Genomic DNA, 41,114 nt, shown 5'->3' on the forward strand with positions numbered 1-41,114 from the left:
GGTCCGGCTGGCGGGCTTCAAGGGTCGATATTGCGACTCCTGCTGCACCGTTTTGTCCCTGCCGCGCTTCGCTTTGTTTGCTGCGTTTCGCGACGGGAGCCGAACTATAGCAAAGGCTTCGTCGGTCTGCAAATCTTTTTTCGTGTTCTTGGAACGCAACGTCTTGCAGAATTTCCTTAGTGAAAAGTCGAGTTATAAGACTCCTACAAGATGTGCAAAAACCGGGTGCGGACTCGTTGGCAAATCTAGCGAAACAGCTCGCCTGCCTGGACATTGCAACGTCTCCCTCCGCATGAGTATCAAGCGTTCAGCACAGCTAACTGCGGAACTTGAATCTTCAGAACTTTTGCCGACTTGACAAGCCTATTCGTTAATGCGCCTATGGCCAGATGGCTGGCCCGATGATATCGGCTTAACCAGGAGACATTTATGGGTTTGCGTTTGAAGAGTCTGTCCAATCAAGTCGTCGTGATTACCGGAGCCACGAGCGGCATCGGCTTATCGACGGCTCGCATGGCTGCCGCTCACGGCGCGAGGCTTGTCCTTGCGGCACGCAATGAGGACGCTTTGCAGCAGTTGGTGGAGGAACTGCGTTCTCAGGGAAGTGAGGCGATGTATGTTACTGCCGATGTCGGCCTCATCGCCGATGTCAAAGTCATTGCGGCAAGAGCCATTGAACGTTTCGGCACCTTTGATACATGGATAAACAATGCCGGCGTTGGCGTCTTCGGCAAGGTTACCGACGTCATCAGCGAGGACAGGCAACGTCTTTTTGATACCGATTTTTGGGGCACGGTACATGGGTCGCAGGTCGCGCTCTCTCATCTGAAGACGCATGGCGGCGCATTGATCAATGTTGGCAGCGCATTTGCCGACCGCGCTGCCCCTCTGCATGGCTACTATTCCGCAGCCAAGCATGCGGTAAAGGGGTACACCGATTCACTGCGCGTTGAGGCCGCCGCTGAAAACTTTCCTGTTTCCATCACTCTCATCTCGCCTTCCTCCATTGACACGATGTTTCCGGTGCACGCAAAGAACTATCTGGACAGGATGCCAAAACTTCCTCCTCCCATGTACGCGCCCGAGACGGTAGCGAAGGCGATTCTTTATGCGGCCCAACATTCCAAGCGGGATATTTATGTGGGATCGGCCGGCAAGCTGCTTGCCACCGCCGCATATCAGGCTCCACGGCTTGTGGACAAGGCAATGGAAATGGTGATGTTCGCCTTGCAGAAAACCGACCGACCGCCTGAGGAGCAGCCGCCTCATAATCTTTACCAGCCGCAGCGCGACCTTGATGAGCGCAGCGGGAGGACCGCCTATGTGCAGGAATCAAGCTGGTACACCAATGCGATCACCCATCCGGCGGTCAGTCTCGCCCTGGTCGCTGGCGCCGCCGCGGCCGCCGCTGCGCTATGGCCCCGGCGCCGGCACTGACGTTCGATCGTCGTGCACTTCGGATTCGCATGCAGCCACAGCTACCGTCCGAAGATATTCTCCGCGGCGCTCCGTGCACGAACATTGACTTTGGAAGAACGCTAGCCATACGCCTGGGGAACCAACTTTCTGCGGGCATGACTATTTCTGGAGCACTTACCAAAAAATCAATTCCTCAAAGGAGAAGTTCATGCCCAAATCCACCATTGCAGGCCATCCCCTGCATCCCATGATGATCGTGGCTCCGGCCGCGCTGATTCCGTTCGGACTTATTCTCGATGCCATGCACCGCACGACAGGCAAGGAATCGTATTCCAATGCCGCCTACTACAGTCTCGTGGGAGGCTTGGTCAGCGGCCTGGCGGCGGGCGCCGCAGGTGCAGTCGACTATATGGCGATCAAGCCGGAAACCGATGTGAAACGAACTGCCAATACGCATGCAATGCTTAACATAGGTGCGCTTGCGGTCACCGCGGTGAATGTAATGAGCCGCAAAAACACGCCCGATCACCAGGGAGGGTCGGTTGCGTTGTCCGCGATTGCGGCGGCCGCAGTCATGATTTCCGGCTGGTTCGGAGGACGCCTGGTCTATGAGCAAGGTATGCGGGTGGAGGGAGTGAGCCCGATCGATCCCACTCCGGAATTGAAGGCGCCGGGAGATGAAGCCATGCATCACTTCTTCCTTGGACAGGAAGAAAGAGTGCCCGCGAGCGGGCCGTACATGAATTGATGAGTCCCATCCGCTGGCTGCGCCAGTGCCTCGGCACGGCCAGCGGCAATTCTTTCAGGCGGCCTGCTTCGGTCTCTTGTCGACGACGCGGCGGGCCTTGCCTGTCAGTGTACGTTCGATGCTCTCGCTGGCCAGTATGCTGACGCGCGTGGTGACGCCAATGTAAGTCTTGATCTGGTGCTGCAATTCGCCGCAAAGCGCCTCGGTATCCTGCACGGAAATCTGCCCCGACAGTTCCGGGCGGAGTTCGGCCACCACTTCCAGCTTGTCGAGATGACCGTCACGGGTAAGCACCAGCTGGTACTGCGGCGCAAGCTTCGGCTGCTTGAGAATGAGCTCCTCGATCTGCGACGGGAAGACATTGACGCCACGGATGATGAGCATGTCATCGGAGCGGCCGGTGATCTTGTCCATGCGCCGCATGGAGCGCGAGGTGGGCGGCAGCAGCCGTGTCAGATCACGGGTACGGTAACGGATAATGGGCAGCGCTTCCTTCGTCAATGAGGTGAACACCAGTTCGCCCTCTTCGCCGTCGGCAACGACTTCACCGGTATCCGGATTGATGATTTCTGGATAGAAGTGATCTTCCCATATCACCGGGCCATCCTTGCTTTCCACGCATTCGCTCGCCACGCCCGGCCCCATCACTTCCGACAAGCCGTAGATGTCCACCGCATCGATGCCGGCCCGGGCCTCGATCTCGGTACGCATGGCGTTGGTCCAGGGTTCGGCACCAAAGATGCCGACCTTGAGCGAGCATTCCGCAGGATCAAGTCCCTGCCGCTGGAATTCCTCGATGATATTCAGCATGTAGGACGGCGTGACCATGATGATGTCCGGCTTGAAGTCCTGGATCAGCTGCACCTGCTTTTCCGTCTGGCCTCCCGACATCGGGATGACGGTGCAACCCAGGCGCTCCGCGCCGTAATGCGCGCCGAGTCCGCCGGTGAATAAACCATATCCATAGGAAATATGGCAGATATCCCCGGCGCGTCCGCCGGCTGCACGTATGGAACGTGCAACGAGATCGGCCCAGGTATCGATGTCGGCCTGGGTGTAGCCCACCACGGTGGGCTTGCCGGTCGTGCCGCTGGACGCATGCACCCGCACGACTTTCTCGCGCGGCACCGCGAACATGCCGAACGGATAGTTATCGCGCAGATCCTTCTTGTTCGTGAAGGGAAATTTCGCCAGGTCGGCCAGCGTCTTCAGGTCGTCCGGATGTACGCCGGCAGCATCGAACGAGGCGCGGTAATGCGGCACGTTTTGATAGGCATGCTTGAGCGAGGACTTCAGGCGTTCCAGCTGCAGCGCCTGAAGTTCATCCTTGCTGGCCCGTTCTATGTGTTCAAGATCGCCAGGGCTCGGCGTACGTTGTGGCATGACGGTCTCCTTATATGGGTCCTTGCTGGGGTCGTGCGGATTTATCGTGTACCGGCTTGCGGATTGGCGGCATTCAATCCCTGCAAGACTTCTCCTTGGATCTGATGCGACTTGCCGCGAAACAGCGCAATGCGCTTGCCATCCTGATTGGTCACCGTGACATCGTAGACGCCGGTCTTTCCGCTGCGCACCTGCTCCACGGCTTCGGCGGTGAGAACGTCGCCTGCCCGGCCCGGCGCAAGGTATTCGATGGAGCAGCCGGCGGCGACGGTATTGAGATTGTGGCTGTTGCAGGAGAAGGCGAAGGCGCTGTCGGCGAGTGCGAAGATGAAGCCGCCGTGACAGGTCTGGTGGCCGTTGAGCATGTCCGGCCGCACCGGCATGGTCAGCTTTGCATATCCCGGCGCCATGCCGACGATACGCATGCCGAGCGACTTCGATGCCTCGTCGCGTGCATACATGGCTTCGGCGGCGGCTTCGGCCAGTGACTGGGCGTCGGCGGTGCGCTGCATGTCATCCATCAAGGTGGTCTCCTCGGTTTTCCGTCTTCTTTCAGGCGCGGACGCCGCGCATTCATTCGCCCTTGAAATTGGGCGCGCGCTTTTCCATGAATGCCGTGACGCCTTCGCGGTAATCCTGGCTGTATCCCAGCTCGCGCATGAAATCGCGTTCGAGATCGAGTTGCTGGGCAAGGGAATTCTGCGGGCTGGCATAGATTGCCTGTTTGGTGCGGGCAAGGCCTTTCGTCGGCGCCGAGGCGAAGTGCCGCGCGAGCTTGTTGACCTCTTCGGCAAATGCTTCATCGTCAACGCATTTCCAGATCAGCCCCCAGCTTTCCGCCTGTTCGGCGCTCAGCTTGTCGCCCAGCATGGCCAGTCCCATCGCACGCGCCGTGCCTATGGCGCGCGGCAGAAAATACGTGCCGCCGGTATCCGGGATCAGGCCGAGGCGGCAGAAGGCTTCAACAAAGGATGCCGAGCGCGCGGCGATCACGATATCGGCTGCCAGTGCGAGATTGGCGCCGGCGCCGGCCGCCACGCCGTTGACGGCGCAGATGACGGGAATCGGAAGACTGCGCAGCGCCAGGACCAGGGGGCCATAATATTTCTGGACCGACTCGCCAAGATCGGCCGGCGCGCCGCCCGGAGCCACCGCCCGGTCGGCAAGATCCTGACCGGCGCAGAAGCCCCGGCCTGCGCCGGTCAGCACCAGCACCCGCACCGAAGCATCCGCCTTGAGCTTTTCCAGCGCCTCGCGCACTTCCAGGTGCATCGCGGCGGTGAAGCTGTTGAGCTTGTCAGGGCGGTTCAGCGTAAGCCGGGCGATGCCCGCATCGACTTCAAATCGGATGTTCTGGTAGTCCATCTTGTCTCCTGGTTTGGCTGTGTTATTCGTGTTATTCGCATTGACGTCGGCCTGGCGCGCTGGTCGCGGCAGCATCCGGCCGGTCTCAGGTATCCTGGTCGAAATCCATCACGAGCTTGTCGGTCACCGGAAAGCTCTGGCATGACAGGGCAAAGCCGCGAGCGATTTCGTAGTCCTCCAGCGCATAGTTGGCATCCATGTCGACCTTGCCGTCAACCACCTTGCAGCGGCATGTCGAGCATACGCCGGCCTTGCAGGAATAGCGCATTTCAATGCCCTGCCTGAGCGCGGCATCAAGGACCGATTCCTTGTCCTTTTCCATCGTGAAATTGACGTGCGCACCATCGATGATGAGTGTGACTTCGCAGTCCTGTCTGCCTACGACAGGATGCACGTGCGGCACATGAGCACGCTTGGGCACGCTGGCGGCGAACAGCTCGATCTTGATGCGCTCCCTGGGCAGGCCGTTGGCCTGCAATGCCTCGGACACCTCGTGCATCATCTGTTCCGGGCCGCAGATGAACGCCATGTCGACATCCTCCAGCGCTATCCAGCTCTTGAACAGCTGCTCGCATTTTTCGCGATTGATGCGTCCGTTGAACAGTTCGATATCCTGCTGCTCCCGGCTCATCACGTAGACCAGCTTGAAACGGTCGAGATAAAGGTCCTTCAGTTCCGCCAGTTCTTCCTTGAAGATGACCGAAGAGGATGCCCGATTGCCGTAAAGCAGGGTGAAACTGCTGCCCGGTTCGGTCAGCAGCGTGGTCTTGATGATGGACAGCATGGGCGTGATGCCGCTGCCTGCGGCGAAGCCGAGATAATGCCGCTTGTTCTCCGCCGCCAGCGGCGCATGGAAATGGCCCATCGGCGGCATGACCTCGATTACCGCTCCCGGCTTGAGCGTGTCATTGGCCCAGGTGGAAAAGGCGCCGCCCTGCACCCGCTTGATGGCCACGCGCAAGGCACGGTCATGCACGCCGGAGCAGATGGAATAGGAACGCCGCACATCTTCGTTGTTGATGCGGGCGCGCAGGGTCAGATGCTGCCCCTGGATATAGCGGTAGTCCTGTTCCAGCTCCTTCGGCACATCGAACGTGACGACAATGGTGTCGCGCGTTTCATTCTTTACGCTGGCGACGGTAAGCGGATGAAACTTGCTCATGAAAGACGGCTCCCCCAATCAGGCTCCATACCCGGCAGGCGCCGGGCAAGGCCTAATGACATTTGAAATAATCGAAAGGCTCATGGCAGTCGTTGCAGACATGCAGCGCCTTGCAGGATGTCGAACCAAACTCGCTGCTCAGGCGCGTATTGAATGAGCCGCATCTCGGGCATTCGATCGCCGGTTCGGCGCCGCGCCTGCGGCTGAGCGCGCTGATATCGATCACCTGATGCTGCACCGCGCGGCCGACCGGCGGCGCAATGCCGTACTCCTTCAGCTTGCGCCTGCCGTCCTCCGACATCCAGTCGGTCGTCCATGCCGGCCACAACCGGGTCTCGATACGGTAGCGCTGCACGCCGTTCTTTTGCAGCGTTTCGCCAATGGCATCGGCGATCACCAACATGGCCGGGCATCCGCTGTAGGTCGGCGTGATGGTAACGACGCACTCGCCGTCCTCGGCCATGGCGACATCGCGCACGATGCCCAGATCGACCACCGAGATCACAGGAATCTCGGGATCGCCGACTTGATGCAGCCACTGCCAGACCTGCTGCGTGCCTGCGGACTCGATCGTGTTCATTGCGCTTCCTTCGGCCGACCTACCAGCTTGCGCCGGGATAGGCGCGCTGCAGGAACTGCATTTCCGCCAGCAAATAACCAAGGTGCTCAGTATGCACGCCCTGCTTGCCGCCCTTCTGCATCCATGCATCCACGGGCGGGAGGGTCAGCGTGGCCTCTTCGAATACCTCGGAAACATGCTTGAGCCAGGGCTCGCGCAGCGAGGCGATATCCGGTCCAACGCCCTGCTCGGCCATTGCCTGCTCGACGGCATCGGCCTTGAACATCTCGCCGGTGTACATCCAGAGATCGTCGAGCGCGTCCTGCATCATTCGATGGCTTTGCTCGGTGCCATCGCCCAGGCGCACGATCAGGTCGCCGCTGCGGCGCACATGGTAGGCGACTTCCTTGATCGATTTGCCGGCGATGCCGGCAATGCGCTCGTCGCTGGAAGCGGCCAGCTCTCTGAGCAGCAGGAAATGCCAGGCGTCGAAATAGAACTGCCTTGCCAGCGTATCGGCATAGCTGCCGTTGGGCTGTTCTACCAGCAGCAGGTTGCGGAAGTCGGGCGCATCGCGCAGGTAAGCCAGTTGGTCTTCATCCCTGCCCTTGCCCTCGATCTCGCCGGCATAGGTGTACCAGAAGCGGGCCTGGCCAATCAGGTCGAGCGCGACATTGGTCAGCGCCATGTCCTCTTCCAGCGCCGGGCCCTTGCCGCACCATTCCGACAGGCGCTGGCTGAGCACCATGGCGCTGTCCGCCAGGCGCAGCAGGTATTCGAATTTTTGATCCGCCATCATTCGTCTCCGCCGTGGTGCTTACAGGTTCTTGACTTCTTCCGGCATCGGGAAGAAGGTCGGATGGCGGTACACCTTGTTGTTGGCGGGCTCGAACAGCACACCCTTGTCGCCCGGGCTGCTGGCAACGATGTCGGAAGCTTTCACCACCCAGATGCTGACGCCTTCATTGCGGCGGGTGTAGACGTCGCGTGCATTGTTGACGGCCATTTCCGCATCCGGCGCGTGCAGGCTGCCCACATGCTTGTGGGCCAGGCCATGCTGGCTGCGGATGAAGATTTCCCAGAGGGGCCATTCCTTGCTCATGTCTGTCTCCTGATCTTGTCGCTATGTCGACGTTATCCCGGCGTTATGCGGCGCGCTGCTCGCCGGCCTTGCGGCGCTCCTGCTTTTCCGCGTGCGCCACCAGGGCTTCGCGGAACCAGGCGCCGTCCTCGTAAGCCTTGACGCGGGTGCGCAGGCGTTCGCGGTTGCAGGGGCCGTTGCCCTTGATGACGTTGGTGAATTCTTCCCAGTCGATCTTGCCGAACTCGTAATGCCCGGTTTCCTCATTCCACTTCAGGTCGGGATCGGGAATGGTCAGGCCCAGATATTCGGCCTGCGGCACGGTCTGGTCGACCATCTTCTGCCGCAGTTCGTCGTTGGAGAACAGCTTGATGCGCCATGCCGCCGATTGGGCGCTGTTGACGGACTCCGCGTCGGAAGGACCGAACATCATCAGCGACGGCCACCACCAGCGGTTCAGCGCATCCTGCGCCATCTGCTTCTGTTCCGGCGTGCCTTTGCAAAGGGACATCATGATGTCGTAGCCCTGCCTTGCGTGGAAAGACTCTTCCTTGCAGACGCGGATCATCGCGCGGGCATAAGGACCGTAGGAACAGCGGCACAGCGGAATCTGGTTGATGATGGCCGAGCCGTCGACCAGCCAGCCGATGGCGCCCATGTCGGCCCAGGTCAGCGTGGGATAGTTGAAGATGCTGGAATACTTTGCCTTGCCGGAGTGCAGGTCGGCCACCATCTGGTCGCGCGACACGCCCAGGGTCTCGGCGGCGGAGTAAAGGTAAAGGCCATGCCCCGCCTCATCCTGAATCTTGGCCAGAAGAATGGATTTGCGCTTGAGCGTAGGCGCCCGCGTCACCCAGTTGCCTTCGGGCAGCTGGCCAACGATTTCGGAATGCGCATGCTGGGAAATCTGGCGAACCAGGGTCTTCCGGTAACCCTCGGGCATCCAGTCCTTGGGCTCGATCTTGATGCCTTCATCGACGCGCTGCTGAAAGGCGCTCTCTTCGGGCGACATCTCGTCAAGAGAACGAAGTTTCTTGCTGCCGGTATCGACTAACTGTGCGTACATGAGGCACCTCTCCAATGCTGGTTGTCCCGATTGCATTCATCATATGATACGGTAAGTCGAATGTAAATGATTTTTGTGTATCGTATTGCTGATGTCAACATAATTTGTTTTCCGGCAATCCATGCAGTGCCGGTCTTAACTGGCGTTATCATTTGCAGCCTCGTATTCATTACCCAATTTCCAATCCATACTTGCCATGCCTGCCAACAACCTGTCGATAAAGAAATGGCTGGACCAATATCTGGAAACGAATCCGCCGCGTGCGAAGTCGCTGGTGATGACGCTCTTCGGCGACATCATCACGCCGCATGGCGGCCAGGTATGGCTGGGCAGTCTGATCGAACTGCTGGCGCCTTTCGGGATCAACGACCGCCTGGTGCGCACCAGCGTGTTCCGTCTTGCGGAAGAAGGCTGGCTCGACGCGCGGCGCGAAGGCCGGCGCAGCCAGTATGGCCTCAATCCGGGCTCGGCCCGCCGCTTCGAACGGGCCTATCAGCGCATTTATTCGCCGTCGCACCATGACTGGAATGGCAAATGGACACTGCTGTTCGCAACGTCCGGCGCCATGACGGCGGAACAGCGCAGCGACCTGCGCAAGGAGTTGCTGTGGCAGGGGTTCGGCATGATCGCTCCCTCGGTATTCGCGCGCCCCGGCAATGATGCCGAGATCCTCGATGACGTCCTCAGGCGCGTGGGTGTACAGGGCGCCGTCTTCGCCTGCCAGGCAAGCGAAACCGAGCTGCCGTCCGCAAGGCCGCTGCGCGACCTGGTCAATGAGTGCTGGGAGATGGGCATGGTCATTGCCGAATACGAGCGCTTCATTGAATTCTTCGGCGGCGTGCCGAGGCTGCTGGACGCCAGTCCGGAACTGGAGCCTCTGCAAGCCTACATGCTGCGCACGCTGCTGATCCATGAATTCCGCCGCGTCCAGCTGCACGATCCGCTTCTGCCGCTGGAACTTCTCCCCGAGAAATGGCCTGGCAAGACTGCCTACCAGTTGTGCCACGATATCTATCAGGCGACCTTTGCGGCGGCCGAGATCCATATCCTTGCCACGCTGGGCAGGGAGGACGACAGTGTGCGCGAAGCGGCGCCCTATTTTTATCATCGTTTCGGCGGATTGGTATAGGACCGGTCCAGGCGGCAGGCTGCGGCATATCCGTCCGGCTTGCCCTCCATGTCGCCGTTCATGTCGGTTCCGGTGCCAGCTACCCGCGCCGGCAGTGACATGGCTCCGGCGCGGACAACATGCACGATCAGGCGCGCTTCGCCACCAGCGTCAGGATGTCGTAGCTGGCCACCAGCTCGCCATCCTGGTTGGTCACCGCGACATCCCACGCCACCACGCCCTGGCCGACGCCCTTGGCATCGGTCTTGCGGCGGTCGATCTTGCGCTTGGCCGTCAGGCGCGCCTGTATCGTGTCGCCGATGCCCACCGGCTTGACGAAGCGCAGCGTATCCAGTCCGTAATTCGCCAGCACCGGTCCGGGCGCCGGCGACACGAACAGGCCGGCCGCGGCTGACAGCACGAAATAGCCATGCGCGATGCGCTTGCCGAACTGCGTGTCCCTGGCCGCAACCTCGTCGAAGTGCATGTAGAAATAATCGCCGGAAATGCCGCCGAAATTGACGATATCCGCTTCGCTCACCGTGCGCCGGTGCGTGAGCAGCGAATCGCCAATCTGCAGGTCTTCGAAATAGCGGCGGAACGGATGCACTTCCGATTCGTTGACCGCGGCGCCGCGCAGGTATTCGCCGGTGACGGCGCTCAGCATGGTCGGCGAGCCCTGCACCGCGGCACGCTGCAGATAATGCTTGACCGCGCGGATGCCGCCCAGCTCCTCGCCGCCGCCGGCGCGGCCCGGACCGCCATGCTTGAGCATGGGCAGCGGCGAACCGTGTCCGGTCGACTCGGTGGCCGCCTCGCGGTCCAGCACCAGCAGGCGTCCGTGATGCACCGCCGCCATCGGGATGGCCCTGGCGGCGATCTTCGGATCGCGCGTGACCAGCGTTCCCACCAGGCTGCCCTTGCCCTTGGCCGCCAGTGCCAGCGCTTCATCGATGTCTTCATAAGGCATCAGGGTACTGACCGGCCCGAAGGCTTCGATGTCGTGCACCCGCTCGTCGCGCATCCCATCCCTACACAGCAGCAGCGTGGGCGCGAAGAAGGCGCCGTTGGCCACGCCGTCGCCGACCGGCGCAAAGCCGTCGCGCTCGCCGTACACAATTTCGTTGCCCTGCGCCAGCTGGGCGACGCGCTCGGCCACGTCCGCCTTCTGCGACAGGGAAGCCAGCGCCCCCATGCGCACGCCTTCCCGCGAGGGATCGCCGATGACGGTCTTGGCCAGCCGTTCGCGCAGGCGCTGCGCGACGGCATCCAGATGCTGGCGCGGCACGATGGCGCGGCGGATCGCCGTGCATTTCTGGCCGGCCTTGACTGTCATTTCCCTGGCCACTTCCTTGACGAACAGGTCGAACTCCTCATCATCCGGCGTGACGTCGGGCGCCAGGATCGCGCAGTTGAGGGAATCGGCTTCCGCATTGAAGGGGACGCCCTTGCGGATCAGGTTGTCATGCGCGCGCAGCCTGGCTGCCGTGTCGGCCGAGCCGGTGAAGGTGACGATATCAAAGCCGTCAAGCCGGTCCAGCAAGTCGCCTGTGCTGCCGATGACCAGCTGCAGCGCGCCTTCGGGGATGATGCCGGATTGCTGCACCATGCGCACCATGGCCTCCGTCAGGTAGCTGGTCGCCGTCGCCGGCTTGGCGATGCACGGCATGCCAGCAAGAAAAGTCGGCGCGAATTTCTCCAGCAAGCCCCACACCGGGAAGTTGAAGGCATTGATATGAACGGCGACGCCGCCGCGCGGCACCAGGATGTGGGAGCCAAAGAAGTTGCCCTGCTTGCCGAGCTGGACCGGCGGGCCTTCATGAATCAGGTTGCCGGAAGGCAGTTCGTTGGAGCCCATGCCGGCATAGGCGAACAGGGTGCCGGTGCCGCCCTCGATATCGATCCAGCCGTCGGTGCGGGTAGCGCCGGTGTAATGCGAGATGGCGTACAGTTCTTCCTTGCGCTCGCCCAGGTATTTCGCGAGCGCCTTCAGGCGGGCTGCGCGCTCCTGGAAATCCATGGCCATCAGGGCCTTGATGCCGGTGCCGCGGGCATAGGCCAGGGCTTCGGCGAAATCGAGCGATTCGGCATGCGTATGGGCGACCGCGCGGCCGTCGATTGCGCTGGCCAGCATCTGGCCGGGCTGCGCGCCTATCCAGCGGCCGGCGATCAAGCTTTGCAGTGTGGGGGTTCCTGCTGTCTGTGCCATCGAACATTCTCCTGAATTGAATTGATTGGGAATGGCGCTGCTGGATGCCGCAGCACTCTGTTTTTTATCGTTGCGGATGCATCAGGCAAGCTTTTCGGCGTCGGCCCCAGGCATGCGTACCGCCGGGATGCCGCCGAAGAACAGGTCGGCGACGACCGGGGCCATCGCCGCATGGTTGAGCGCACCGTCAGGCTTGAGCCAGGTAAACATCCAGTTGATCATGCCGAACAGCAGCATGGCCAGCGGTGTGGCCAGCCGAGCCTGATCGATGTCGGGACGGAGGGCGCGGATCGCGTCCGAAAACACCCCCACCACCCTGCGTTCGCGGTCGAGGATGCGTTCGCGGTCTTCGTCGTTCAGAAACCGCACATCCTCGGTCAGGACCCGGTGCGCATGCTGCGCTTCGGCATATTCCTCCACGAACCGCAGGATCAGCCTTTCAAGCCGCGCCCTGGCATCCGCCTTGGTTTCCATGACTTCCATGACGACCGTCTCCAGGTGCTCGACATGGCTTTCGGCAATCGTGACAAGCAATGCATATTTGTCGCGGAAATAGTGGTAGAGCGACGGCTTCGACATGCCGCAGGCTTCCGCCACCTCGTTCATGGAGGTGCCCGGATAGCCGCGCTGCGCAAACAGTTGCGCGGCGCGCGAAAGAATCATGTCCCGCTGGTCGTCATACCCGGGCGCCCTGCCTCTTGCCATACGTTCTCGGTCTCCTGTGCTCCATGGGTGCGCGGCCGTTCCTTGCCGGCCACCGCACTTTGGCAATGTTCAAAGATCACTCGCATACTAGTATTGACCGACCGGTCGGTCAATACTAGTATGGCGATGTTTGTCGCGCCTCGCCCGTATCAAGCCGATCCGGATTGATTCAGGGAATTGCGCGTGGCACGCCATGCCAATGCCCAGCCGCCCTGCCGGCCGGCGATATGAATCGCCGGGTGCGCGCAGCGCAGACGGACAGGAGGTCAGGCGGACAAGAAGACAAAAGGAGACTTGAATGCCCTGCTATTCGATTGAAGGCGTGGTTCCGGTGGTCGACCCCACGGCTTATGTCCATCCCACCGCCGTACTGATCGGCGACGTCATCGTCGGCCCGGAGTGCTATATCGGCCCTTGCGCGTCGCTGCGCGGCGACTTCGGCCGGATCATCCTGCAGCGCGGCGCGAACGTGCAGGATACCTGCGTGGTGCATGGATTCCCGTCGGCGGACACGGTGGTGGAGGAAAACGGCCATATCGGCCATGGCGCGGTGCTGCACAGTTGCGTGGTGCGGCGCGACGCCCTGGTGGGCATGAACGCGGTCGTCATGGATGAGGCTGAAGTGGGAGAGAAATCCATCATCGCCGCCAGCGCTTTCGTGCGCGCAGGAATGAGGGTCCCGCCGCGCTCCCTGGTAGCCGGCGTACCGGCCAAGGTGATCCGCGAGTTGAGCGAGGAAGAGATGGCCTGGAAGCTGGAAGGCACGCTGACCTATCAGGACCTGGCCAGACGCTGCCTGGCAACGATGGAGGAAGTCGCACCGCTGTCGCAGGTGGAATCGGACCGGCCGCGCCTGAAGGCGCCGGAAGTCCAGCCGCTGATTGCAGCAAAACGCAAATGACGGCAGAAGCGGCCGCCGGTGGAAGCGGGTTACCGGGAGCGGCCTCGTGATGCGCATCTCGCCGGCTACAGGTTTGTTTTAGCCGAACCACTCCGTTAATACAGAATAGTTAGATTATTCCCAAGACGCTGCTAGAATTGGCCTGCCGTGCCGCGAAACGCCAGATCCGCAAGGAAAGGATACGGCAAGCGGCACGGTAAATGGCACAAAAGGCGACAGACCTTTCCAAGGCCCGGCATGCGATAAAGGGAAGCGATGAAAAAAGAACGCCGTGGAATCCAATCGGTGGAAGTAGGAGGCAAATTGCTGACTGTCCTGGTAGAAGAAGGCACGCCCATGCTGCTGCGCGATCTCGCGCAGAAGGCAGGCATGACATCGGCCAAGGCGCATCCCTACCTGGTCAGCTTCGGCAATCTCGGCCTGATCCAGCAGGACCCGCAGTCCGGCCGCTATGAACTCGGCCATTTTGCGCTGCAGATGGGACTGATCAGCCTGCAGCAGGTCGATCCGGTCAAGATAGCGATCCCCGAAGCTTCCCTGCTTTGCGACCGCATCGGCCACACGGTGGCGCTTGCGGTGCTGGGTTCCAGCGGTCCCACCATCGTGCATCTGAACGAATCCCGCCATCCCATCCATGTGCGCATGCGCACCGGCACGGTAGTATCTATCGCCAATACCGCCACGGGACGGGTATTCTCCGCCTTCCTTCCTCCGAAGCAGGTGGAAAAACTGACCGCGCGGGAAGTCACCGATGACACCATTGTCGCCGGACAGACAGACAAAAAGATATCCAAGAAAGAACATGAGGCCTTGCTGGCCGAAGTCAGGCGGCATGGCATGGCCCGGGCCGTGGGAGAGCCGATCGCCGGAATCAATGCGATCAGCGCTCCCATCTTCGACCATGCGGGCAATATTGTCCTGGCGATGACGGTCATCGGACCGATGGGCACGCTGGAGCCGGACTGGAATGGAGAGACCGCCATCGAACTCAGGAAAGCGGCGGCAAAGGTATCGGAGCAGCTCGGTTCCAGCGTGTAGAACCGCAGCGGCAGAATGCTTTCGCATGCAAGACATGCAGGAGGAAAAGACCCAAGGAAACAATCAGCAGCAACGGAACAGCAAACGACAATCAAAAGAACAAGCACGCAGCAGTCCAACAACCGATCGAGAATGGAGATAGACAATGAAGACCAAATTACTGAGCGCACTCATCCCGGCACTGTTCGCCACCGCCGTATCCGGTTCGGCGCTTGCACAGATCAAGGTCGGCGTGACGGTTTCCGCCACCGGCCCGGCCGCATCGCTGGGCATTCCCGAGAAAAACACCTTCCCGCTGCTGCCGAAGCAGATCGCGGGCAAGACCGTCGAATACATCGTGCTCGACGACGCGTCCGACACCACCACGGCGACCAAGAACGCCCGCAAGCTGATCACCGAGGACAAGGTTGACGTGATTGTCGGCTCCACCGTCACGCCGAACTCCCTGGCCATGATCGACGTTGCCGTCGAAACCGAAACCCCGATGATTTCGATGGCTGCCTCCGCCGCCATCGTCGCGCCGGTGGATGCGCGCCGCCGCTGGGTCTTCAAGACACCGCAGAACGATTCCCACATGTCGACCGCGATCACCAGCCATATGGCCGACGCCGGCATCAAGAAGGTGGCCTTCATCGGCTTCTCCGATGCCTACGGCGAAGGCTGGTTCCGCGAATTCTCGAAGCTGGCCGAATTGCGCAAGATCGACATCATCGCCAACGAACGCTTCGCCCGCAACGACACCTCGGTCACCGGCCAGATCCTGAAGATCATGAGCGCCAATCCGGATGCGGTGCTGATCGCCGGCTCCGGCACGCCGGCCGCGCTGCCGCAGAAGACCTTGAAGGAACGCGGCTACAAGGGCCAGATCTACCAGACCCACGGCGTTGCCAACAACGATTTCCTGCGGGTGTGCGGCAAGGATTGCGAAGGTACCTTCCTGCCGGCCGGCCCGCTGCTGGTCGCCGAACAGCTGCCGGATAGCAACCCGGTCAAGAAATCCGCCATCGCCTACAAGACCGCCTATGAGAAAGCCTACGGCGCGGGCAGCGTCTCGACCTTCGGCGGTCATGCCTGGGACACCGGCGTGCTGCTCAATGCCGCCGTGCCTGAAGCGCTCAAGAAAGGCCAGCCCGGCACCAAGGAATTCCGTGCCGCGCTGCGCGACGCACTGGAAAACGTGAAGGACGTACCGGCCTCGCACGGCATCTTCAACATGAGCCCGACCGACCACCTCGGCCTGGACCAGCGTTCGCGCGTGATGGTGCGCATCGTCGACGGCAAGTGGAAGCTCAGCGGCAACGCCAACTGATCTCTCCGTCTTGCAACATCACCGGGCGCGGAAATGGGGCCGCGCCCGTTCCACAATAAGAGATTGCCAGGAGCAACATGGATTTTTCAATCGCGGCCATCCTCACGCAGGATGGCATTACCAGCGGCGCGATCTACGCGCTGCTGGCGCTGGCGCTGGTGCTGGTTTTTTCCGTCACGCGCGTGATCTTCATCCCGCAAGGGGAATTCGTCGCCTTCGGCGCGCTGACCCTTGCCGCCATGCAGACCGACAAGTTTCCACAGTCGGCGACCCTGCTCGTCGTGCTCGGCATCGCCGCCTTTCTGCAGCAGGCCTGGAGCCTGCTGCAGCATCCGCAGGGACGGCGCACCGCCAAGTCCGTGCTGCCGATGGATTTCGCCAAATTCGTGCTGTTTCCCCTGGCTGTCTATTTCCTCACCCGCAGCTTTGCCTCGGCCAGCCTGCCGATGGTGTTCCAGGTCTTGCTCACCCTGCTGATCGTCGCGCCGATGGGCCCGCTAGTCTACCGGCTTGCCTTTCAGCCCCTGGCCGAAGCCACCACGCTGGTGCTGCTGATCGTATCGGTTGGCGTGCACTTCGCGCTGATGGGCATCGGGCTTGTCATCTTCGGCGCCGAGGGCTCGCGCACGACGGCATTCTCGGATAGCCGGGCAGAGTTCGGCGCCGTCACCATCTCCGGCCAGAGCATGGTGATCATCGGCGTCTCGCTTGCGCTGATCATCGCGCTTTACCTCTACTTCGACCGCACGCTGGCCGGCAAGGCCCTGCGCGCGACCGCGGTCAACCGCATCGGCGCGCGCCTGGTCGGCATCGGCACCAAGCAGGCGGGCCGCCTCGCCTTCACGCTGGCGGCGCTGATGGGCGCGCTGTGCGGCGTGCTGATTGCGCCGCTGACCACCGTCTACTACGACAGCGGCTTCCTGATCGGCCTCAAGGGCTTCGTCGGCGCCATCATCGGCGGCCTCGCCAGCTATCCGGTGGCCGCCGCCGGCGCATTGCTGGTGGGCCTGCTGGAATCCTTTTCCTCGTTCTGGGCCAGCGCGCTCAAGGAAGTCATCGTGTTTACCCTGATCATTCCTGTCCTGCTGTGGCGTTCGCTCACTTCCAAACATGTCGATGAGGGCGAGGAATAATGATGCGCAAGTCCTTTCTGATCTTCATCGCCCTCATCGCGGTCCTGCCGGTCCTGCCGACCCCGGAATTCTGGATTACGCTGGCCAACTATATCGGCCTCTACTCCATCGTCGCGCTCGGCCTGGTGCTGCTGACCGGCGTCGGCGGCCTGACTTCCTTCGGCCAGGCCGCTTTCGTCGGCCTGGGAGCCTACGCGACCGGCTATCTCTCGACGCAGTACGGGCTGTCGCCCTGGATCGGCCTGCTGGTCGGCATTGCCATCACGGCTGCGGTCGCCTTCCTCATCGGCGGCCTGACCATGCGGCTGTCCGGGCACTATCTGCCGCTCGGCACGATCGCATGGGGGCTGTCGCTTTACTACCTGTTCGGCAACATGGATTTTCTCGGCCGCTATGACGGCCTGACCGGCATCCCTCCCATCGGCCTGTTCGGCATGGTGCTCGATCGGGGCCGGGAGATGTATTACCTGATCTGGCTGGTGGTCGTGATTGCCGTGATCGGCATCCAGAACCTGCTGAACTCCCGCCCGGGCCGCGCCATCCGCGCACTCAAGGGCGGCGGCGTGATGGCCGAGGCAATGGGCGTCAATACCGCCTGGATGAAGGTCGTGATTTTTGTCATCGCGGCATTGCTGGCCTGCGTCTCGGGCTGGCTGTATGCCCACCTGCAGCGCACCGTCAATCCAACGCCGTTCGGCCTGAACGCCGGCATCGAGTACCTGTTCATGGCGGTGGTCGGCGGCGCCGGCCACGTATGGGGCGCCATTCTTGGCGCCACCCTGCTCACCATTCTCAAGGACCAGCTGCAGTTCATCCTGCCGAAATTGCTCGGCGCCAACGGCAATTTCGAGATCATCGTCTTCGGCGTGATGCTGGTGCTGCTGCTGCAATGGGCGCGCGACGGCTTGTGGCCCTTCATCAACAAGCGCTTCCCGCGCCGGCCGCAGGCGGTTGCACCCGATGCGGCCCCTGCCCTGCCGCGCCGGACACAGGCGCCGCATGGCGTGCCGCTGCTCCAGGTGGACAAGGCGCGCAAGCAGTTCGGCGGGCTGGTTGCCGTCAATGACATCAGCTTCGAGGTGAAGGCTGGCGAGATCATCGGCCTGATCGGTCCGAACGGAGCCGGCAAGTCGACCATGTTCAATCTGGTCACCGGCGTGCTGCCGACGACTTCGGGCGACATCCGCTTCCGTATCGGCGATCGCATGGAACGCATCAACGGCCTCGAATCGCGCCAGATCGTGCGCCAGGGCATTGCCCGCACTTTCCAGCATGTGCGCCTCATTCCCACCATGAGCGTGCTGGAGAACGTCGCCATCGGTGCCCATCTGCGCGGCATGCACAACGATGTGACCGGCATCGCGACCAGCATCGCCCGCCTCAACGGCACCGAGGAAAAGGCGCTGCTGCTGGAAGCACGCAGGCAGCTTGAACGCGTCGGCATGGGCCATCTGCTCTACGAGGAGGCCGGCAACCTGGCGCTCGGCCAGCAGCGCATCCTGGAAATCGCTCGTGCGCTCTGCTGCGACCCCATCCTGCTGCTGCTGGATGAGCCGGCGGCCGGCCTGCGCTACAAGGAAAAGCAGGCGCTCGCCGAACTGCTCAAGAAACTGAAAGGCGAAGGCATGAGCGTCCTGCTGGTCGAGCATGACATGGATTTCGTGATGAACCTGACCGACAGGCTGGTTGTCATGGAATTCGGCACCAAGATCGCCGAAGGCTTGCCGGCGGAAGTGCAGCAGAATGAAGCGGTGCTGGAAGCCTATCTGGGAGGGATTGAATGAAACGCGAAGACCACCACAACATGGGCGCGCCCATTCTGGCAGTCAAGGATTTGCATGTCAGCTACGGCAAGGTGGAAGCGCTGCACGGCATCAACCTCAACGTCGGCGCGGGCCGCATCGTCACGGTGATCGGACCGAACGGCGCAGGCAAATCCACCATGCTTAACGGCATCGCGGGCGCGGTGCCGGTCTCGGCTTCCGTCTCCGGCAGCATCGGCATGGCGGGAGAGGATTTGACCGAACTCGAGGTCGAGCAGCGGGTTTATCACGGCATGTGCCTGGTGCCGGAAAAGCGCGAGCTGTTTGCCACCATGTCGGTCGAAGACAATCTCGTGCTCGGCAGCTATCCGCGTTACAAGACCCGGGAGAAGGATTACGGCGACCAGCTGCAGGTGGTGTTCGAGCTGTTCCCGCGCCTCAAGGAGCGGCACCGCCAGGATGCGGGCACCCTGTCCGGCGGCGAACGGCAGATGCTTGCGCTCGGGCGGGCACTGATGGCCAAGCCCAAGCTGCTGATGCTCGACGAACCGAGTCTCGGCCTTGCGCCTCTGATCGTGAAGGAAATCTTTCACATCATCGTGCGGCTCAAGGAAACCGGAGTGGGCATTTTGCTTGTGGAGCAGAACGCGCGCGCCGCGCTGCAGGCGGCCGACTATGCCTACGTGCTGGAAAACGGCGAAGTCGTGCTCGAAGGCCCGGCATCCGAGCTGGCCAATGATGCCAAGGTCATCGACACCTATCTCGGTCTGACCAAGCGCGCAGCCTGAGCGGGCGATTGCCTGCCCGCAGGACATCGGTCAGCGCCGCCCTTGCGTTGCTGGCCGGTGAAATTGCCTGCATGACCCGGCGTCATTGCAAGCCGGGATCATCCGCCGCCGCAGGCTTGCCTGCCAGGCGCGCATGCATCCTGTTGGCGATACCGTGAATCCTCAGCTGCAAGCGCTCAACCATCACCCGTTCCGCAGGTGACAGCAGCGGCTCCAATTCCCTCGCCGCCACTGGCACGGCTGCCATCACCGCCTCTGCCATGTCGTCGGCAAGCTTCATCAGAAACCGGGGCGCCACTTTCAGTTCGGCCGCGAGCCTGCGCAGATGCTCGATGCCAAGCTTGCCCGGCTCGCTTTCTCCCGCAAGCCGAAAGGCAAAATACGGACCGAGTCCGGTGTAGACGCGGGTGCTCATCAGGTCATAAAAGGGAGCCAGCCGCAAACCTTCAGGCATGGCCAGCAAAGAGAGATTCTTCGCGTGAGAATCGTTGTTGCCGACATATAGATTGAAGAACAACCAGCGCAGCAAGTGCCGCTGATCAAGACCGGGGCGCGCCGATTCCCTTGCGAGCAATTCATAGCAGTCGCGGAAAGATGGGCCGCCGTCGGCTTCGTATTTGACGTCGGATGGCGTTTCGCTGAGCTGGCAGAAGTCCGCTTGCCAGATCCTCGCCAGCCTGCCTTCGCGCATCACCCGATCATAACGCTCCACCAGGCAAGCCTTGACTTCCGGCCGATACGATGCCCGCGCCGCCGGCAAGCCACAAAGGGCTGCGCTACGCATGACCAGGGTTTCATTGACCGCAGAGGCGAACATGCCGATATCGCTGCGCAGCATGTCGGGTTTCAGGATATGGGTCGATGGAGAGGTCCCCATTGGCCGCAACGGCAAGCCGTTTTCGTCCAGCGACAGCAGCAGCTTGAATTGGGCCCCTGAAATCGATAGTCGCGGGTCGGGTAGTCCGGCGACTGCGGCGGCGTGTTCGATGGCCGAGCGCTCGTTCCCGATGACGCCGCCGGCGTGAATCAAGGCATTGACCTGTTCCCAGGTCAGCGGCTGGTAGAGCGGCTCCTGCGGCACCTGCCCTGGAGGCAGCAGCAGGAGGGAGCCTGCCGTGTCGCCGCCGACCATCGAAAGCAGGCCGAATACGCTGGAGACATGATGCCGCAAGGAGAGCAAGCGACGCTGGTCGCCTTCGGGGAGCAGGTTTTCGAAAAAGGCGTGTACAGCCGGTGTTGCGATCGGCGCCGGGCCAAGCGGCATGGTTTTGTGGAGTGGACGGGCCTCTGGCCTTGCCAGCCAGGCCGGATCGTAGAGCAGGGAGAGCGGCTCGGTACGCCGCAACTCGCCGACTCGCTCATTCTCCATGAAGACCGACAGGGTTTCCGGCAACCGACTGCTCATTGCTCGCCCTTCCTGCGCACAACGAGTTCCAGTCCGAGCAGCGCCAGCACATCAAGCGCTTTTTGCATCTGCACTGTCTCCTTGCCTTTTTCGAGCTCGACGACAAACCGGTTGCCCAGACCTGCCAGGCCGGCCACATCGAGCTGGGTCAAGCCTTGCTCCTTGCGCATGGCTTGAACCGCGCTGCCGATCTCCCTTACGGTTGCCACGGTTAACGGAAACACGATGGAGGCCCTCCCGTCGTTACCGATCGGTAATTTTCTATCCATGATAGGCTTTCTTTTACTTTAATGTGACCGCTCGGTCATATTAAAGCATTTTTAGGCCGATGAATTCTGAATATTACCGCTCGGTGTGTATCTTCCATGCAAAGACAATGATGAATTCAGGATGGCGATAACGACTTACTCTTCCACGGGTGTGATTTCCGCATCCGACTTGCGCGGACGGCGACCACGCGCCGGAGATTTACGTGCGGGGGACTTGCGTGCCGGCTTGCCAGCGGGTTCATCAGCTACGGCCGGAGGCTGACTGTTCTCGACAGTGGGAACGATAACTTCCGGTTCTGCAGCCGCGGCACGAGCGCTCGGCTCGCCTGAATCAGTGTCCGCTGCGACCGGAATCATCGTATCCGCAGTTTTTGTCCTGGAAGATGACGTCTTGCGGGCACCGCGTCCCTTGCGGCGATTATCGCGCTTCGCCTCAGCCTGCTCAGGCACTTCCACTGCCGGCTCCGTTTCCGCCGTGGCGTACTGAGCGTCATCCGCCGCGGGAAGGTCGGACGGAAGCGCTACCGGAACCTGCTCCATGACCAACTGTTCTGGTACTGCCGGACGAATGCTGCGATAAACATAGGCGCCCGATTTTTCATCGCGGCCGAATTCGAGCAGGCCGCGCGTCTGTGCCTCTTCGAGAAGGTTGCCGAAGGTGCGGAATCCGTAATAGGACTCGCTGAAGTCAGGCTTGCGCCGCTTGATGGCTTCCTTCAGCACCGATGCCCAGATCTTGCCGCTGTCGCCGCGCTCGGCCACAAGCGCATCGAAGGTGCTGACGGCCATGTCGATGGCTTGCGTCTTGCGCGCTTCCATTTCCTCGCGGCGGCGGTTTTCCTCGTCAGGAGAACGCCTTGCGGCCGGCTGAGCCTCGCGCGGATGTCTTTTTGCCTCCGTACGCTTGATTTCACGCACGAGATCGTCATAGAAAATGAATTCGTCGCAATTGGCAATCAGCAGATCCGAGGTCGAATGCTTGACGCCAACGCCAATGACATGCTTCGCGTTCTCGCGCAGCTTGGACACCAGCGGGGAAAAATCGGAATCGCCGCTGATGATGACGAAGGTATTGACATGCGACTTGGTGTAGCAGAGGTCGAGCGCGTCGACTACCAGGCGGATGTCGGCAGAATTCTTGCCCGACTGCCGCACGTGAGGAATCTCGATCATTTCGAAATTCGCTTCATGCATCGGCGCCTTGAAGCCCTTGTAGCGGTCCCAGTCGCAATACGCTTTTTTCACCACGATGCTGCCCTTGAGAAGCAGTCTTTCCAGCACCGGCTTGATATCGAACTTTTCGTATTTGGCATCGCGCACGCCAAGGGCAACGTTCTCGAAGTCGCAGAACAGGGCCATGCTGATGTTTTCCTGGGATGAAGCCATGTTTTTATTGTTTTCCAATGATGGGTTGAGGTTTGCGCGGTTGGCAATGAAACATTACGAAATGCAATGTCGTCTGCGCCTGTTCATCAAGCGGTCAAGTCGTCGACATCACGCCCCGCCGCTGAACAAGACGTTGCCGGCCATGGGACGCAATGCCAGACTGGCATTACGATGCCCCGTTCAGCGGCGCGGCATCGCATCTCTACAACATGTCTGTCTGCAGAATCACTTTTTGGAAAACTTTTCCGCAAGCTGCTGCAATTTTTCCGCCCGGCGGCGTTCCGCGATTTCCGCTTCACGCTTGGCCTTGCGCTCTTCAGCGATTTTCTTGTAACGCTCCGCAAGCATTTCCTTGGCGCGCGTGCGATGCGCATCGGTAATCTCGCCGGACGGATTGCCGCTGAGTTCCGCTCGCGCACTTGCACGCTCGACTGCCTTCAGGTACGGCGTCGAATTGGTATGGATGCTTAACGCAACCCGCAGGAGCTTCCGGTCGATATCGCTGTTTTCGGCAAGGATCTGCTTGTCGATGCCGATGGCGAGTGGAAGATAATCGCGGAAGACCTGATACTTCTGGTGCAGCGTTTTCAGCAATTGACGCGGTGAAGTCGGCGCGACTTCTGTGGGAGTAGGAGCGGTCATCAATAACGGCAAGAACAAGTGATAGGGCAAAGCTTAGCATACTGACTCGCTGATAGAACCGGAAACACAACTTGTCTGCAATCGCGGCATGCCCGCGCCGCCGCAAGCATGTGTTGAAGGACTCCCGCATGCATCTGCATGTCAATGCATGTCATTGCATGCAATTGCGCCGCCGCCACAAATGCCCCACTCTGCTTTACCGCCAGACATGGCCAATCTGCTACAGTAACGTGCTGCAATAATGCGCGGCCGAAACCGCTCCATCCATGTGTGTGGAATGAGAGGCGTGAATCCTCGGCAGGATTTCCTAGAAACAGAGAAGATAAATGGTTGTATCAGGTTGGTTTGGCTGGTCTGCGCTGTGGCTGCTTCCCTTGTTAGGGCGCTTCATCAGGACTTTCGTTCTCAAGAGGGCAAGCCTGCACGGGCAAGGTTCGATCCGTCTCTGGCTTGGCACCCTGCTTGTCATTTCTGCCAGCAGCGGATTGGAAGCGATGCTCCTCAGCGATGGCATGTCGACGGAAGCCGGACCGGCATTCGGCCATGTATTCGCCGGCGCATTGACAGGCGTCTTCGGCAACATGATCGGCGTATTGCTGATGCTGGCCGTCGGATGCATCAGCCTGCCATGGCTGTTCGGCTTCAGCACTTATCCATTCATTGCAAGGCGACTTGCGGCAAGACGCGAGCAAAAGGGCACGGCCGACGTCCGTCAGCGGCCGCTCGCGCGGTCGGCTCAGACCATGGTTCCGGAGGTGCGCGCGGAAAAACGTGCCCGCCGAACGCTGCATGAGCCGAGGAAGACGGAATCGTGGACATTGCCGGCGCCGATCATCAGCGACAAGGATCCATTGAAGAAGACTCCGCCAATGCCGATGCCGCAGCCGCCGCGAAGCGGCCGTCCGACCGAGGAATGGGCGCCGTTCGAAAGTATCCGGCCCACCGGGCCGATGCAGGCACGCGCCAGCGTCGCTCCCGCAATGGCAACGCATGCCGAACCAGGCAGAACGGTGAGGATCGTTTCCGCTGCACCGCGTACGTCAGAGCCCGCCGACAAGCCCGCGGCCAGCATTATCAGGGAGCGGCATGCCAGGCGGATTGGCGGGGCGCAGTCGCCGCTTGCCTCTACGCGAGCGGTAGGGACCGCCGGCGCATCAGCCCAGTCTTCCGAACCGGCAAAAGATGTTCCCTCTCCGATCAACGACTTGCCAGGTCCGGCCCAGGCGCTTGCCGTGCCGGATGCCCGCATCGGGAACAACTCGCCGAGCACAGGACTGGATTTGTCGGCGCATGCGCCACGCCCGTCCGGAGTCATACCGACGATCACCAAGGCCATGCCTGCTGGAGTCGCCTTGCCGCTTACCGACCTGTCCTTTCCAATGCAGGCGTCGCTGCCGGACCATCCAACAGATGAACCGAACGCAATCAGCCCGATCGATGACTTCCATGTCGGGAAAGCCGGCGATTTACCCGCATCATCAACACTTGACGCCGGTTCGGAATCACCTTGGGTTCCAGTGTCAGCCGCAAGAGAAGTTACGCCGCCTCCGCCCTATGCCGAGTCCGCACCTGCTCCACAACTTGGCGAGGAGGAGAGGATTCCGCCGCAGCGCCTCCCCGAACCGGTTTCCCGGCCGCGCCCGGCAATGGGCACGCCTTTCGAATTTGAAGCACTCGGTGAAATCGACATCGACATCCCGGGACTCGATCTGCTGGACGCCCCCGACACCGAATCGATCGATGTGCCGGCCGCCGAACTCGAAGAAACGGCACGCCTTATCGAGCAGCGGCTCAGGGAATTCAAGGTGCCGGTCACGGTGCTGGGCGCCTATGCGGGCCCGGTCATTACCAGATTCGAAGTCGAGCCGGCCACCGGTGTCCGCGGCGCGCAGATCGTCGGCCTGATGAAGGATTTGGCGCGCGCGCTCGGACTGACATCGATCCGCGTCGTGGAAACCATTCCCGGAAAGACCTGCATGGGTCTGGAATTGCCGAACGCGCGACGCCAGGTCATCCGGCTTTCCGAAATGCTGGCCTCCGATGCGTACAAGGCTTCGTCTTCGCATCTCGCCCTGGCCATGGGGAAGGACATCACCGGCATTCCGGTCGTGACAGACCTTGCGCGCGCACCGCATATGCTGGTGGCCGGCACCACAGGATCGGGCAAATCGGTCGCCATCAATGCCATGATCCTTTCGCTGCTGTACAAGTCGACGCCCACGGACGTGCGGATGATCATGATCGATCCGAAGATGCTCGAATTATCGGTCTACGACGGCATCCCGCATTTGCTTGCGCCGGTAGTCACCGACATGAAACTCGCGGCGAATGCCCTCTCGTGGTGTGTCGGTGAAATGGAAAAGCGCTATCGGCTGATGTCCGCGCTCGGCGTTCGCAATCTCGCCGGCTACAATCAGAAAATCCGCCATGGCGAAGCAATAGAGAAAAAAGTCACCAACCCGTTTTCCCTGACTCCGGACGCACCCGAACCGCTGTCGACCCTGCCGCTGATTGTCGTGGTCATCGACGAACTTGCCGACCTGATGATGGTTGCCGGCAAAAAGATCGAAGAACTCATCGCCCGTCTTGCGCAGAAGGCGCGCGCCGCAGGCATACACCTCATCCTTGCGACGCAGCGCCCGTCGGTCGACGTCATTACCGGGCTGATCAAGGCAAACATCCCGACACGTGTTGCCTTCCAGGTATCATCCAAGATCGACTCCCGCACGGTACTTGATCAGATGGGCGCGGAGACCCTGCTTGGCCACGGCGACATGCTGTTTCTGCCGCCGGGAAGCGGATATCCGCAACGTGTGCACGGCGCGTTCGTATCGGATGAAGAGGTGCATCGGGTGGTTGAACACCTGAAGCAGTTCGGTGAACCGCAGTATATCGACGCCATTCTGTCCAGCGGACTTCCTGAGGATGCGCAGGGGGAATTGGGAATTGATGAGGGGAATGCCGAATCCGATCCGCTCTATGACGAAGCGGTCGCATTCGTGGTACGGACGCGGAAGTCGTCGATTTCAGCGGTCCAGCGCCAGCTGCGCATTGGTTACAACCGGGCTGCGCGGCTGGTAGAGCAAATGGAGACTGCAGGCATTGTCTCGCCGATGGCTTCGAATGGAAGCCGGGAGATACTCGCTCCGGCGTCGCAGGATTAGAGCGTGTTCACCCTGACCTGCCTGCCGATCCCGGACAGATTGCCGCCGGGAGAGCGGGTAAGTGTCCGGAAAATCTGTTTGTCTTGTGTTGGGATGCATGGCGGAAAGGAGCGCCGTGAGCGGTCCGCGCCAGCGACAGACAACGCGGTCATGGCCCGAATGCAGGACGTGACGGTCGTACAGAGATGCGCAATCCCCTCAATACCCCGTCCAGCCCGGGACATTCATCTAGAGCGGATTGCAGATGGATGGTCGATCGCCTCGGCTTGTCTTGGGCGCATGGCGGCGTTGGTCCTCGCTGGTGTGGCCCGCCACACGGCGCTTCTCCCGCCTTGCCCTGCATCCCAAGGCAAACCGATGCTTCCGTACACTCATCCGCGATCCGCTCTAGTCGCCGCGCGAAAAAAAGCCGGCTGAGGCCGGCCATGCTGCATCCCGAAGGGCTGCGCTACGGATGGAATATCAGGCCGTGCCGCCCACCGTCATGCCGTCGATGCGCAGCGTCGGCTGACCGACACCAACGGGAACGCTTTGGCCTTCCTTGCCGCAGACGCCGATGCCGCTGTCAAGGCGCATGTCGTTGCCGATCATGCTGACGCGGTTCAAGACTTCCGGTCCATTGCCGATGAGGGTCGCGCCCTTGACCGGATAGCTGATCTTGCCGTCTTCGATCATGTAGGCTTCGCTGGCGGAGAATACGAATTTGCCGTTGGTGATGTCGACCTGCCCGCCGCCGAAATTGACCGCGTACAAACCATTCTTCACGGAGGCGATGATTTCCTGAGGGTCCTTGTCACCGCCCAGCATGTAGGTATTGGTCATGCGCGGCATCGGCAGATGCGCATAGGACTCGCGCCGCGCATTGCCGGTAACGGGCATGCGCATCAGGCGCGCATTCATGGTGTCCTGGATATATCCTTTCAGGATGCCGTCCTCAATCAGCGTGGTGCACTGTGTCGGATTACCTTCATCGTCAATGTTGAGGGAGCCGCGGCGGTCGGCGATGGTGCCATCATCGACCACGGTCACGCCCTTGGCGGCAACGCGCTCGCCGATACGGCCGGAGAACGTGCTGGAGCCCTTGCGGTTGAAGTCGCCTTCCAGGCCGTGGCCGATGGCTTCATGCAGCAGCACGCCGGGCCAGCCGGGGCCGAGCACGACCGTCATCGGACCGGCGGGCGCCGGGCGCGCATCGAGATTGACGAGCGCGGTGGCGACCGCTTCAGCCGCATATTTCTCCAGCAGTTCCTCGCTGAAGTAGCCATAGTCGTACCGTCCGCCGCCGCCGCTGGAGCCGACTTCGCGACGGCCGTCCTGCTCGGCGATCACCGTGACGGAAATGCGTACCAGCGGACGGATATCGGCAGCCAGCACGCCGTCGCTGCGCACCACCAGCACCACATCGTATTCCCCCGCCAGGCCGGCCATGACCTGCACCACGCGCGGATCCTTGGCGCGCGCAATGCGCTCGATCCGTTCCAGCAGGCGCACCTTTTCGGTGGCATCGAGTGAATTCAGCGGGTCATTCGGGAGATAGAGAGAACGTCCGCCCACCGGCTGGACCGTGGAAGCCACTTTCACCTTGCCCGAACCCTGGCGGGCAATGGTCCGGGTGGCGGCTGCCGCATCCAGCAGGGCGCGCTCGGAAATTTCATCGGAATAGGAAAACGCCGTCTTGTCGCCGGAAACGGCGCGCACGCCGACGCCCTGGTCGATCGAAAAGCTGCCGGTCTTGACGATGCCTTCCTCCAGGCTCCAGCCTTCGTTCTTGGTGAACTGAAAATACAGGTCGGCATAATCGACGCGGTGCGTGAAGATGGCGTCGAGAGTCTTGATCAGTTGCGACTCGTCGAGACCGAAAGGCGTCAGCAGAACGTCGCGTGCGATGGCGAGGGATTGGAGATTGGGTTCGAATAGCTTCATGATCTCTTTCTTGGGCATGCAGTCGCGGGAAACTGCAGCGGTTTTCGATGCGTAGATTGTAGTTCATCTGCCGTCGCGCGGTACGATGCGGACTGCCGATGCCGCCAGGCTAGAGCTTGCGGTGCCTTAGCGCCGGCAGGCTGGTGCGCACGCCTTGCAGTTGCCCGGGATCAAGCTCTCCGATGACTATCCCTTCGCCTTCCGGCAGAACGTCCACGACCTTGCCCCATGGGTCGACCAGCATGCTGTGCCCCCAGGTCCGGCGTCCGTTGGGATGCTTGCCCCCCTGCGCCGCCGCAAGCACATAGCACTGGTTCTCGATGGCGCGGGCACGCAGCAGGATTTCCCAGTGCGCCTGGCCGGTGGTGTAGGTGAAGGCGGCCGGCATGACGATCAGCGCGCAGTCGCCCATGGCGCGGTACAGCTCGGGAAAACGCAGGTCGTAGCACACTGAAAGCCCCACCCTGCCGAACGGCGCTTCAAATGTGGCAACGCTGTCGCCGTGCACGATGGTTCGCGCTTCGTCATAGGATTCCTCGCCCTTGGTGAAGCTGAACAGGTGAATCTTGTCGTAGCGCATCGCATGCCGGCCCTGAGGATCGTAGACCATCAGGGTATTGAGCACCTTGCCCTGCTCCGGGGCGGCGACCGGCAGCGTCCCTCCGACCAGCCACACACCGTGCTCCCGGGCCAGCTCGGACATGCATTGCTGTATCGGCCCCGTGCCTGGCTGCTCTGCGTGCGCCAGCTTGTCGTTCTCCTTCATGCCCATGATTGGCCAGTATTCCGGCAGCAGGACCAGGCCCGCTCCCTGCTGCGCCGCCTGCGCGACAAGCCGGCGGGCGCTGCCGAGATTTTCCTCGACCACGGGAGTGGAAACCATCTGTATGGCGGCAATCTTCATTGCCTGTGTCATTGCGTCGTTCGTCATCGCGTCGTTCGTCATCGCATTATCCCTTGGTATCCGATTGATTGGCCGCTTCGCCCGTCGGCACGGCGGGCTTGCGCAACAGCTTGGTGACGACCGGATCCTTCCAGGGACCGGTAACCTGGTATTCGAATGTGAATGCTCGCATGAGCGGCTCGCGCAGGAACAATTGCGCAAGGAAAGTGCCGACCCCGATCACCGGATTGACCGCCAGGCCATACACCACCGATGCCGCGCCGACATTGATGTCGGGGATCACCACGACGTGCAGGTTCTGCGCTTCGTGCGCGATGTCGGCCGTGCCATCGATCAGGACTGTCGCCGCCACGCCGCGCATCTTGAAATTGTCGGTGCGGGCAACGCCCTGCGCGATGTTTGCGCCGGCCGTCACGCTGTCGAATGCGAATCCTTCGGAGAACACATCACGGAAATCGAGTACGAGGCGGCGCGGCAGGGACTGCAGGCTCAGCACCCCGAGCAGCTTCGCGGCACTCGGGTCCACCTTCAGGAACTGCCCTGACGCCAGCTCCAGCTGTATCTGTCCGTTCATCGAGGGTATATCGAATGCGAACGGCGACCCCGTCCAGCTGATTTCTCCCTTCATCTCCCCCTTGCCGCCGCGCAGCACATGCTGGAAGCCGAAGCGCTCGAGCAGCTTTCCGGCATCGGCGATATTGAGGGTATAAGCGAGTGTCGACAGGTTTTCGCCATTGCGGCTGCTCCATTTGCCGGAGGCCTTCAGTTCCCCGTCGCTATTGGTGAGCGACAATTTGTTGATGCGCCATTCCCGGTTGCCCGACACCCGGGCGTTCTGCGCGACGACTTCCAGCTGCCCGAACTTCTTGCCGAACAGCTCGAAGTTTTCCGCCACGATATCCACCGCCGGCAATTGGGTGGCCGTGCTCTTGCCTTCGATCAGGTCATTCACGTCGGAGGCCGCCGACTTCGGAATGATCAGCGAAGCCAGCCGTGCGGTCACGCGGCCGAGGCTGCGGCCGAAGCGCGGCTCGCTCCAGGACAGGTAGCCGGAAGCCTGTTCCGAATCGATGTTGGCTTGCCAGAGGCCATCCTGATGCGATGCGCCGACCACGACATTGTCGAGCTTGCGGTCCATGATGATCAGTTCAGTCGCGCGTGCGGCGAGCACCTCGGGATCAATGTACTGCGCAATGCTCAGCACATCGGTCTGCTTGGCCGCATCGGCGGGCGTTGCAGGCGACGCCGGTTGAGCGGACTGCGCGGTCGGCGAAGGCGCCGACGATACGGATGCTATCGTTCGGCGCCACGCATCGATGTTCAAGGACCTGAGGCTGACATTGACGATCACGCCGCTATCGGGCACCGGCGCCGGCACGTTGACGCCGATGCCGCCGCGAACCACCCGCCACGCCGACTCCTTGTCAACGCCCTTTTCCCTCTCATACCGGGCCGCGATCGTGGAGCCCAGCGCCAGCTTCATTTCGTCGCGCACCATCGATGCATCGTTGGAAGGCAGTCCGGCGAGTTCGAACCGGAATGGCAGACTGTCGCCGCTTGCCTTGCGCAGCGGCACGGGAAAATCCAGGCCGATGCCGGCAAGATTGGACTCGACAACAATCTCCGGTCGCTTGTTCTTCACCTTGATGGTGGTGCTGTATCGCGTGCTGCCGCTGATGCGTTCCAGCGCGCGCCGCATGGCGGGTGTTGTGTAGGTCTTCCTGATGCCGTCGGTGGAGAGCGTTCCTTCTCCCCTGACCTGGATGCTGCCATCGCGCTGGGTGCCGCCGGAGACGGCAACCGGTCCGCCCAGGAAATTGGACCTGATGTTGGCGAGGCTGAATCCCTTCTCGTGGAATTCCAGCTTGCCGGTCGTGTTCAGCAACGGCGGCATGACGTTCATCAGAGTGACGTTGTTGCCGGCGAATTGCAGGCTGCCCTTGACCTTGGCCTCTCGCATGTTGTGCAGCGGGAGCTGCAGCTTCAGGGCCAGGCTGGTATTGCCGCTGGCCTTCGTTTCGTCCGTGAAGTGCTCTATCCAGTTCGCCACCGGGCTTTCATTGGTAAAACGCAGGAAATTCTCGAAGGGTCCGGCGGCGTTTCCAGTGACGTCCAGCACCATGTCATGCCTGGAGAGATCGGGAATGACGGCCTTGACCTGCGACAGCCGCGTGCCCGACGTCTGCGCGCTGTCGGCCGTGATCTCCATGCGCGCCCGGTCAAATGTGATGAAACCGTCGATGTCATGGATCACCGGCCACATCGGCGTCTTGCCATCCTTGGCGAACATGTCGGGAGCGTAGTTCAGCACCCCGTTTTCGATCTTGCCGCTGACCTTGAACTCGCCTTTTGCCTTGTCGCCGGCCGACTGCTGATGAAAGGGAAATTGCGCGACGTCACCCTTGACCTTGAAGCGCACGTCCTTGACCGCTCCGCCGGTGAGCGCGCCGCCGAGCCAGGCGTGGAGCGACGGCGGTGTCTGCAAGGGCAGCAAGCGCCCGATCTCCTTGAGTTCGAGGCGGTTCAGCTTGCCACTGATATCGACAGAGCCGCGCGACTTCGCACCCTGGCGGGCCAGCGGCATCAGGTGCTTGCCGCTGAACGAGCCGGTCAGTTCATCCTGTACGAATTCCATGCGCTGCACATCCAGCAACAGGCGGTTGTTGCTCTGAAAAGTCCAGCTGGCCTGCATATCGAGGCGATCGAACGGCATGTCGGGTTCGGCGAAGTAGCCGGGAAGCTGCAGTTGCAGGTTACTGGACGCCAGCTGGAAGGAGCCGCCGCGTTCGGTGGCGTCCACCTGCCCTGTCAGGTTGTCAAAACCGGGGATGGCCGGCACCGCAGCCTGTGCCGGCCGGTCGGCCGTCTTCGGCTTGGCTTCGCGCGCGGGCTGCGGCCGGAGCGACAGTCCCGTGAAATCTCCCTTGACGCTGTAGGTGACGATATCGGGGTAGCTCCCCTGCCACTGGGCCGAGAAATCCTTGAGGGTGCCGCGCGGCTCCAGATCGGACAGGAGCTTGCGCTGGTCTTCCGGCAGAGGCAAGCGTTCCGCGAAACTGGCGATCGTCTTCAGATCCAGCAACCTGGCCGCGATGTCGGTTTTCGCGGGCTTGCCGTTGCCCGCGGGCGAGTAGCTCTCGCTGATCGTGGTTCGAGGAAGAAACACGCCGTCATCGGTCTGCAGGGTGAAATCGATCAGGGAAATTGCATGCCCGTACTGGCCGAAGGTCGGTTTGCCGCTCTGCGACTGCGCGCTGAATTGCTCGCGGAGGGAAATCCGGCCGTCGGCTTCGACGAGGTTCAATGGTTCCAGATCCGGACGCAGCCGGGTCGAGACGTTTGCCAAGGTCAGATCGGCGGTGAAATTGGCCAGCCTGGCATGATCGAAATCCAGCCAGGCGCGCACCGAGCCTTTGCCCTGCTGCATCTCGAACGGATATTCGACATAGGTTTTCCAGGCGCTCAGGTCGGTATCGCGCAGGTCGGCGTACAGCTGGCCCTTCCATCCGGACGGGTCGGAAATGGTCCTTGCGAAATGGGGATGGTCGAAGGCGCCGCGCACATCGAGCGGCGAAGCCAGTGCGGCGGGCGGCGTTGCCTTCAAGGCAAACCGGTGATGCCGCCATTGGTTGCGCAGGACGAAATCGACATTGTCGAGCAGCAGCTCGGGTGCCTCGCGCTGTTCATCCGTCCAGCGCACCTTGCCGCCGCGAATGGCAATATGGCGCTGCGACAGCACCCAGTCTGCACCGCGGCTGCTGCCCTGCGCGGTGCCTGCCAGCGCAATGCCGGCGACATGGAATTGTCCTTCCCTGTCGCGCCTGATCTCGAGGTCGGGGTTGGCAATCAGCAGCTGCTGCAGGCGCAGGTCACCCACCACCAGCGTCAGCCAGGAAAGTGTTGCCGAGACCTCGGGCAGAACAAGCCCGGCGCCGCCGGCCTTGTCATGGATGACCAGCTTGTCGATCGTCAGTTGCGGATGCAGTCCCGACCAGGAGGCGTTGAGGCTTCCGATCGATACCTGGTTGCCGATCGCCCGCGTCGCCATGCGCTCGACTTCCGGCTTGTAAGCGTCGATATTCGGAAGTACGACATAGCGCAGGCCAAGAATGAGGGCGCAGAAGATGAAATAGACGACGAGAGCGGTTCTGAGAAGCGCGCCGAGCGCATGATGGGTCAGGACATTGGCGATTCGATAACATTCTTTTGTCGCATGCCAGCACTGGCCCAGAGGTGATCTGGACGGCTGGGGAATGTTCGGATCGATCGACATCAACGATAAAGGCCGGCGGCGTAAAATAAAAAGCTGTTTCGGAACGACGAAGCCATGCCCTTCCGCATGCAACACCGCATTGCGCCCTGCCCGCATGCGGAGGGCCGGCCGGTGAAACAGGGAGCGACATCAAGGCCGCTTGCCTGCTTGCCAACCGCTTGCCGTCCACTTACCGCCGGCGCGCATGACATCGGCATTGCAAGGCATATGTTCGCACGGATATCATCCGTCAGCTATGGGTGATAATTCAGCCACTCCTCCTGCAGTAACTGCAGCCCGATAACCTGGCCTCATCCCGGCCCCAGAAGACTTTCGATACCGTGACTCCATCCCTTTTGACCAGTGACGTTGCTTCCAGGTTCTATTCCAGATGGCTGAACGCCGATCCGGTTCGCGCAGGCATGGTGACGGAGCTTGCCGAATTATCCATTAGCCCGGAGCTTTTTGCTCGGCTTTTACAAAAGGAAACAGCGGCCGGCATGCCTCTTCCCCGCGCGATGCGGCGGGTACGCAACCTGGTCGTCGCCACGCTGATTGAACGCGACCTCGGCGGACGCGCGGATCTGGCGGAAGTGCTGTCGACCATCAGCGCCTTCGCCGATTTTGCCGTGCAGACGCATCTGAAGGAACTGACGGCGGAACTGCAGGAAGTTCACGGCGTGCCGACCGGTGCGGAATCCGGCCAGCCGCAGGAAATGATCGTGCTCGGCATGGGCAAGCTGGGAGGCCACGAGCTGAACGTCTCCTCCGATATCGACCTGATTTTTGTCTATCCGGAGAATGGCGAAACGCAGGTGAGTTCGCCCGAGCAGAGGCAGCTCTCCAATCATGAGTTCTTCATCAAGCTCGGCAAGAAACTGATCGGCGCCCTTTCCGAGATCACGGAAGACGGTTTCACCTTCCGGGTCGACATGGCACTGCGCCCGAACGGCGCTTCCGGCCCGCTTGCAGCGAGCATGGCCATGGTGGAAGAATACCTGCTGGTGCAGGGCCGCGAGTGGGAGCGCTATGCCTGGGTCAAGGCACGGGCCATGACCGGCAATGCGGAGGACATCGCCGCGCTGGACCAGATCGTCCGCCCCTTCGTGTACCGGCGCTACCTTGACTTCGGCGCCATCGAAGCCTTGCGCAACATGCATGGCCAGATCCGCGCCGAGGTCAAGCGGCAGGAAGCGCGTCACCCGGGCCGCGCCAACAATGTGAAGCTCGGCCGCGGCGGCATCCGGGAAGTCGAGTTCCTGGCGCAGGTGTTCCAGCTGATCCGCGGCGGCCGCGATCCGGCATTGCGCGACCGCTCCACCCGCATCACCCTGGATACCCTCGCGGAAAAGAATCTGCTGTCGGCCGAGGAAGTCGCCCAGCTGCAGGAAGCCTATGCATTCCTGCGCAACCTGGAACACCGCCTGCAATATGTCGACGATGCCCAGACCCACAACCTGCCGGCCGGCGAAGACGATCAGCTGCGCATCGCGCGCATGATGGGCTATGCGGATACCGATGCGATGCTGGCGCAGCTTGATGCTCATCGCGCCATCGTCGCCGGCCAGTTCGATGCCATTTTCGCGGACAAGACCAACGGCGCACCCGCCACGCCGGAAAGCGAGCAGGCCATCGCGGTGTCGCAATCCCTGTCGGAGAATGATGGCGGCGATGCCGTCCGTGCGCATCTGCAGACACTCGGTTTCGAGGATCCGGCATCGGCCGCGAAGCGCCTGCAGGCGACGGCGCAGTCGCCTCGCTTGCAGTCGCTCCCCGAAGCCAGCCGCGGCAAGCTGATGGCGCTCGTCAACGCGGCGCTGCCCCTGATTGCCGCCACCGCCAATTCGCGCAATGAAACCCTGGGCCGCCTGCTCGACTTCCTGGAAACCATCGCGCGCCGCGCCGCCTATCTCGCGCTGCTGACCGAATATCCAACCACCCTGGGCCGCGTCATCCGCATGATGAACGCCAGCGACTGGGCGGCGAAATACCTGACCCGGCATCCCATTCTGCTCGACGAGCTGCTGGACGACCGCAGCCTCAACGCCGCTCCCGACTGGCCCGCCTTCCAGCAGGAGGTGCAGCGCCAGCTTGCCGCGGCCGACGGCGATACCGAATTGCAGATGAATGTGCTGCGCGACCTGCACCATGCGCAGCTGTTCCGGCTGCTCGCGCAGGACCTGGAAGGCGCGCTCACCGTCGAGCGCCTTGCCGATCACCTGTCCGCGCTGGCCGACATCCTGGTGGAGGCGACCGTCGGCGCCGTATGGAAATCCATCCCCAACCGGCATCGCGACGTGCCGCGCTTCGCCGTGATCGCTTACGGCAAGCTGGGCGGCAAGGAGCTGGGCTATGCGTCCGACCTTGACGTGATCTTTCTCTTTGACGATGACGATCAGGAAGCGCCCGGCTTGTATGCCAAGCTTGCGCAGCGCTTCATTACCTGGATGACCAGCCATACGCCATCGGGCATCCTGTTCGACATCGATGTGGCGCTGCGTCCCGACGGCGCCAGCGGCCTGATGGTGTCGCGGATCAACGCATTCGAGAGATACCAGCTCGCCAACGCCTGGGTCTGGGAACACCAGGCACTTACCCGGGCGCGCTTCTGCGCCGGCGACACCGACATCGGCAGCCGCTTCGAAGCCATTCGCGAAAGGGTATTGCGCCAGCCGCGCGAAGAAAACAAGCTGCGTCGCGAGGTCGCTTCCATGCGCAAGAAGCTGCATGATGCGCATCCGAACCGCACCGAACTGTTCGACCTGAAACATGATGCCGGCGGGATGATCGACATTGAATTCATCGTGCAATACCTGGTGCTGAATCATGCCTCGACCTATCCGCAGCTGACGGCGGACATCGGCAACATCGCCCTGCTCAAATTGTGCGCGGAACTGGGACTGATCGACAAGACCCTCGCCGGCGATGTCGCGGATGCCTACCGCAAGCTGCGCAAGCTCCAGCACCAGATCCGCTTGCAGGGACATGAGCGCGCACGCGTCGATACTGAAAAAATCCAGCTCGAGGCAGCCCGCGTCAGGGAACTGTGGGCCGCAACGCTGGGACGCAGCCAGGAAGCCTGACCGGCACCGGAACCAGCGGCATCCTGGCTTGCGCTGCCTGATGGCACATAATGAAATCAATGACAACAAGATCTGGAGACGCACCATGGAACAAGGCGATTTTCTCAGGATGCTGTCCGATGAAGGTTTTTCGGAAGTCGTGACGGTCGACCGCGAACCGAACAGTGCCATCGATCTGCACACGCATCCATTCGAAGCGAAGGCGCTGATTCTCAAAGGCGAAATACGCCTGCGCGTTGGAGATGAGGAAAAGATATTCCGCACGGGCGATATCTTTCATCTCCGTGCGAATGAACCGCATTGGGAAAATTATGGCGCGGATGGGGTCAGTTACCTCGTTGGCCGAAAATCCGGCGCCGTCGGCCAGGCCTAGTCCGCTCTAGGCTTTGTTTGGAAAGCGGCAGCGCGGCGCGGATCCGCGTCTGCGGTGCTCGGCATACGTCCGTACGCATGCGCTCCCGCACCTCAACGCAACTCCGAACCGCCCGTGACGCTTCTCGAACACAGCCTAGAGCGGATTGCAGGTGGGTGTATGGAAGAATCGGTTTGCCTTGGGATGCAGGGCAAGGCGGGAGGAGCGCCGTGTGGCGGGCCACACCAGCCACGACCAACGCGGCCATGCGCCCAGGGCAAGCCGAGTCGAACGACCATTCACCTGCAATCCGCTCTAGTGTCGCCTGCCACCTTCGCGCTCCAGCAAGCCCGCCAGCTTTTCCATATCGACGGGTTTTACGAAATGATGGTCGAAGCCGGCAGTCATTGCGGTTTGCCGGTCCGGCTCCTGTCCATAGCCGGTCACGGCGATCAGCAGAGCGTCCGCGGTTTCCCTGCGGCCTTTCAGCATTCTTGCGAGCTGGTTGCCATCGATTTCCGGCAGACCGATATCGAGAATGCAGATATCCGGCAATTCCTGCTGCGCACGTTCGAATGCCCGTCGTGATCCGTGTTCGATCATGACTTCATGTCCCAGCGAGCCAATATACATCGCCAGCATCTCTGCCGCGTCTGCGTTGTCGTCGACAATCAGGATACGCTGCTTCCGGACGGTTTCCGCCAAACGGTGGCTGCTCAGGCTGCCCTCATCCTGCTGTTCGCGCACCAGTCTCGGCAGGCTGACGATGAACTGGCTACCCTTGCCCAATCCGTCGCTTTTGCAGAAAACGCTGCCGCCATGCAGTTCCGTCAGGCTGCGGACCAATGCGAGTCCGATGCCCAGGCCGCCCTGTGATCGGTCGGATGTCCGGTCCGCCTGAGTGAACAGATCGAAAACCCTCGGTTGCATCTCCGGCGCAATGCCGACGCCGTTGTCTTGTACGCTGAGCGTCAGCATGACATCGTCGACCTGCATCGACAGATGGATCCTGCCGCCTTCCGGGGTGTATTTCGCGGCATTGTTGAGCAGGTTGGTAATAATCTGCACCAGCCGCTTTTGATCACCCATCACATGAGCCTGCTCGGCCGCAATGTCCAGCGTCAGGTGATGGCGTTTCGACTCGATCAGGGGCATGACCTGCTCGACGGCGTCGGAGACAATGCTCTTGATATCCTGCGGGCGTTTCGTGATGTCCGCCAGTCCGCGCGTCACCCTGGAGACGTCGAGCAGATCATCCACCAGTCCGGTCAGGTGCTTGACCTGGCGGTTGATGATGCGGCTGGTGTTCTTCAATTGCCGGCTGTCGAGCTCGGCGATTTCCATGAGTTCGGCCGCTGCGCTGATGGGCGCGAGCGGGTTGCGCAGTTCATGGGCAAGCATGGCGAGGAACTCATCCTTGCGCAGGTTTGCTTCGCGCAGCGCCTCTTCATTCTGCCTGCGTTCGGTCACGTCGCGGGTGGTGCCGGCAATGGCCTCGACTTCGCCGTCCGGGCCGAGTACCGGGACGAAAATGTAATCATAGATGCGCCGTCCGAAGCTTCCATTGAAAGGAACATCGCCGCGTATCGGTTTGCGCGTCGCCTTGACCTGCTCGATTTCCCGGTCGTGCATTTCGGCGTGCCACGGTTCATATCCAAGCTCGAGGCAGTTCTTGCCGATGGCCTCATCCCAGGTCTTGTCCCACATCTTGAGGAGGACTTCATTGGCATAGACGAAGCGGTGGTTCAGGTCGAAAACGTAGGCAAGGTCGGGACTGTTTGCCAGGAAGGTTTCATACAGCCGACGCCGACGCTCGGACTCGTCGACCACATGCGCAAGCTCCTGCTCCACCTTCTTCTGCTCGCTGATATCGCGGTAGATGACGGCGATTCCATCGTTGTGGGGATAGGCCGACACATCGAACCAGGTGGTGCGTCCGAAGTAGTCATAGCAATGCGTAAACCTGGAGGCGACACGCGTGTCCATGACGCGCCGCAACTCCCTGCCCACTGACAGGTCTTCCGTACCAGGCCACAACTCCCAATGCGTACGGCCGAGAATCTCGGATAGCGGCCGGCCGTCCATGCGCAGCCCTTCGGAATTGATCTGCAACACACGAAAGTCCGCATCAAACATGATGAAGCCATCCTTCATGGTTTCCAGGATCTGGTGGCTGCGCTGCTGCTCGAGATGAAGCTGCCTCTCCGCCTGCTCTCTCTCAACGACGAGCCCGATCTGGCTGATGCAGATATCGGTGATGCGCAGCTCCCGCTCTTCGGGCCGGCGAGGGGTGTCGAAATATACGCTCAGCACGCCCAGCGGTTCGCCGTGAATGGTGTAGAACGGCGTGCTGTAAAGCGCCCTGATGCCCTCGTCTCTCGCAAACTGGCGATAGGCGGCATAAGCGGGATCGGTTTCGGTGTCGGCGATGATCATTTGCGCACGATTCTTGAAAGCGGTCCCGCACGCACCGTCGCCCACGCGAACATCCGCCAGCTGTGCGAGCGCGCCGGCACCAAGGCCCCGGCTCGTCTCGGTCACCAGCACATCGCGCCTGGGGTCATGCAAGGAAATGATTCCCTTGCCGGATCGATGCAAGTCGGTGATTGCGTTCAGAATCACCTCGAACTGCCCCTGCCGCGTGCGGGCCTGCAACAAGTCGCTGCTCATGGCATGCAAGCGCTGCCAGTCCACGACCTGGTGCGCAAGATCGGCGCGGGATTTTTCCAGGGCGGCGTCGATGCGGTCGCGTTCGGAGGACAGCTCGGCCTCGGCACGCTTCCTGATCTGCACTTCCTCGGAGAGCTCCTGGTTCAGCTGTTGCAGCCTCACCTTGTTGACATGGTCCTTCGTGACGTCGTTGCAGATGGCCAGCACGCCATGCACTCCTGATCCATCTTCGATCGGACTGTAGCCATAAGTCCACCAGACATCTTCCCGCCTGCCGTGACGCGTCACCGGGACGAGGGCGTCCTCATGCCAGGTGGCGCCCTTGCCGGACATGACCAGTTCGATTTCCGGGCCGATGATATGCCACACTTCGGTCCAGCAGTCCTGCCCGCGCTGACCGAGCGCGACGGGATGCCGCTCGGCTCCCAACGTCGCGCGGTAGGCATCGTTATAAAACTGGAGCAGGTCCGGTCCCCACCAGACGAACATCGGATGATTGGAGGTAAGGATCAGGCGGATGATGGTCTTGAGCAGTGACGGCCATGTATCAGGAGAACCGAGCGCAGTCGATGCCCAGTCGTGGGCGCGCATCAGGGCGCCCATCTCACCGCCTCCGGAAAGAAAATCCGATGGCGCTGTTACGGTTCTGTCTGCAATCACATTAATCACGATGAATTCTTTCGCCTGGAACCGGTTGCCATCCTGAAAAGGACAAGGAATAGTCCCGATTGTAACCGCGGCAGGAAATGCCATGTCCGAATCTGCTCAGCAAGCGGATATGGCGATTACTTCCCCAGCCAGTGCGGGCTCAAAAAAAAGCCCCGCAGGCGCGGGGCTTTTTCAGGCAGCGCAAGGCTGACTTGATCAGCGATTACTTCGCCGCCATCAGCGCAACCGTGGTGTCGAGCATGCGGTTGGAGAAGCCCCACTCGTTGTCGTACCAGGAAGAGACCTTGACCAGGCGGCCGGATACCTTGGTGAGGGTCGCATCGAAGTTGCTCGATGCCGGATTGTGGTTGAAGTCCACCGATACCAGCGGATCGGTGTTGTAGGTCAGGATGCCTTTGAGCGCACCGTCGGCGGCTTCCTTCATGATCGCGTTGATTTCATCGACGGTCGTGTCGCGCGCAGCGACGAAGGACAGGTCGACGATGGACACGTTGATGGTCGGCACGCGGATCGCGAAACCGTCCAGCTTGCCGTTGAGCTCCGGCAGCACCAGGCCGACCGCGGCAGCGGCGCCGGTCTTGGTCGGGATCATCGACTGGGTGGCGGAACGGGCGCGGCGCAGGTCTTCATGCATCACGTCGGTCAGCACCTGGTCGTT

31 protein-coding genes and 1 pseudogene are annotated in these 41,114 nt (G+C 61.4%); 13 read left to right on the forward strand and 19 right to left on the reverse strand.

The features are described from left to right. From FH061_RS31355 to FH061_RS28285, 3 genes are all read left to right on the forward strand, one after another. Positions 1 to 180, forward strand: a 180-nt coding sequence (locus FH061_RS31355) for a hypothetical protein (protein ID WP_225984948.1), incomplete at its 5' end; no start/stop codon positions are given. Between the two features lie 249 nt (positions 181 to 429). After that, positions 430 to 1,437, forward strand: a complete 1,008-nt coding sequence (locus FH061_RS28280) for an SDR family oxidoreductase (protein ID WP_151639180.1) — start codon at positions 430 to 432, stop codon at positions 1,435 to 1,437. A gap of 190 nt (positions 1,438 to 1,627) precedes the next feature. Further along, the gene (locus FH061_RS28285) at positions 1,628 to 2,167 is read left to right on the forward strand and encodes a DUF2231 domain-containing protein (protein WP_151639181.1); all 540 of its coding nucleotides are present in this window, start codon (positions 1,628 to 1,630) and stop codon (positions 2,165 to 2,167) included. Positions 2,168 to 2,221: 54 nt separating this feature from the next. On the opposite strand, the gene paaK is transcribed toward FH061_RS28285, so the two are convergent. The 8 genes from paaK to paaA form a co-directional block, all read right to left on the reverse strand. Then, entirely contained in the window at positions 2,222 to 3,550 is a 1,329-nt protein-coding gene (gene paaK / locus FH061_RS28290) for a phenylacetate--CoA ligase PaaK (protein WP_151639182.1), read from the reverse strand. 41 nt (positions 3,551 to 3,591) lie between these two features. After that, a complete protein-coding gene (gene paaI, locus FH061_RS28295; protein WP_151639205.1) occupies positions 3,592 to 4,071 on the reverse strand; it encodes a hydroxyphenylacetyl-CoA thioesterase PaaI in 480 nt (159 codons plus the stop codon). 52 nt (positions 4,072 to 4,123) lie between these two features. Then, positions 4,124 to 4,915, reverse strand: a complete 792-nt coding sequence (paaG, locus tag FH061_RS28300; protein WP_151639183.1) for a 2-(1,2-epoxy-1,2-dihydrophenyl)acetyl-CoA isomerase PaaG — start codon at positions 4,913 to 4,915, stop codon at positions 4,124 to 4,126. 85 nt (positions 4,916 to 5,000) lie between these two features. Next, positions 5,001 to 6,077 (reverse strand): 1,2-phenylacetyl-CoA epoxidase subunit PaaE, encoded by a 1,077-nt coding sequence (paaE, locus tag FH061_RS28305; RefSeq protein WP_151639184.1) that lies wholly within the window; start codon positions 6,075 to 6,077, stop codon positions 5,001 to 5,003. Positions 6,078 to 6,129: 52 nt separating this feature from the next. Continuing rightward, the gene (paaD, locus tag FH061_RS28310; protein WP_151639185.1) at positions 6,130 to 6,657 is read right to left on the reverse strand and encodes a 1,2-phenylacetyl-CoA epoxidase subunit PaaD; all 528 of its coding nucleotides are present in this window, start codon (positions 6,655 to 6,657) and stop codon (positions 6,130 to 6,132) included. 19 nt (positions 6,658 to 6,676) lie between these two features. Beyond that, on the reverse strand, positions 6,677 to 7,432 hold the full coding sequence (gene paaC, locus FH061_RS28315) for a 1,2-phenylacetyl-CoA epoxidase subunit PaaC (protein ID WP_151639206.1): 756 nt from the start codon (positions 7,430 to 7,432) through the stop codon (positions 6,677 to 6,679). A gap of 21 nt (positions 7,433 to 7,453) precedes the next feature. Then, on the reverse strand, positions 7,454 to 7,738 hold the full coding sequence (paaB, locus tag FH061_RS28320; RefSeq protein WP_151639186.1) for a 1,2-phenylacetyl-CoA epoxidase subunit PaaB: 285 nt from the start codon (positions 7,736 to 7,738) through the stop codon (positions 7,454 to 7,456). Positions 7,739 to 7,781: 43 nt separating this feature from the next. Next, positions 7,782 to 8,783, reverse strand: a complete 1,002-nt coding sequence (gene paaA, locus FH061_RS28325) for a 1,2-phenylacetyl-CoA epoxidase subunit PaaA (protein ID WP_151639187.1) — start codon at positions 8,781 to 8,783, stop codon at positions 7,782 to 7,784. A 196-nt stretch (positions 8,784 to 8,979) separates the two neighbouring features. On the opposite strand from paaA, the gene paaX reads away from it, so the two are divergent. Continuing rightward, positions 8,980 to 9,912, forward strand: coding sequence for a phenylacetic acid degradation operon negative regulatory protein PaaX (paaX, locus tag FH061_RS28330; RefSeq protein WP_151639188.1), 933 nt, complete (start codon positions 8,980 to 8,982; stop codon positions 9,910 to 9,912). A gap of 127 nt (positions 9,913 to 10,039) precedes the next feature. On the opposite strand, the gene paaZ is transcribed toward paaX, so the two are convergent. Next, positions 10,040 to 12,100 carry a phenylacetic acid degradation bifunctional protein PaaZ gene (gene paaZ / locus FH061_RS28335; RefSeq protein WP_151639189.1) on the reverse strand — a complete coding sequence of 687 codons (2,061 nt, stop codon included), beginning with the start codon at positions 12,098 to 12,100 and terminating at the stop codon, positions 10,040 to 10,042. Between the two features lie 81 nt (positions 12,101 to 12,181). Next, entirely contained in the window at positions 12,182 to 12,805 is a 624-nt protein-coding gene (locus FH061_RS28340; RefSeq protein ID WP_151639190.1) for a TetR/AcrR family transcriptional regulator, read from the reverse strand. Positions 12,806 to 13,103: 298 nt separating this feature from the next. Here FH061_RS28340 and paaY point away from each other — a divergent pair, with 298 nt between their 5' ends. The 6 genes from paaY to FH061_RS28370 all read left to right on the forward strand — a co-directional run bounded on the left by paaY (position 13,104) and on the right by FH061_RS28370 (position 19,737). After that, positions 13,104 to 13,706 carry a phenylacetic acid degradation protein PaaY gene (gene paaY / locus FH061_RS28345; RefSeq protein ID WP_151639191.1) on the forward strand — a complete coding sequence of 201 codons (603 nt, stop codon included), beginning with the start codon at positions 13,104 to 13,106 and terminating at the stop codon, positions 13,704 to 13,706. A gap of 255 nt (positions 13,707 to 13,961) precedes the next feature. Beyond that, a complete protein-coding gene (locus tag FH061_RS28350) occupies positions 13,962 to 14,744 on the forward strand; it encodes an IclR family transcriptional regulator (protein ID WP_151639192.1) in 783 nt (260 codons plus the stop codon). A gap of 145 nt (positions 14,745 to 14,889) precedes the next feature. Further along, positions 14,890 to 16,053, forward strand: coding sequence for an ABC transporter substrate-binding protein (locus FH061_RS28355; RefSeq protein WP_151639193.1), 1,164 nt, complete (start codon positions 14,890 to 14,892; stop codon positions 16,051 to 16,053). 77 nt (positions 16,054 to 16,130) lie between these two features. Continuing rightward, positions 16,131 to 17,186: a branched-chain amino acid ABC transporter permease gene (locus FH061_RS28360; protein ID WP_151639194.1), complete on the forward strand. Its 1,056-nt coding sequence runs from the start codon at positions 16,131 to 16,133 to the stop codon at positions 17,184 to 17,186. Further along, positions 17,186 to 18,970 (forward strand): branched-chain amino acid ABC transporter ATP-binding protein/permease, encoded by a 1,785-nt coding sequence (locus FH061_RS28365; RefSeq protein ID WP_404822524.1) that lies wholly within the window; start codon positions 17,186 to 17,188, stop codon positions 18,968 to 18,970. The genes FH061_RS28360 and FH061_RS28365 overlap by 1 nt, the downstream gene beginning before the upstream one ends. Positions 18,971 to 18,990: 20 nt before the next feature. After that, positions 18,991 to 19,737, forward strand: a complete 747-nt coding sequence (locus FH061_RS28370) for an ABC transporter ATP-binding protein (RefSeq protein WP_151639208.1) — start codon at positions 18,991 to 18,993, stop codon at positions 19,735 to 19,737. An 82-nt stretch (positions 19,738 to 19,819) separates the two neighbouring features. Here FH061_RS28370 and FH061_RS28375 read toward each other — a convergent pair whose 3' ends face one another. The 4 genes from FH061_RS28375 to FH061_RS28390 form a co-directional block, all read right to left on the reverse strand. Then, complete coding sequence (locus FH061_RS28375; RefSeq protein ID WP_151639195.1) at positions 19,820 to 21,142, reverse strand: type II toxin-antitoxin system HipA family toxin; 1,323 nt, start codon at positions 21,140 to 21,142, stop codon at positions 19,820 to 19,822. Beyond that, positions 21,139 to 21,411 (reverse strand): helix-turn-helix transcriptional regulator, encoded by a 273-nt coding sequence (locus tag FH061_RS28380; RefSeq protein WP_151639196.1) that lies wholly within the window; start codon positions 21,409 to 21,411, stop codon positions 21,139 to 21,141. The genes FH061_RS28375 and FH061_RS28380 overlap by 4 nt, the downstream gene beginning before the upstream one ends. Before the next feature lie 135 nt (positions 21,412 to 21,546). Then, positions 21,547 to 22,797 carry an NYN domain-containing protein gene (locus FH061_RS28385; protein WP_151639197.1) on the reverse strand — a complete coding sequence of 417 codons (1,251 nt, stop codon included), beginning with the start codon at positions 22,795 to 22,797 and terminating at the stop codon, positions 21,547 to 21,549. Between the two features lie 225 nt (positions 22,798 to 23,022). Continuing rightward, entirely contained in the window at positions 23,023 to 23,439 is a 417-nt protein-coding gene (locus FH061_RS28390; RefSeq protein ID WP_151639198.1) for a ProQ/FINO family protein, read from the reverse strand. A 326-nt stretch (positions 23,440 to 23,765) separates the two neighbouring features. Here FH061_RS28390 and FH061_RS28395 point away from each other — a divergent pair, with 326 nt between their 5' ends. Further along, positions 23,766 to 26,603 (forward strand): FtsK/SpoIIIE family DNA translocase, encoded by a 2,838-nt coding sequence (locus FH061_RS28395; protein ID WP_151639199.1) that lies wholly within the window; start codon positions 23,766 to 23,768, stop codon positions 26,601 to 26,603. Positions 26,604 to 27,065: 462 nt separating this feature from the next. On the opposite strand, the gene tldD is transcribed toward FH061_RS28395, so the two are convergent. The 3 genes from tldD to FH061_RS28410 form a co-directional block, all read right to left on the reverse strand. Next, entirely contained in the window at positions 27,066 to 28,526 is a 1,461-nt protein-coding gene (gene tldD, locus FH061_RS28400; protein ID WP_151639200.1) for a metalloprotease TldD, read from the reverse strand. Between the two features lie 109 nt (positions 28,527 to 28,635). Next, on the reverse strand, positions 28,636 to 29,442 hold the full coding sequence (locus FH061_RS28405) for a carbon-nitrogen hydrolase family protein (protein WP_151639209.1): 807 nt from the start codon (positions 29,440 to 29,442) through the stop codon (positions 28,636 to 28,638). 34 nt (positions 29,443 to 29,476) lie between these two features. Continuing rightward, a complete protein-coding gene (locus FH061_RS28410; protein ID WP_151639201.1) occupies positions 29,477 to 33,703 on the reverse strand; it encodes a YhdP family protein in 4,227 nt (1,408 codons plus the stop codon). A 320-nt stretch (positions 33,704 to 34,023) separates the two neighbouring features. Between FH061_RS28410 and glnE the strand changes: the two genes are divergently transcribed. Continuing rightward, a complete protein-coding gene (gene glnE / locus FH061_RS28415) occupies positions 34,024 to 36,765 on the forward strand; it encodes a bifunctional [glutamate--ammonia ligase]-adenylyl-L-tyrosine phosphorylase/[glutamate--ammonia-ligase] adenylyltransferase (RefSeq protein ID WP_151639202.1) in 2,742 nt (913 codons plus the stop codon). 85 nt (positions 36,766 to 36,850) lie between these two features. After that, positions 36,851 to 37,138 (forward strand): cupin domain-containing protein, encoded by a 288-nt coding sequence (locus tag FH061_RS28420; RefSeq protein WP_151639203.1) that lies wholly within the window; start codon positions 36,851 to 36,853, stop codon positions 37,136 to 37,138. A 294-nt stretch (positions 37,139 to 37,432) separates the two neighbouring features. On the opposite strand, the gene FH061_RS28425 is transcribed toward FH061_RS28420, so the two are convergent. Together FH061_RS28425 and FH061_RS28430 are read right to left on the reverse strand one after the other, a co-directional pair. Continuing rightward, on the reverse strand, positions 37,433 to 40,390 hold the full coding sequence (locus tag FH061_RS28425) for a hybrid sensor histidine kinase/response regulator (protein ID WP_192805307.1): 2,958 nt from the start codon (positions 40,388 to 40,390) through the stop codon (positions 37,433 to 37,435). 268 nt (positions 40,391 to 40,658) lie between these two features. Beyond that, a pseudogene (locus FH061_RS28430) lies at positions 40,659 to 41,114 on the reverse strand (erythrose-4-phosphate dehydrogenase); the annotation flags it as partial.

This window comes from Noviherbaspirillum aerium, assembly GCF_008929045.1.
Classification (GTDB): Bacteria; Pseudomonadota; Gammaproteobacteria; order Burkholderiales; family Burkholderiaceae_D; genus Noviherbaspirillum; species Noviherbaspirillum aerium.

Excerpts from the sequence above, each read along its gene's own strand:
- paaC (WP_151639206.1), bottom strand. The coding sequence starts at position 7,432 with ATGGCGGATCAAAAATTCGAATACCTGCTGCGCCTGGCGGACAGCGCC.
- FH061_RS28390 (WP_151639198.1), bottom strand. The coding sequence starts at position 23,439 with ATGACCGCTCCTACTCCCACAGAAGTCGCGCCGACTTCACCGCGTCAA.
- FH061_RS28370 (WP_151639208.1), top strand. The coding sequence starts at position 18,991 with ATGGGCGCGCCCATTCTGGCAGTCAAGGATTTGCATGTCAGCTACGGC.
- FH061_RS28340 (WP_151639190.1), bottom strand. The coding sequence starts at position 12,805 with ATGGCAAGAGGCAGGGCGCCCGGGTATGACGACCAGCGGGACATGATT.
- FH061_RS28365 (WP_404822524.1), top strand. The coding sequence starts at position 17,186 with ATGATGCGCAAGTCCTTTCTGATCTTCATCGCCCTCATCGCGGTCCTG.
- FH061_RS28395 (WP_151639199.1), top strand. The coding sequence starts at position 23,766 with ATGGTTGTATCAGGTTGGTTTGGCTGGTCTGCGCTGTGGCTGCTTCCC.
- paaY (WP_151639191.1), top strand. The coding sequence starts at position 13,104 with ATGCCCTGCTATTCGATTGAAGGCGTGGTTCCGGTGGTCGACCCCACG.
- paaG (WP_151639183.1), bottom strand. The coding sequence starts at position 4,915 with ATGGACTACCAGAACATCCGATTTGAAGTCGATGCGGGCATCGCCCGG.
- tldD (WP_151639200.1), bottom strand. The coding sequence starts at position 28,526 with ATGAAGCTATTCGAACCCAATCTCCAATCCCTCGCCATCGCACGCGAC.
- FH061_RS28285 (WP_151639181.1), top strand. The coding sequence starts at position 1,628 with ATGCCCAAATCCACCATTGCAGGCCATCCCCTGCATCCCATGATGATC.
- FH061_RS28355 (WP_151639193.1), top strand. The coding sequence starts at position 14,890 with ATGAAGACCAAATTACTGAGCGCACTCATCCCGGCACTGTTCGCCACC.
- paaI (WP_151639205.1), bottom strand. The coding sequence starts at position 4,071 with ATGGATGACATGCAGCGCACCGCCGACGCCCAGTCACTGGCCGAAGCC.
- paaA (WP_151639187.1), bottom strand. The coding sequence starts at position 8,783 with ATGTACGCACAGTTAGTCGATACCGGCAGCAAGAAACTTCGTTCTCTT.
- paaD (WP_151639185.1), bottom strand. The coding sequence starts at position 6,657 with ATGAACACGATCGAGTCCGCAGGCACGCAGCAGGTCTGGCAGTGGCTG.
- FH061_RS28280 (WP_151639180.1), top strand. The coding sequence starts at position 430 with ATGGGTTTGCGTTTGAAGAGTCTGTCCAATCAAGTCGTCGTGATTACC.
- FH061_RS28385 (WP_151639197.1), bottom strand. The coding sequence starts at position 22,797 with ATGGCTTCATCCCAGGAAAACATCAGCATGGCCCTGTTCTGCGACTTC.
- FH061_RS28410 (WP_151639201.1), bottom strand. The coding sequence starts at position 33,703 with ATGTCGATCGATCCGAACATTCCCCAGCCGTCCAGATCACCTCTGGGC.
- FH061_RS28380 (WP_151639196.1), bottom strand. The coding sequence starts at position 21,411 with ATGGATAGAAAATTACCGATCGGTAACGACGGGAGGGCCTCCATCGTG.
- FH061_RS28420 (WP_151639203.1), top strand. The coding sequence starts at position 36,851 with ATGGAACAAGGCGATTTTCTCAGGATGCTGTCCGATGAAGGTTTTTCG.
- paaB (WP_151639186.1), bottom strand. The coding sequence starts at position 7,738 with ATGAGCAAGGAATGGCCCCTCTGGGAAATCTTCATCCGCAGCCAGCAT.
- FH061_RS28405 (WP_151639209.1), bottom strand. The coding sequence starts at position 29,442 with ATGACACAGGCAATGAAGATTGCCGCCATACAGATGGTTTCCACTCCC.
- paaX (WP_151639188.1), top strand. The coding sequence starts at position 8,980 with ATGCCTGCCAACAACCTGTCGATAAAGAAATGGCTGGACCAATATCTG.
- FH061_RS28360 (WP_151639194.1), top strand. The coding sequence starts at position 16,131 with ATGGATTTTTCAATCGCGGCCATCCTCACGCAGGATGGCATTACCAGC.
- FH061_RS28375 (WP_151639195.1), bottom strand. The coding sequence starts at position 21,142 with ATGAGCAGTCGGTTGCCGGAAACCCTGTCGGTCTTCATGGAGAATGAG.
- paaZ (WP_151639189.1), bottom strand. The coding sequence starts at position 12,100 with ATGGCACAGACAGCAGGAACCCCCACACTGCAAAGCTTGATCGCCGGC.
- paaK (WP_151639182.1), bottom strand. The coding sequence starts at position 3,550 with ATGCCACAACGTACGCCGAGCCCTGGCGATCTTGAACACATAGAACGG.
- FH061_RS28425 (WP_192805307.1), bottom strand. The coding sequence starts at position 40,390 with ATGGGCGCCCTGATGCGCGCCCACGACTGGGCATCGACTGCGCTCGGT.
- paaE (WP_151639184.1), bottom strand. The coding sequence starts at position 6,077 with ATGAGCAAGTTTCATCCGCTTACCGTCGCCAGCGTAAAGAATGAAACG.
- FH061_RS28350 (WP_151639192.1), top strand. The coding sequence starts at position 13,962 with ATGAAAAAAGAACGCCGTGGAATCCAATCGGTGGAAGTAGGAGGCAAA.